This window comes from Bradyrhizobium sp. 1 (assembly GCF_023073315.1).
In the GTDB taxonomy this organism is placed as follows: domain Bacteria; phylum Pseudomonadota; class Alphaproteobacteria; order Rhizobiales; family Xanthobacteraceae; genus Bradyrhizobium.
The window spans coordinates 223660-279510 of sequence record NZ_JADPJH010000028.1 but is presented as its reverse complement, the minus strand read 5'-3'; the positions used below and the strand labels follow the sequence as shown (position 1 = coordinate 279510).

Genomic DNA, 55851 nt, shown 5'->3' with positions numbered 1-55851 from the left:
ATGCCGACGATCTGCCCTATTGGGTCAAGGGCGCGGGCGGCAAGCAGCTCGTCATCCCCTATACGCTCGATGCGAACGACATGCGGTTCATCAACCCGCAAGGGTTTGCGGAAGGCGAGCAGTTCTACACCTATCTGAAGGACGCCTTCGACGTGCTCTACGCCGAGGGTGAGACCGCGCCAAAGATGATGTCGGTGGGCCTGCATTGCCGTCTCGCCGGCCGGCCCGGCCGGGCCGCGGGGCTGATCCGCTTCCTCGACTACATCGGTAAGCACGAGCGCGTCTGGGTGCCGACGCGGCTCCAGATCGCGCAGCATTGGCACGACAAGCACGCGCATCTTGATGCATTCGAGATCGGGTAAGGGGATGTCGCAGATTTCGCTCGCCGAACTCAACGCTGCAAGCCAAGCCGACTTCGTCGCCGCCCTCGCCAACGTCGTCGAATATTCGCCGTGGATCGCCGAGCAGCTCGCCGAAAAGCGGCCGTTCGCCGGCATCAATCAATTGCATGCCGCGCTGATGGCGACGATCCAGAGTGCCGAACCTGACGCGCAGTTGGCGCTGATCCGGGCGCATCCCGATCTCGCCAACAAGACCCAGCGTGCGGCGGGCCTCACCGTGGAATCGACCGACGAGCAGAACAGCGCCGGCCTCGACCGGTTGTCGGAGGCCGAATACGCGGCGTTCGAGCGCGTCAACAACGCTTATCGCGATAAATTTGGCATCCCCTATATCGTTTGCGTGCGCCGCCACACCAAGGATTCCGTGCTGCGCGACTTCGAGACGCGGCTGCGCAATATCGCGAAGACCGAGACGCGGCGCGCGATCGAGGAGATTGGTCGTATCTCGGCGCTGCGGCTCGATCAGCTCGTTACTGCCGACGACAAGTTGAAGGTGCATGGCCGGCTCTCGACCCATGTGCTCGATAATCACGCCGGCAAACCTGCGCCCGGCATCGCAGTGGAGCTCGTCGAGCTCTCCGCGCTTGGCGATAGCCGCGTCATCGCGCGCGCCGTTACCAATGCGGACGGGCGCACCGACCAGCCGCTGATCGGCGGCCGGCCGTTGCCGATTGGCCGCTACGAGATCAAGTTCAGCGTTGCCAAGTATTACGCCGAGCGCAACGTGCCGCTGTCAGATCCGCCGTTCCTCGACGAGATCCCGCTGCGCTTTGCGATCAGCGAGCCGGAGAGCCACTACCACGTGCCTCTTCTGGTCACACCGTGGAGCTATTCGACCTATCGCGGCAGCTAAACATGTTGTGCGGATGACGCGACCGCGGCTGCATCGGCTTCCGCTGCAGCGCCACCGCTCAGGCCGTTGAAGAAGGCATTGAGCAGCACCGAGACCACCGCACACAGCAAAATGCCGGACTCCAGCAGCGGCTGGAGATCGTGCGGCAGATTCCTGAAGAAGCCGGGTGCTGCGAGCGGGATCAGGCCGAAGCCGATCGAGATCGCGACGATGAAGAGATTGTAGCGGTTGTTGCGGAAATCGACCGAGGTGAGGATGCGCGCGCCTGTCGCTGCGACCATGCCGAACATCACGAGGCCTGCGCCGCCAAGCACGACCAGCGGCACGGCCTCCACCAGTGCGGCAAGCTTCGGCAGCAGCCCGAGCACGAGCATGATGCCGCCGCCTGTCACCGTCACCCAGCGCGAGCGCACGCCTGTGACCGAGACGAGGCCGACATTTTGCGAGAACGAGGTATAGGGAAAGGTATTGAAGATGCCGCCGAGCAGCGTGCCGACGCCGTCGGCGCGCAGGCCCTTGCTCAGGGCTTCGCGGTCGATCGACTTGCCGGTGATGTCGCCGAGCGCGAGAAACATGCCGAGCGACTCGATCATCACCACGACCATGACGACGCACATGGTGATAACGGGCACCAGATGGAACTGCGGCATGCCGAAGCGGAACGGGATCACGATCGCGCCCCAGGACGCCGCCGCGACCTTGTCGAAATGCATCACGCCCAAAATGGTCGCGAGCACGGCGCCGGCGATGATGCCGAGCAGCACGGAGACGTTGGCGAGGAAGCCCGTACCCCATTTGATCAGGCCGAGAATGAAGAGCAGCACGAACAGCGAGATGCCGAGCCCCTGCAATTGCGCATAGGCCGGATTGGGAAAGCTGCCGGCGACGCCGTCGACCACCTTCGTCAGCGTCGGCAGGCCGCCGCCGGCCCAGTTGATGCCGACCCGCATCAGGGAGATGCCGATGACGAGAATGATGGTGCCGGTGACCACGGGTGGAAACAGAGGCAGCAGCCGGCTGACGAACGGCGCGACAATGATGCCGAACAGGCCAGCCGCGATCACGGAGCCGTAGATGCCGAGCAGGCCGATATCCGGGGCGAGCGCCATCGACAGCATCGGGCCGACGGACGCAAACGTCACGCCCATCATCACCGGCAGGCGGATGCCGACGCCGGGAAAGCCGAGGCATTGCACCAGCGTCGCAAGCCCGCAGGCGAACAAATCGGCGCTGATCAGGAAGGCGACGTCCTCCGGCGGCAGTTTTAGCGCGCGTCCGATGATCAGGGGCACGGCAACCGCACCGGCATACATCACCAGCACATGCTGGAGCCCGAGCGCCAACAGGCGCGGGACCGGCAAAACCTCGTCGACGGGATGCGCTTCGCTGGTCATGGATCAATCCCCCGAAATATGCCTATCCAAATTTCTCGTGCAGTGCTGGAAACAGCCGGTCCGGCTTGAAGGGCGGCGCAGTGAAGCGGATGCCGGTGGCATCGGCAATTGCGTTGCCAAGCGCGGCGGCGACCGGATTGTACGGACTCTCGCTCATCGACTTCGCACCGAGCGGCCCGATCGTGTCGGAGGTCTCGGCGAAGAAGACTTGCGTGCGCGGAACGTCGGCGAAGGAGGGCAGGTGATAGTCGCGGAATTTCGGGTTGGTGACGCGGCCGGTCGCGTCGATCACCATCTCCTCATAGAGCGCAGCCCCGAGTGCCTGGGCGACACCGCCTTCGATCTGGCCGCGGCACTGCATGGGATTGGCGACGACGCCCGCGTCCGCCGCCTGCACGCTCCTGAGAATCTTGAGCTCGCCGGTGCCCTTGTTCACCGCGACGCGAAAACCCTGGACGTTGAAGCCGACCGAGCGCGGCGTGCCGCCGGAATTGCCATTGGCCACGAGCGGTTGACCACGTTCGCGGGCAAGCTTCGCCAGTTCAGAAAAGGACATCCGTCGGACGCCACTGACAACCGTCTCGCCCTCAAGCGTGCAAGTTCCGACGTCGCACAGCCAGGCATCTGCGGCCACCCCCTTCAGATCAGTTGCGAGCTGCATCGCCGCGGCATGCGTCGCCTTGCCGGCGACGAAGGTGCCCGCGCTGCCATAGGCGCCGGTGTCGTGGCCGCCATGGGCGGTGTCGGACTGGCGCAGATGGATGCGGTCCACGGTGGTCGCCAGCATCGTCGCCGCGATCTGCCGGTGCACGGTGCTGGTGCCGTTGCCGAACTCGGCGGTGCCGACGGTGAGCTCGAAGCCGCCGTCGTCGTTGAGCGCGATCATCGCGTCCGCGATGTGGCCGGCGGGCGGGACGGTGTCGATCATGGTCAATGCGACGCCGTCGCCGATCAGCCATTCCGGCGACAGCTCCGGCTGCGGGCCATCGGCCTGCATCGCGCGCTCGACGAGGTCGAGGCACTGATCGAGCCCGTAGGAGCCATAGAGCACGTCGTGGAATTCGGACGGCGGCGGCGACAGCATGGGGTCGCCCAGCTTGACAACGTTGCGCCGGCGCATGTCGTAGGGGCTGATGCCGAGCTGCCTGGCCAGCTCATCGATCGCCGCTTCGACCGCGATCAGCGTTTGCGGCAGCCCATAGCCGCGAAACGCGCCCGCCGGCACCGTGTTGGTGTAGACGGCGAAGCCGTCCACCTTTTTGTTCGGACAATTATAGACGGCGATGGACTCGGACAGCGAGTGGAACATCACCGGGCCGGCGTGATTGCCGTAAGCGCCGGTGTTGGAGAGCACCTCGAGCTGGAGCGCGGTGAGCTTGCCGCCGGCGTCGGCGCCGGCCTTGACGTGGACCCGCATCGGATGCCGCGTCGACGTCGCGATGAACTGCTCCTCGCGGGTGAGCTCCAGCTTCACCGGTCGTCCGGTCTTGATCGCGGCGAGCGCCAGAATGTCCTCGACGAACATCTCCTGCTTGCCGCCAAAACCGCCGCCGACCCGATCGCAGAACACGCGGACCTTGTCCATCGGAAGCTGAAAAATGTTCGACAGCGCGCGCCGGGTCAGGAACGGGACCTGCGTCGAGGTGCGGACATTGAGTACGCCTGCCTCATCGAGCCAGGCGAGGCCACCATGGGTCTCCAGCGCCGCATGCTGCACGCGATGGCTGTGGAAGGTCGCTTCGTAGGTGACGGCGGATGTGGCGAGCGCCGACGCGACATCGCCGTACTCACCATGCGTCTCCGCCACGAGGTTGCGCTGGGCATCGGCGACGCGGTTCGCGGTGGTACGGTCAGGATGGATGATCGGCGCGCCCGGCGCCATCGCCATCTCCGGATCAATCAGCGCCGGCAGAATGTCGTACTCGACCTTGATCCGCCGGCACGCCTCCTCGGCGGCGCCCTCGCTCTCGGCAACGACGGCAGCAACCTTCTGGCCGATGAAGCGGACGACCTCGTCGAGGATACGGGTGTCCTCGGGATCCATCCAGTCCATCTCGTGCCGCGCGGTCGAGATCAGCACCGACGGTGCATCCTCATGCGTCAGCACCGCATGCACGCCGGGAACGCGAAGCGCGTCCGACGTGTCGATCGCGACGATCCTCGCGTGCGTATGCGGCGAGCGGAGCAGCTTGATGTGCAGCAGGCCGCCGATCTCCGTGTCGAACGTGTAGCGCGCCTTGCCGCGTACGACATCGGGGCCCGCCGGTGCCGGCAGGCTCCGGCCGAACGCAGCGCCGGGCTCGACGCTCTCCTCGACATTGTTTTTTCCGAGAATCGCGTCCTCGATCGCGCGATAGCCGGTGCAGCGGCAGATGTTGCCCTTCAGCGCGGAGCCCAGATCGGTGCGCTGCGCCTGGTTCAGCGAGGCGCAGGTCAGGATCAAGCCGGCGGTGCAGAAGCCGCATTGAAAGCCCTGCGCATCGAGGAAGGCCTGCTGCATCGGATGCGCGCCGCTGTCCCCACCGAGTCCTTCGATCGTGGTGACAGCGCGGCCTTCGGCGCGGAACGCGGGGATCAGGCAGCTATGCACGGGCTCGCCGTCGAGCAGCACGGTGCAGGCGCCGCAGTCGCCGGCATCGCAGCCCTTCTTCACACCGAAATGGCCGAGCTCGCGCAGGAACGTGCGCAGGCATTGCCCGGCGCGCGGCTCCTGCGAAAACGGCGTGCCGTTGATCTCGAAGCTCATGAGGGCGTCGCTCCGACAAGTTCGCCGCGGATCTCCTCGGCGAGCCGCAGCGTCATGTGCTTGCGCCAGAGCGGCTTGCCGTGGATGTCGGTGTGGTACAGATCATCCGTGATCTGTTGCACGATCGCGTCGCGAAGCGCGCTCGCGTCCAGGGCCTTGCGAAAGGAGAGCCGGATCGGCCGCACCGTCGATGCAGTCACTGTCAGCGCCAGCGTGCCATCGGCGTCGAGACTGCCGATCAGGAGCGCGGCCGAGCGTCCGACCGGCGCCAGCGAGATCTGGCGAAACGCCGTGCGGCGCTTCAGCGCGGCGATCGGGATATCGATCTGCCGCAGCAGGTCGCCCGGCGCCAGGCGGTTGCGCTGGTTGCCGGTGACGAAGTCGATGACGGGAATCTTCTGTTCGCCTCCGCCGGCTTTCCAAATGATGCAGACGCCGTCGAGCGCTGATGTGAGCGAGATCATCGGTCCCGCCGGCAGCGACATGCAGAGATTGCCGCCGACGGTCGCGGTCTTCCAGATCTTGAACGAGGCGAGGAAGGCCCGGCAGCACTGGCCGATCAAGGGGGCTGCGAGCCAGTCGGGCGGGCAGGCGAACCCGTCGAGCTGCGCGACTGTGCAAGTGGCGGCGATAGCGAGATGGCTGTCCGTGATCGTCAGCGCCGGCCATTTCAGATCGGTGAGATCGATCAGCCGAGTGAGGTGCGCCTGCGGCTCCGAGAACAGCCAGGTGCCGCCTGCGAGCCAAGCATCACCTGCCGTCCAAGCGGGCAGGTCGCGGCGCGTTTGCGGATGGGCCACCGTCGTGATGGTATTCAAATCCATGGTTGCGCCAAAGCTTCCGCCCGGTGAATTGTGCACATGAGTCTTGCAAGACCGGAGCCAAGTCGCAACAAACAAAGTCGTAGCGTGAAGGTGATCGGGCTGGCCCCCACCTTGCTGGTCCGTCGTCGGGGGATGTGAGGAGAAGTCATGAGCGACGCAAAGCCGATCTGGATCAGGGATCCCCTGGCCATCCTCGCCGACGGTGCAGAGCGCGGGATCGTGGTGAAGGACGGCCGGATCGTCGAGCTGGTGCCGGCCGGCGGAAATCCTGCGACGGCCGATGTCGGGCTGTTCGATGCGGGCGACCACGTCGTGCTGCCGGGCCTGATCAACACCCATCATCATTTCTACCAGACGCTGACGCGGGCATTACCGGCGGCGATGGACCGCGAGCTGTTTCCCTGGCTCCAGGCCCTCTATCCGGTCTGGGCGAAGCTGACGCCGGAACGGCTGCAGCTCGGCGTCACCGTGGCGATGTCCGAGCTGCTGCTCTCGGGCTGCACCACGACGACGGATCATCACTACGTCTTCCCGGCGGGGCTCGAGGAGTCCGTCGACATCGAGGTCGAGGTCGCAAAGCGGCTCGGTGTGCGCGTGCTGCTGACGCGCGGCTCGATGAACCTGTCGCAACGCGACGGCGGTCTGCCGCCCGACAGCGTCGTGCAGGACGAGGACACGATCCTCGCCGACAGCGCGCGCGTTGTGACCAAATATCATCAGCGCGGTGCAGATGCGATGGTGCAGATCGCGCTGGCGCCTTGCTCGCCGTTCTCGGTGACGACGTCGCTGATGCGCGCCACCGCCGATCTGGCCGACAAGCTCGACGTCCGCCTGCACACCCATCTCGCCGAGACCGAGGACGAGAACAAATTCTGCCAGCAGATGTATGGCTGCCGTCCGCTCGATTATCTCGAACAGTGCGGCTGGCTCAACGCGCGGACCTGGCTCGCCCACGGAATCTTCTTCAATGCCGATGAGATGAAGCGGCTCGGCAAGGCGAAGACGACCATCAGCCATTGCGCGTGCAGCAACCAGCTCCTGGCCTCCGGCTGCTGTCCGGTCTGCGAGATGGAAGAGGCCGGTGTCGGGATCGGCATCGGCGTCGACGGCTCGGCCTCGAACGACGGATCGAATCTGATGCAGGAGGTCCGGGCGGCATTTCTGCTGCAACGGGCGCGCTACGGGGTGACCAAGGTCAGCCACAAGGATGCGCTGCGCTGGGCCACCAAGGGCTCGGCGGCTTGTGTCGGGCGGCCGGAACTCGGTGAGATCGCCGTCGGAAAGGCGGCTGATCTCGCGCTGTTCAAGCTCGACGAGCTGCGCTTCTCAGGACATGGCGATCCGCTGGCTGCGCTGGTGCTGTGCGGGGCGCATCGGGCCGATCGGGTCATGGTGGCGGGAAAATGGGCCGTGATCGACGGTGCGATCCCGGGACTGGATGTCACAGATCTGATCCGCCGCCATAGTTCCGCGGCGCGGGCCATGCAGGCGGGATAATCCAGCCAAAATAGAAAGAGGGGGCGACCACAAGTGCCGGGTGCTTCTGGCCACCCCCTCCGAACCTGTTCCGGGAGGAGCAGGTCATCTAGGCAATGCAAGAAGCGTGCTACTTGCCCGGCAGCTTGTCGTCGATACCCTTGACGTAGAAATTCATGCCGAGGATCTGGCCGGCGTCGAGATTGGCGCCGCCCTTGCACTCGACCTCCTTGCCGTCCTGCCCAATGACCGGGCACTTGAACGGATGCAGCTTGCCCGAGGTGATCGCGGCCTGGGCATCCTCGGCGATCTTCTTCACGTCCTCGGGCATGTTGGTGTAAGGCGCCATCGCGAACATGTGGCTGTCGAGGCCGCCCCACGTGTCCTCGGACTTCCAGGTGCCGGCAAGCTCCGCCTTGACGCGCTCGATGTAGTAGGGGCCCCAGGTGTCGAGGATCGAGGTCAGCTGGGTCTTGGGACCGAACTTGATCATCTCGGAATCCTGGCCGAAGGCGAACTTGCCGCGTTCGCTGGCAATCTGCATCGCCGCGGGCGAGTCCGTGTGCTGCATGATCACGTCGGCGCCCTGGTCGATCAGTGCCTTGGCGGCGTCGGCTTCCTTGCCTGGATCGAACCAGGTGTTGGCCCAGATGATCTTGACCTTGATGTTCGGGTTGATCGTCTGCGCCGCGAGGATCGTCGCGTTGATGCCGGAGACGACCTCGGGAATCGGGAACGAGCCGATATAGCCGAGCACGCCGGACTTCGACATCTTCGCCGCAATCAGACCTTGAATGTAACGGCCCTGATACCATTTGGCCGAATAGGTCGACATGTTCGGGTTACGCTTGTAGCCGGTGGCGTGCTCGAAATGCACGTTCGGATATTTCTTCGCGACCTTCAGCGTCGGGTCCATATAGCCGAACGACGTCGTGAAGATCAGCTTGTTGCCCGCGCGGACGAGCTGCTCGATGGAGCGTTCGGCGTCGGGACCTTCGGGGACGTTCTCGAGAAAGGTGGTCTCGATCTTGTCGCCGAGCTCTTTTACCAGCGCCTGGCGCGCGAGCTCATGCTGGTAGGTCCAGCCGAGATCGCCGACGGGACCGAGGTAAATGAAACCGACTTTCAACTTGTCGGCGGCGGAGGCTGCACTGACGCTTCCGGCAAGCAAAAGTCCGGTAGCCAGCGCTAGAAGTGATTTCCTCATCATCAATCTCCAAACATCAGGGGAAAGCCACGATCCGCAACGTGCGCGCCCCATCGCGCCCGCCGCGGAAATGAAACGCTAGCGGTCAGGCACGAACACGGTGCCGAGCGCCGCCGGCGCGGTCGAGCCGCCGGTGCGCGCGCGGGAGAGCAGGACCAGCACGATGACGGTCGCGAGATAAGGCAGCGCCGACATCAACTGCGAGGGAATGCCGACGCCCCAGCCCTGCGCGTGCAGCTGCAGGATGGTCACCGCGCCGAACAGATAAGCGCCGACCACGAGCCGGCCGGGCCGCCAGGATGAGAACACCACCAGCGCCAGCGCGATCCAGCCGCGGCCTGCGGTCATTCCGGGAATGAAGAACGGCGTATAGGCGAGCGGCAGATAAGCGCCGGCAAGCCCGGCGCAGCCGCCGCCGAACATCACGGCGAAGGTGCGGATGCGCAGCACGGGGTAGCCGAGCGCATGCGCAGAGACGTGGTTGTCGCCGCAGGCGCGCAGGATCAACCCCGCCCGCGTGCGGTACAGGAACCACCAGATGCCGACGATCAGGGCGAGGGAGAAATAGACGAAGGCGTCCTCGCCGAACAGCACGCGGCCGATCAGCGGGATATCGGTGAGGCCCGGAATATAGAGGTGCGCGGCCGGCGTGATGCGTTCGCCGACGAAGCCGGCGCCAATCAGGCCGGAGAGCCCGACACCGAGGATGGTCAGCGCCAGGCCCGTCGCGACCTGGTTGACGGCGAGCCCGAGCGCCATCAGCGCGAACACCAGCGACATCAGCGTGCCTGCGACGATGCCGAACAGAGCACCAATGAAGATCGAGCCGGTGAGCCAGGCGCCGCCAAAGCCACAGGCCGCGCCGACGATCATCATGCCTTCGACGCCGAGATTGAGCACGCCGGAGCGTTCGGTCACCAGTTCGCCGGTTGCCGCGATCAGCAGCGGTGTCGATGCAGCGAGCACCGCCAGGATGATGGCCTCAATGAGTTCCACTGGCCACCTGTCGGTTCGGGAAGACCAGCTTGAAGCGGTACAGAATGAGGGAATCGCAGGCGAGCACGTAGAACAACAGAATGCCCTGGAAAACCTTGGTGACATCCAACGGGATCTTCATCGCGATCTGCGCCTGCTCGCCGCCGATAAAGGTCAGTGCGAGAAAAAGGCCTGCAATTAGTATTCCAAGCGGGTTCAGCCGGCCGAGGAAGGCGACAATGATCGCGGTAAAACCATAGCCGGGCGAGATGCCGGGCTGGAGATGTCCGACCGGACCTGCGACCTCGATGATACCGGCAAGACCCGCCAGCGCGCCTGATACCGCGAAGGTCAGGATGACCAGCTGGTTGGAGTTGAAGCCGCCGAACCGTGCGGCACGGGGCGCAGCACCGACGACGCGGATCTCAAAGCCCTTGATGGTGCGCCCGAGCAGGATCGCGGCGGCTGCGACGACGAGCAGCGCGATGATCGAGCCGAGATGCAGCCGGCCGCCCTCGATCAGCAGCGGCACTGTCGCCACCGGATCGAATTCGGCCGTGGTCGGGAAGTTGAAGCCATGCGGATCGCGCCACGGTCCGCGGACGAGATAGTCGAGCAAGAGATCGGCGACATAGACCAGCATCAGGCTGGTCAGGATTTCGCTGGCGCCGAACTTCACCTTGCAGATCGCCGGGATCAACGCGTAGAGCGCGCCACCGGCCGCCGCGAGCACGAGCATCGCCGGCAGCACCCAGGAGCCCGCGTCGGTGCCTTGCGTCTTCACTGCGATCCAGCTTCCTGCGACCGCGCCGATCAGGAACTGCCCCTCGGCGCCGATGTTCCAGGCATTGGCGAGATAGCAGAGCGACAGCCCGATCGCGATCATGACCAGCGGCGTCGCCTTCACCGCGATCTCCTGGAGCGAATAGCTATCGGTCAAAGGTGCGATGAAATAGGCGTGCAGCGCGAGCAGGGGATTTTTCCCGAGGATCGCGAACAGGATGGTCATGGTGATGATCGTCAGCCCGATCGCGATCAGCGGCGACACCAGCGCGATCGTGTTGGAGCGCTCGGCGCGCTTCTCAAGCACCAACTGCATGCGCGGCCTCCTTCGGCTCGAGGCTGCTGCCGCCCATGAGAAGGCCGAGCTTTTCGCGCGTCGCATCAGCGGTGGCGAGCGGGGCCGACAGATGACCGTGGAACATCACGGCGATGCGGTCGGCGATCTCCGCGAGTTCATCGAGATCCTGGCTGGTGACGAGCACGGCGGCGCCCGCGGTCGCAAGATCAAGCAGCGCCTGACGGATGACGGCGGCAGCGCCGGCATCGACGCCCCAGGTCGGCTGGCTCACCACCAGCACCGCTGGGTTGCGCAGGATCTCGCGTCCGACGATGAATTTTTGCAGATTGCCGCCGGAAAGACTCGCAGCTTCCGGATCGCGCTTGGCTTTGCGGACGTCAAACGTTTCGGTTGCGCGATCGACAGTCTTCAGTGTGGCCGCGGTGTCGATGAAGCCGCGATGGACCATGCCGCTGGCGGCGTGCCCGGTCAGCAGTGCGTTCTCCGACAGCTTCATGCGCGGCGCGGTGCCGTGGCCGAGCCGCTCCTCGGGCACGAAGGCCGCGCCGAGCTTGCGCCGCTGCGTGATTGAGAGGTGGCCGGCGGCAATGCCCTCGATCACCACCGTGCCGGGGTCCTTCGAGAGGCGTTCGCCGGAGAGCGCGGCGAACAGCTCGTCCTGGCCGTTGCCGGCGACACCGGCGATGCCGAGAATCTCGCCGCCCTTCAGTTCGAACGAGATGTGCTCGAGCCGCACGCCGTGCGGCTCGCTTGGCGCGAGCGAGAGATCGTTGACGACGAGCCGCGGCACCGTGGTCTTCCGGCCGGCCGCCGCCTTGACTTCCTTGATCTCGCCGCCGACCATCATGCGCGCGAGCGAGGCCGCGGTCTCGAGCCGGGGATTGCAGGTGTCCACCTTCTTGCCGCCGCGCAGGATCGTTGCGGTGTCGCACAGGCGCTTCACCTCCTCGAGCTTGTGGCTGATGTAGAGGATGGCGCGGCCTTCGGCCTTGAGCCGTTCCAGCACGACGAAGAGCTGGTCCGCTTCCTGGGGTGTTAGCACCGCGGTGGGCTCGTCCAGGATCAGGAATTTCGGGTCCTGCATCAGCGCACGGACGATCTCGATGCGCTGACGTTCGCCGACCGAGAGTTGCCAGACCTCGCGTTTGGGATCGAGCGGCAGTCCATAGGTCTTCGACACCTGCTCCAGCCGCGCCGACATGTCCTTGAAGGATTCCTTGCCGTCGAGGCCGAGTGCGACGTTCTCGGCGACGGTGAGATTGTCAAACAGCGAGAAATGCTGGAACACCATACCGATGCCGCGGCTGCGCGCTTCGGACGGGCCCGACAGCACGATGGTTTGGCCTTGCCAGCGAATCTCGCCGGCGCTGGGCTGGATCAGCCCGTAGATCGCCTTGACCAGCGTCGACTTGCCGGCGCCGTTTTCGCCAAGCAAAGCGTGGATTTGCTTCGGCCAGATATCGATGTGGATGGAATCGTTGGCGAGAAAATCGCCGTAGCGCTTGGTGAGCCCGAGCGTCTGAAGCAGCGGGGACTCGCCGGAATGCAGGCCGTTAGGCGTCGGATCTAACATTCGCTGATGCGCTTGCATGGGGTGAAGTGCCTCAATACTGGGCTAGTTTGAACCGCCGCGTAAGGTGTGAAAAAGCGTCATCCCTTGCTCAACGCTTCGGCAGACGGCTGGTGTTGCGAGTCGCGGCCCGCGCCGGTCGATGATTGTCTCCAACCGGTATTCGGGAACGCCCTTACTCTTGTTTCCTGCGGGCGATGCCTGTTGCAAAATTGTGACGGTTCAACCCAAATCGGAACCCGCTGTGCAGGCTTGACGTGAAGTTGAGCAAAATCGCGCCAGCGCGCGTATGCAATTCCGCGCCGAGGCGACAGACGTCACCGACGATCATGTCCGCATCGTCGGGTCGACGTGAAAGACAAGCAGAATCAAACGGGAATGTCCGGCAAGGACGGGCGTCGCGCTGCTGCGCGCAGGCGATCGCGAAACGCAGAAACCTTAAAATTCCGCGGTGCAACGTCGGCTGCTTGCCAAAACATGCGGCATGCCTTGAAAGAAGTTGAGGCTTCTCACTCCGGGAGTTCGGCGCAAGTGTCGCACCCAAGGGACGTTCATTTTTACGTGTCCAAACTTGGGGGTATTCAGGATGTTGTTTCGTTTCAAGGCAATTGCAGCCGCGGCGCTGTCACTTGCTACGCTCGCCACCACCGGCATGGCTCAGGCGGCGGACCTGCCGGTCAAGGCCGTCAAGAAGGCGGCGGACCTGCCGTTCTTCCTGGTGATCGACAATCGCGTGTCGTTCTCCTGGATGCCCAAGGGCACCGACCCCGGCATGTGGAGCGTGCGTCCTGACGGCAGCATCAACGGCACCACCGCCAAGCAGGTCTATTCGTTCACGCACTTCGACCTCTGGCAGTACGGCACCAACTTCTTCACGATCTCGATGTTCAAGTCGGGGCATAACGATCCCACTTCGCCTTGCGTCGCACCCGGCCTGACCATCACCGGTGGCCTTAATGATTGCGCGGGCGCAACCGAGATCTACGGCCTGTTCCGTTCGACTTTCGGTTGGAACGAGATCTTCAACACCAAGGCCTTCACCATGGGGCCGCTGCACAACATTTCGTTCGAAGTCGGCATGGACGCCAACACCGAGAACAACTTCCTGGCGCCCGCCAAGCGGGACGTTGTCGCCGGTCTCCAGTTCGCCTTCGACCTTCCCTACAAGGGCTACATCAACGTCGCGCCGTTGATGTACTACGAGTTCCTGAACCACAACGCCTTCACCCAGTGCGGCCTGTTCGGTGCCGGCGTCGCGGGCGTGACCTGTAACTCGGATGGCAATGTCAGCTACAAGCCGACCTGGGCCGTTGAAATCAACTATTACCTGGACCTCGGCTTCCTGCCGCCGAACATGCAGTTCTGGTCGATCAGCGGTCGCGCCGGCTGGTACGGCCCGAAGGGCGACTCGAACGGTCTTCCTGCGCTCTCGGGTGCGGGCATCCTCAGCACCAAGTCCAAGACCGAGCTGAACAGCGAACCGATCCGCCTGACCTTCGATGCCTCGAAGGCCGTGTGGGGCGACAAGTACTCGCACTTCGTCGATCTCTGGGTTGCCTACCGCTACTGGCAGAACAAGTTCGGCCTCGACCACAACGCCATGGCTGGCGTCTGCACGGTCGCCGCAACCGGCCAGAGCACCAAGAGCTGCACCGAGTCCACGGTGTACGGTGGCGTCACTGTGAAGTTCTGATCGGCTTGGGTCGTTAAATTGCAACGATGGCGTCGTGCAGGAATGCGCGGCGCCATTCGTTTTGAAGTGCCGTGATGTAGGGTAGATGGGCCGAAGGCGTAATCCACCACGGTCTTTGTCCGCGGAAACAGAAGAGGTGGGTTACGCCTTCGGCTAACCCACCCTAAGAAATCGAGCTACTTCGACCACACACCGTCGTGGAGCGCTTCGGCCTCGTCTTCGAGCAGCGGTCCCACAACCTCGGTCGGCCGCTGGCCGCTGGCAAAGACCTCGCGGCAGGGCAAATCGAGCGTCGGGTTCTCCGGATGATTACCGGTAACTCCGCGCAGGCGGTGCTCGCTGAGGCCGTAGACCACGCGGCCGATGCCGGCCCAGTAGATCGCGCCGGCGCACATCGCGCAGGGCTCGGCCGAGGAATAGAGCGTTGCCGTTGCCAGCACCTCGCGGCCGAGCGTGCGGCAGGCCTGCGTGGCCGCCAAGCGCTCGGCATGCGCGGTGCCGTCGTGGTCCGGCATGTAGCCGTTCTCGGTCTCGATCAGCACCTTGCCGTCGGCATCGACGACGATGCAGCCGAAGGGATGGTTGCCATGAGTGAGGGAACGGCGGGCGACCGCAAAGGACAAACGCAAAAAGTGCTTGTCGCGCTCCGATGCGTTGTCCATCGATCCTCCCAAAGCATGATCCGGAAAGGTGAGCAGCGGCTTTCCGAACAGATCACGCTCAAACGATCAGTCAGTGCCCCGCCATGTGCCGGCCGACCACGGTGAGGTCGGCTTCGCTAGTCCGTGCTTCATACACGAATTCGCCGTGGAACATCACCACCAGCCGATCGGAGAGTTCGAGCAATTCGTCGAGATCCTCGCTGACGAGCAGCACGGCGGCGCCGCGGTTGCGCGCGGCCATGATCTCGGCGTGGATCTGTGCCACCGCGGCGAAGTCGAGGCCGAAGCAGGGATTGGCTGCGATCAGCACCTCGACGTCGCCCGCAAGCTCGCGGGCGAGCACGGCGCGCTGGACGTTGCCGCCTGACAGCGCCGAGATCGGCGTATCGGGCGTGCGGGTCTTGATCTTGTACTGGCCGATCTTCTCCTTCGCGTCGTCGCGGAAGGCGCCGCGATTGAGCCACCAGCCGCCGCTCGCGAAGGGCGCCCGGTCGAACTCGCGGAAGGCGATGTTGTCGGCAACGCTCATGCCGCCGACGCAGGCATTCTTCAGTGGCTCCTCGGGCAGGAGCGACATCCTGTGGCGGCGCATCTCGTCGCGGCTGGCGTGATAGGGATCGCCTGCGACCCGGACCTCGCCACTCTCGGCCTCGCGCTGGCCCGCCAAAACCTCGACGAGCTGGCGCTGACCGTTGCCGGAGACGCCGGCGATGCCGACGATCTCGCCGGCACGGACCGTAAGGGAGACATCGTGCACGGCGACCGCGCCGGCATCGTCGAGCGCGCGGACTTTTTTCAGCTGAAGGCGTGCTTTGCCGGCTTCGCCGGTGCGTGGCGGCTGGACCGTCAGCTCCTCGGCGCCGATCATGGTGCGTGCCATCGCATCCGGCGTGAGCTCCGCGACCTTGCCGGCTCCAGCGAGCTTGCCGCGGCGCAGGATAGTAACCTCGTCGGCGAAGGCCATGACCTCGCGGAATTTGTGCGTGATCATCAGGATGGTCAGCTCGCCCTTCACGACCATGTCGCGGAGCATGCCGAGCACTTCATCGGCTTCCGCCGGCGTCAGCACCGAGGTCGGTTCGTCCAGGATCAGGAAGCGGCGCTTCAAATAGAGCTGCTTGAGAATTTCGCACTTCTGCCGTTCGCCGGCGGAGATGTCGGAAACCCTTGCACCGAGCGGGACCTTGAACGGCATCCGCGCCAAAAAAGCCTCGAGCTCCTTCATCTCCTTCGACCAGTTCACCACGGCCGGCACATCGTCACGTGCCAGCACGAGGTTTTCGGCAACCGTCATGGCCGGCACCAGCGTAAAGTGCTGGTAGACCATGCCGAGGCCGAGCGCGTGGGCGTCCTTCGGGTTGGCGATGGCCTGCTCGCGGTCGCCGACGATGATGTCGCCTTCAGTGGCGTGGTAATAGCCCATGATGCATTTGACGAGGGTGGACTTTCCGGCGCCGTTCTCGCCGAGCAGCGCGTGGAACGAGCCCGGGCGCACCTTCAGCTCGACATTGTCGAGCGCCAGGAAGTCGCCGAAGCGCATCGTCATGGCGATGGCATTGACGCCGAAAGCGCCTGCCGGCGGGGGCGTTTCGCCGATGATCACGAAATCGCTCCGATGAAGGCATCCGACGTCGAGACCGCGCCGAACACGCCGCCCTGCATCTTGATCATCTTCAGCGCGTGCTCGTGGTTGCTCTTGTCGGTCGCGCCGCAGCAATCGTGCAGCAGCACGCATTCGAAGCCCCGGTCGTTGGCCTCGCGCATGGTGGTGTGGACGCAGACGTCGGTGGTGATGCCCGTCAGCACGATGTTCTCGATGCCGCGGACGCGCAGGATCAGCTCCAGATCGGTGGCGCAGAACGAGCCCTTGCCGGGCTTGTCGATGACAGGTTCCCCCGGCAAGGGTGCCAGCTCCTCGATGATGTCCCAGCCGGGCTCGCCGCGCACCAGGATGCGGCCGCAGGGGCCGGGATCGCCGATTCCGGCGCCGATCTGGCGCGAGCGCCAGCGCTTGTTGGCGGGCAGATCGGAGAGATCGGGGCGATGGCCCTCGCGGGTATGGATGATGTGGAAGCCTTGGGCGCGCATCGCCGTGAGCAGCTTCTTGATCGGCTCGATTGGCGCCCGTGTCAGCGAGAGGTCGTAGCCCATCTTGTCGACATAGCCGCCGATGCCGCAGAAATCGGTCTGCATGTCGATGATAACAAGGGCGGTGTTCTCGGGACGGAGATCACCATTGTAAGGCCAGGCATAGGGTTCGGACTTGATGTGGCGCTCGGGCATGGACGACCTCGTGCGTGTTATCGTGTGATCGAGAGTTCAGCGGGCGCGCCGGTCAACGTGCGTTTCGGCGAGCAGGTGATGATCATGATCGCCAGCGTCAGGATGTAGGGCGCGGCGTTGAACAGGTGATAGCCGGAGGTGACGCCAACCGATTGCAGGGCCGGTCCGAGCGCCGCGGCGCCGCCGAAGGCGAGCGAGGCCCACAGGCAGAGCAGAGGATCCCAGCGCGCGAAGATCACGAGTGCGACGGCGGTGATGCCCTGGCCGGAAGACAGACCCTCGTTCCAGCTGCCGGGATAGAACAGCGACAGGAACGAGCCGCCGATGCCGGCGAGGAAGCCGCCAACCATGGTGGCGCGCAGGCGGATCAGCAGCACGGAATGGCCCATGGCGCGTGCCGCATCAGAACTCTCGCCGGCGGTGCGGATGAGGAGGCCCCAGCGGGTGGTGCGGAACGCCCAATAGAGGATCGGCGCGAGCGCGACGCCGATCAGGAAGAGGACGTTGACACGGAGCGCGGCGCGCAGCTGCGGGATGTCGCTCCACCAGCCAAAATCGATCGCCGACAGCCGCGGCGCGGTCGGCTCGATCAACGGCTTGCCGAGATAGAAGGCCAGTCCGGTGCCGAACAGCATCAGCGCGATGCCGACCGCGACGTCGTTGACGCGCGGCAGCGAGCAGATGCCGGCGTGCAGCGCGCCCAGTAGCGCACCGGTGATGCCGGCGGCGAGCACGCCGAGCCAGGGCGAGCCGGTGAGATAGGAGATGCCGTAGGCGCTCATTGCCCCCATCACCAGCGTACCCTCGAGGCCGAGATTGATACGGCCGGAGCGCTCGGTGATGCATTCGCCGAGGCTCACGAACAGGAAGGGCGTGGAGACGCGAATGGCGCCGCCGAGCACGGCGAGCGGGACGGTCCAGAGTCCGATCGATCCGTCTGCCATTTCAGGACTTTCCCTTCAGGAACCCGATGCGGCCGTAGAGCGCATCGCTGGCCAGCACGAAGACGAAGATGATGCCTTGCAACACCAGCACGGACGCATCGGGCAACCCGAGGCGGCGTTGCAGCAGGCCGCCGCTGGCGCTGATGCCGCCGAGCAAAATCGCGACGGGGATGATGGCGAGCGGATTTTGCCGTGCGAGGAAAGCGACGAGGATGCCGGTGAAGCCGTAGCCCGCCGCGAGATTGGCGTTGGTGCGCCCCTGCACGGCTGCGACCTCGACCATGCCGGCGAGGCCCGCAGCGCCGCCGGCGAGGAAGCAAACGGTCAGGATCAGCTTGCTGACGCCGAGGCCGACGATCTTGGCAGCGCGGATGTTGCCGCCGGCGACGCGCGCGGCGAAGCCGAATACGGTGTGATAGATCAGGATGTAGGCGGCGATGGCGGCGATCAGGCCGAAGACGAGGCCCCAATGCACGTCGGTGCCTGGGATCGAGCCGATCATGTTGGCGGCGCCGATCTCGCGGGTCGAAGGCTTGTTGAGGCTCGCGGGATCGCGCATCACGCCTTCGACGAGATGGTTGAGGATCGCGAGGCCGATGTAGACGAGCAGCAGGCTCGAGATGGTTTCGTTGACGCCGCGATATTGCCGCAGCGCGCCCGCCAGCATGATCCACAAGCCGCCGCCGACCACACCGGCGATGACCATGGCGATCTGCACGACGAGCGGCGGCATACCCTGAAGCACCAGTGCGGCGCTTGTCGCCGACAGCGCGCCGATCAGCAGCGCGCCTTCGCCGCCGATGATCACCATGCCGAGCTGCGCCGGCAGCGCCGTGCAGAGCGCGGTGAGGATTAAAGGCGCCGCGCGCGTCAGCGTGTTCTGCCAGGAGAACCAGGTACCGAACGCGCCGTAGTACATGTAGAAATAGAGGTCGAGCGGGTTCTTGCCGAACATCGCGACGAAGATGCCGAACACCACGAGCGCGCCGGCGAGCGCCGCACTCGGGATCAGGACATATTCGATCGTGCCGCCGTGGCGTTGCAGAAAGCCGGGATCGGCGGCCGGGGCAATCGTCCCGGCCGCTTCAGTGGAATCCGCGGCTTCCGTGGTCACGAAGTCGCTCCGATCACTCCCTCGACGAGATAGTCCATCTTCTCGAGTTCAGGATCCTTCTGGCCACGATCGGTGCCGGCCGGGATGACCGTCTTGCCCTTGTTGTCGACCAGCCCGCCCTTGAAGATGGCGTAGCCTTCCGCCGACAGGAACTTTGCCTTGACCTCGTCGGCGTGCTTGCGCGCTTCGGCGGAGACGGACTCGCCATAAGGCGAGGTCTTGACGATCTCTTCCTTGAGGCCGCCGCGATAGAAGTTCGGGATGCTCTCGCCGGCCGCGATCATTTTCACAAACTTCGGATAGAGCGCTTCCCAATTCCACTCGGCGCCGGTGAGATAGGCCTTCGGCGCCAGCGGCGACTGGTTGACGTGATAGCCGCAGACGAAGGCGCCGCGGCGCGCGGCGTTCTCGACCATGGTCTTCGGGCCGTCGACGTGACAGGTGAGCACGTCCACGCCCTGGTCGATCAGGCTGTTGGTCGCTTCGGCTTCCTTGACCGGCATCGACCAGTCGCCGGTGAAGATCACCTGCGTGGTGGCCTTCGGGTTGGCGAGCTTGGCGCCGAGCGCGAAGGCGTTGATGTTGCGCAGCACCTGGGGGATCGGCTTGGCCGCGACGAAGCCGACCTTGCCGCTCTTGGAGGTGTAGCCGGCGACGATGCCCGAGATGTACTGGGCTTCATCGATGTAGCCGAAATAGCTGCCGGCGTTCTTCGGATCCTTGTCCGACCAGAGGCCGCCGCAGTGCTCGAAGCGCAACTTCGGGAACTTGTTGGCCATCTTGATCATGTGCGGGTTGTAGTAGCCGAACGAGGTTGGGAAGAGCAGGGACGCGCCGTCGAGATTGATCATGGACTCGATTGTCTTCTCGACCGCATCGGTCTCCGGCACTTTCTCTTCCTCGACGACCTTGAGGCCGGGAATCTTCTTCAATGCGGCTGCGCCCTGCGCATGCGCCTGGTTGTAGCCGTAGTCGTCGCGCGAGCCGACATAGATGAAGCCGATGGTCGTCTCGGCCGCGAAGACCGGGCGGATGCCTGATGCCGCGCCCAGAGTGAGAGCCGCGCCGCCTTGCAACAAATGCCGTCGTGAAATCCTGCCAAAATCCATTGGGTTGCTCCCTTGGCGGGTGCCCCGCCCTAATCTCGCGGCCGCGCCGGTTTGGCGGAGCCCGGATAAGGTGTCGCAAGCTTCGTGCCAGAGGTTATGAAGCGTGCATATATCTTCAATATGTTGAAATTATTGATGTATTTATCACGTTGGTTTCTTGATGAGGAAATTGGCAGATTAATTTATAGGCAGTATTTTATCATTGTATGCAGCTGAGTTAAGCAGTCTTAACCGGCTCTGGCATGTGCACGACCGGCGCCCGGCGGTCTGCCGGCAAGGCCCATTCATGCTAACCACGCGCGGGTTGGGATGGCGCCGGCTGCAAGATTTTGCTGGCACCGAACTTGTATCGATTGATGCCAGGGCCGCAGCCGCTGTGGCCCCTAGAAGATGGAAAGCTTGCCGAGATGGGTGCTGGTAACGCCGTTCACGATGCATCGCTCGGCAAGGAGATCGTCCGGCGCATCAACGAGCTCGGTGCGATCTCGGAAGAGAGCGAAAAGCTCACCCGCATCTACCTGAGCAAGGAGCTGCAGACCGCTGCAGAGCTCATTCTCGGCTGGATGCGAGAGGCCGGCATGAGCGCACATCTCGATGCGGTCGGCAATGTCTGCGGCCGCTACGAAGGCGAACGACCGGGGGCGCCCTGCCTGATGCTGGGCTCCCACTACGACACCGTGCGCGACGCCGGCAAATGGGATGGGCCGCTGGGTGTGATGACGGCCATCTCCTGCGTCGCCGATCTCAATCGCCGGGGTAAGCGCCTTCCCTTTGCCGTCGAAGTCATCGGCTTTGCCGACGAGGAGGGCGTGCGTTTCGCGTCCACACTGCTCGGCAGTCGCGCGGTGGCCGGCACCTTCGACGAGAGCGTCCTGAACACGCGCGATCGTGATGGCGTGTCGATGCGCGATGCGCTCGTCAAGTTTGGCCTCGACCCCGATCACATCGGCGCGGCCGCGCGGGCCCGGCGCGAGCTGCTCGCTTATCTCGAATTGCACATCGAGCAAGGACCTGTGCTGGAAGCCGCGAGCCTGCCCGTCGGCGTCGTCACTGCGATTGCCGGCGCCACGCGCCTTGCCGCGCGGCTGACCGGCATGGCCGGCCACGCCGGCACGGTGCCGATGGCGCTGCGGCGCGACGCGCTCACCGGCGCAGCCGAATGCATCGGCGCGATCGAGCAGTTTTGTCGCACCGACGAAAGCGGGCTGGTCGGCACCGTCGGCTACATCCAGGCACGACCCGGCGCGACCAATGTCATTCCCGGCGAGGTCTCGTTCACCATCGACATGCGTGCGCCGACCGACATGCACCGCAAGCGCGCGGTGGCCGATATCGTCCGCCAGATCGAGGCGATCGCCAAGCGTCGGCAGCTGGCGCTTCAGCTCGACGTGACCCACGAGAACCGCACCGCGCCCTGCGCACCCTGGCTGAAGGATCAGATCGCGCAGGCGATCGCGGCGGAAGGGTTCTCCGTGTTCGAGCTGCCGAGCGGGGCAGGGCATGACGGCATGGCCATGATCGACATCGCCGACGTCGGCATGATCTTCGTCCGCTGCCGCGGCGGTATCAGCCATCATCCGGACGAGCATGTCGAGCTTGCGGACGCCGATGCCGGTGCGCGGGTGCTGCTTCGGGTGGTCGAGAATTTCAGGCCACAGGAGGACCGCTGACCGCTGGAGCCCGCAAGTCACCGGGTAGAGACACGAATCAGACACGTGTAAACGGTGACCGCCACCACATGACATCAACCGATTGACACATATGAACAGCGACATCTCTTTTCGATCCCATCGCGAGAACCGCTTTTACCAGGGCGCGGCCGCGACCTTCGTCGCCAACGCCCTTCAAGCGGTCAATTTTCTCGGCGATCGGTTCCTGAGACAATCGCACCATTCGCTGTCGGCCATCGAGGACCTTTACCGGCACTCGATGGACAGCGCCTTTTCGGCGACCGAGGCTTTCCTCGTCACGGGCGCACCGCATGCGTCCGCTTATTACCCGCGCGATTTCGCCTGGTTCTATCCCGACGTCCTCGACCCCGAAACCATCATGGATTCGCAGGACGCGGTCCGGCGAGCCCGGCTGCTTGAAAAAAGCGTCCGTCTCTTGCTGGAGGCGGTCCGCGCTGACGTCGTCACGACGACCATCGTGCCTGCGGGGCGCGGCCGGTATCTCGGCGTGAACTATTTCTCGCGACCCTCGGATACGCTGCTCGGCATTCTCGCCGGCCTCCAGCAAATGCTCTCCGCCGAGGAGAGGGCGTCGTCCCATCTGGCGATGTCACAATGCGCCCATGCCGGCCGCCTGCTGCTGGCTGAATATGGTGTCGACCTGAAACGGGCGATCCTTCAGCTCGCAAGCGAGCTGGAGCCGTTCGACGCCGAGGGTACCAGATATTTACTCTGCGACGCCCGCGCGCCGCGTTCCGCGGCGACCGACACCCGTGCCGAGCGTAGACGTTTCGTGACCAACGCCTGCGTCTACACAACGTTCGCCTGGGGCGTGCAGCTCGGAGTCGTCGACGAGAACGAGCTGAAGCGGCTGCTCGGGCGCGACCTTGCGCAATACAAAAGGGATTTGCTCCGTCTGTTCGGCAAGGACGGCTATATCAGGCATTCGCTGGATGGCCCGGCGGGCTCGCCGGTGTCATCGGTCGCGCTGGATTTCGTCAGCGTGCATCGCGGCTTCTGGGACATGAACGATGCGAACGAACGCGCACTGTTTGCGGCCACGACGGATCTGGTCATTGCCGAGCCGCGCTTCCGCATCCCCAGCACGTTCCACTTCCTCGTGTCCGCCGATAATCCGCGGAACAAGATGATCCACAAGATTGCGGCGCCTGCCTATCAAGGCCGCTCCTCCTGGCCGACATTCAACGTCGAGTTCGCGGATCGCATGCTGGACTACGATGAGTTCTCAGGGGGCGATACTTACCGGGCTTGCGCGCAGGGAATATTGAAGGACATCCGGACCGCAACCGAGGTGCACGGCGGATATCAGGAGCTGATCTCCGAGCAGGGTCTGAAATATCGCACCTGGGCCTATAAGGGCGCGGTGGCGCACTCCTGGTTTCCGCGCTTCCTGTCGGTCTGGAGGAGGGCGTATGGAACGCCGCTCCTCCAGTGGAACGACTGATCGGCGCGTTATCCCGCCGTCACGTCCACCAACTCGCCGCCTTCGAGAACTTTGGCAGCCTTGGCGCGATCGAGGTCGCCTTCCCAGGCAGCCACCACCACGGTGGCGACGCAGTTGCCGGTGAGGTTGCCGACCGCGCGGGCCATGCCGATGAACCAATCGACCGACAACACGAGCACGAGGCCGATCGCGGGAATGCTCGGCACTGCGTTCAGCGTCGCGGCCAGGATCACGATCGCCGAGCCCGGCACGCCGTGCGCGCCTTTCGATGTGATCAGGGAGACGCCGAGCACCAGCAGCAGGTCGCCGAAGGACAGCGGCGTATTGGTCGCCTGCGCGATGAAGACGACGGCAAGTGTCAGATAGATCGAGAAGGCGTCGAGGTTGAATGAATAGCCGGTCGGAATCACGAGGCCGACGACGGAATCCTTCACGCCCATCCGCTCCAGCTTCTTCATAATCTGCGGCAGCACCGCGTCGGACGAGGCGGTCGCGAGCACGATGGTGAGCTCCTCGCGCAGATAGGCGAGGAATTTGAGGATGTTGATTCCGGCCAGTGCCATCACGCTGCCGAGCACGCCCAGCACGAAGATGCCGACCGACACGTAGAACAGCGCCACCAGGGAGACGAGCTGCTTCAGCGAGCCGACGCCGTATTTTCCGACGGTGTAGGCGACCGCGCCGAGCACGCCAAGTGGAGCAACGCGGACGATAAGCCCCATGACGCGGAATAGCACGGTGGAGGCGGCATCGATCATGGAGGTGACGAGCTTGCCCTTCTCGCCGCCGACCAGTGCCAGGCCGACGCCGAACAGGACCGCGAAGAACAGCACCTGGAGCACGTCGTTACGCGACAACGCGTCGAACGATGTGGTCGGGATCACGTTGAGCAGGAAGGAGCCGATGCCACCACCCTGCAGCTTGTGGGCGTTGTCGGCGTAGGTGTTGAGCGCCTTGGCATCCAGCGTCGAGGGATCGATGTTCATGCCGTGGCCGGGCCCGAAGAGGTAGGCGAGCACGAGGCCGACCACGAGCGCCACAGTTGTCATCACCTCGAAATAGAGCAGCGCCTTGACGCCGACCCGGCCGACTTTCTTGAGGTCACCGGCGCCGGCAATGCCGTGGACGACGACGCAGAACACGATCGGAGCCACGATCATCGAGATCAGCTTCAGAAAGGCGTCGCTGAGGATCTTGAGGCTGACGGCGAAGTCCGGGACGGCCATGCCGAGGATGATGCCGAGCACGAGCGCGGCCAGGACCTGGACGAACAGCGAGGTGTAAAGCGGCTTGCGCTCGGCGGCCGGGGCCGCGGCTATGGTCGACATGATAAAATCCCCCGATTTGACGCGTCTTGGACGTCAAAAAGGAGCAACTCCCGTGCCAGATTGTCGCGGTTTCTCCTCGGAACGGTCTATTCCGCCGCCTTCGCCGTCCTGCCGAACATTCGCGTCGGCGCCGGGAAGCCGCAGGAGGTGCCGTCGGTGACCTTGACCTGATCTTCCCAGGGCAGACGGAAAGTGCCCGCGACCATGTCCTGCATGAACGTGTAGGGGCAGTCCATCGCGCCGCCCTTCACCGCGACATAGCCGCGGTGCCAGAGCTGGTAGATGTTGTTCTCGACGCCCCAATTGATGCGGGCTTCGCGCACGAGGTCCGGCCGGACCTCAGCCGTGATGATCTCGTCGGCGCGGCCGTTGGTGCCGTGCGCCAGCACGGCGCCGTCGAAATCGACGATCATGCCTTCGCCCATGGAATCGAACGAGCCGTCCGAGCCGCACATGCAGACATTCGCAGTGACCATCAGGTTCTGGAACGAATTGGCCTGGTTGGTGAAGCGCCAGGATTCTCGGATCGGCGCTGTGTAGCCGGCCGTGCGGATCATGATCTCCGCACCCTTGTAGGCGCATTCCCGCGCCATCTCCGGGAACATGCCGTCATGGCAGATGATCAGCGCGATCTTGGCGCCGTTCGGTCCGTCGATGACGGGAATGCCGATATCGCCCGGCTCCCACGGCTCGACCGGAATCCAGGGATGGAGTTTGCGGTAGTGGAGCTTGATCTCGCCGTTATCGTCGATGATTAGGCCCGAATTGTAGGGATTGCCGTGCGGGTTGAACTCCATGATGGAGAAGCAGCCCCAGATCCTGTTGTCGATGCAGGCTTTCTTGAAGGCGGCGACCTCCGGCCGGTCGAGCCGGCACATGATCTCGGGATTGGTATCCATCGAGAGGCCGTGCAGCGAGTATTCGGGGAACACCACCAGATCCATGGTGGAGAGATTGCGGCGGGCCTTGCCGACCATCCAGACGATACGCTCGGTCTGCCTGGCCAGATCGGCCCGCGTCACGACATTCGGCAGTTGCAGCTGCACGAGCCCGATGACAACGCCGTTGGGAGATTTGTTCAGCCCGCCAAGCCCGTTCATGATCAGCTCTCTCGTCGGCTTCCTCGCCGTCCGCGCGGCGCCGTTGCGCGCAGTTGCCAGTAGAGCAAATCCGATTTTGACGACGCGCAAAAGTCCATTTTTCAGGCGGCAGGCGAAAGTCGTGCGCGAGAGGACCGTGACGCTCCCCAGAGGAGGCCGACGCACATTGTTGCGCCGCGCCGTGCCTGAAGTCTCGGCTTGACCCTCCAATCCACCCAATGTCAGACTTATGACATGAGTACAGCAAAGCGACATATCGCCAGTCTTCGCGACGAATATGCCGAGATGACGCGGCAACGCATCGTTGCGGCCTTTGTCGAGACGCTGGAGGACGAGGCGGCCGACGACATCTCCATTGCCGCTGTGGCCAAGCGTGCGAAGGTGGCCGAGCGGACCGTCTATCGGCACTTCAAGACCCGTGCGGAGCTGTCTGCCGCGGCCGGCGAATGGATCGAGGACAACGTCTTCAGCTACATTCCCTTCACCTCGCCCGACGAGCTGCCCGAGATCTTCCGCAAACTGTGCAAGCGATTTGATCGTCATCCGCATTTGGCGCGGGCCATTGCAGTGACGCGGGCAGGCAGACGGATGCGCGCGGGCTTCCGGCGTCACCTGATCGAGCAGCATCGCAAAGCGATGGCGCCGCTGGTGCGGCATCTCCCCGCCAGGGAGGTCCGCCAGGCGGAGGCGCTCGCGTCCTATCTCAACAACGTGCTGGCCTGGAATGCTATGCGTGAGGATTTCGGCATGACCAGCAGCGAGATCGCCGATGCCATCGAGTGGGGGCTCACGACCCTCCTGAAGGACGTTCGGCAGCGCGATGCCGCCGCGGCGCGCAGCGGCAAGGTCGGCAAATTACCGCGGAAGCGAGCCGCGGCTGCGAAACTACCGGAGTAGAGCGAGGCAGGCCATGAATGCGATCCCCGACGATCTCCTGATCACCGCGCCCGACGAGGTTCGCATTCGCCAGGACCTGGTGCTGACGGCGCTCGGCCGCCGCCCGGCCGATCGCTCCTTGCGGGTCGGCAGGTTGCTCGACGTGCACAGCCGCACCTGGAGCGAGGATCAGGAGATCGTCTTTAGGGGACGGCGCATCGCCTGGGTCGGGCCTGCCGGCAGCTATCCCGGCGAGGTGCGCGAGCGCGCGCATCGGCCGGATCTTGCCGCCGTGCCAGGGTTCGGCGAGGTGCACAAGCATATCGAAAGCTCGCATCTGACGCCGGAATGGGAGGCCGCGCTGGTGCTGCCGCATGGCAATACCTGGACCTGCGAGGCGAGCCACGAATTCTCCAACGTCAACGGTGCACGCAATCTTGAATTCTGGTTCGAGGCACGCCGCCGCGGCTCGCCGCTCAAGATCTTCCCGCAACCCGGTTCAGCCGTGCCGCCGACGGCCTACGAATGGGGCGGCGGCTGGTATGGCCACGATGAGCAGGCCCGCTTCATGAGCGAGAGCCTGATGGTCACCGGGCTCGACGAAGTCATGGACTGGCCTGCGGTGTGGAATCCCGACAATCCCTCTTACAAGCGGCTCTGGGGCATGATCGAGGCGACGTTCGCAGCGCGCGGCGTCGTCGAGGGCCATGCCTCCGGATTGCGGGATCTGCCCTCCATCAACGCCTTTGCCGCAGCCGGGCTTGCGTCCGACCATGAGGTACAGACGCCGGAGGAGACCTGGGACAAGCTCACGCGCGGCTTGTTCGTCGAGCTGCGCGTCTATGCCATGGACGAAATCGTCAAATGGCTGCTCGCGAAGGGTTTGCAGGACTGGTCGCAGATCGCATTCACCACGGATGACCGCAGCGCCAGCCACACGCTCGAGCTCGGGGCCAGCGACCATAATGCACGCGTCGCGATCGAGGCCGGCCTTGCGCCGGAAATCGCAATCCAGTGTCTCACGATCAATCCGGCGCGGCACATGCGCCTCACGCCGTTCGTCGGCAGCCTGGCTCCGGGGCGTTTCGGCGACGTCGTGCTGCTGTCGGATGTCGCCAAGCTCACGATCGCCGAAGTGTGGGCCGATGGCGCTCAGGTTTCCGAGGGCAAGCGTTACGTCGGCCATGTGCCCGAGATCCAGTGGCCGGATTGGGCAACGAAGACGGTCAACATCAAGCGTTCGATCAAGCCTGAAGATTTCGAATTGCGGGCCGAGCCCGGCCGTACCACGATGAAGGCTGCGGTGATCCGCCCCTTCCATTGGCATCCGGAATTCTACACGCTCGAACTGCCGGTACGTGACGGTGCCGTGCAGCGCGACGAGAGCGAGACCATCACCAAATTTGCCATCGTCGACCGTTTCTCCGGCGACGGGCGCGTCGCAAAGATGTTTTGGCGCGGCTGTGGGCCGCGCACGCCGGAGACGGCAGTCGCCTGCTCGGTGGCGCACGATAAGCACAATATCTGGGTGGTCGGCTCGTCCGATGCGGCGATGGCAAAGGCGGTGAACGCGCTGATCGAACTTCAGGGCGGATGGGCACTGGTGCGTGAGGGCGAGCTCGTCGCCACCGTGCGCTTCGAGGTCGGCGGGCTGATGAGCTGTCGTTCGGCGCAGGCGCTCGATGCCGAGATGCAGGCGCTTTATGCAGAAGGACGCAAGGTCGACTGGATGTACGAGCCGACGTTCCGGCCGCGCTGGTATCCGGGATTCCCGGAGCGGCTGATGTTTGCGACGCTGACCTGCGCGCCCTGGAGCTGGGTGCTGGTGGCGCCGTGCGAGCAGGCGCCGCTCGGTTTCATCAACGTGCAGACCGGCGAAGCGCACCCGGTGGTCTGGTAAGGGGGGACTGGGATGGACGAGATGACGAAGCCGCAAGACGCTTCCGCGGAGCCGGCGCCGCGCACGGCTACCGGGCTGCTCGATCGGACCTTTGGCCTCACCGAGCGCGGCACGAGCGTTGGCCGCGAGGTGATGGCCGGCGCGACCACGTTCGCGGCGATGGCCTATATCATCGCCGTGAACCCGGCCATCATGTCCAACGCCGGAATGGATCGCGCCGATCTCGTCAGTGCCACGGCGCTCGCCGCGATCGTCGGCTCGGTGATGATGGGGCTGTGGGCCAATCTGCCGCTCGCCGTTGCGCCGGCGATGGGATCGAACGTCATCTTCACCTATGTCATCGTCAAGCAGATGGGCATGCCCTGGCAGGGCGCGCTCGCCATGGTCGGCTTCACTGGCGTGCTGTTCCTGATCCTCAGCCTGTCGAAGCTGCGCGAGAAAGTCGCAAAGGACGTGCCGGAAGCGATGAAGATCGGCATCCAGGCGGCGGTCGGTACCCTCATCGTCTTCATCGCGTTACGCGGCGCCGGATTCGTCGTCCAGAATCCGTCGACCTACATCGCCATGGGCTCGCTGCGCAGCCCGCCGGTGCTGCTGACGCTGTTTGGTCTCCTGCTCACGCCGGTGCTGGTGGTGCGCCGGGTACCGGCGGCGCTGATCCTGTCGATCGCGTTGGTCACCGTGATCGGGTTCTTTGTTCCCGGCGGCAACGGCAAGATGGTGACATCGGTGCCATCAGCGATCATGTCGTGGCCGCGCTGGCCGACCAGCACCTTCATGGCGCTCGACATCGGCTATCTCTTCAGCCATTTCGTCGTGGCGCTGCCGTTGCTGTTCTATTTCCTGTGCGCCGAATTCTTTTCGACGCTGGGCACCTTGATCGGTGTGACGGGCGCCGCCAATTTGCGCAAGCCTGACGGCTCGATCCCGAATGCCACCGCTGCATTTGCGACCGATGCGACGGCCTCCATTGTTGGCCCGCTGCTCGGCACGTCGGTTGTCACGGCCTATATCGAGTCGATCACCGGCGTGCAGGCCGGCGGCCGCACCGGCCTGACCTCGCTGACCGTTGCGGGATTCTTCTGCCTCGCTTTGTTCTTCTGGCCGATCTTCGTCATCATTCCGCCGCAAGCAACCGCGCCCGCGCTGGTGCTCGTCGGCGTGCTGATGATGCAGGGCCTCGCCCGCATTGACATGACTGATCTCGGCAATGCGGTTCCGATCGTGCTGACGCTATTGGTCACCGTGCTGACCAATAACCTCATCAACGGAATGGCCCTGGGCACTCTGAGCTACATTGCTCTGGAGGTGGCGGTCGGCCGGCGGTTGCAGATTCCGGCGATGGTGTGGGGGTTAGGCGTGGTGTTCATCGCTTGCGCGATCGTGATATCCCAGATTTTTTGATGCTCGTGCTACGCCGCAAGATCCAGCAATCGGCACGATCCGCGCACCAGCGCCTTGCGCCCGGCCGGTGTCATCGCTGGCACGCCGTCATCGATCGCGACAAGGCCGAGCTCGACCAGGCTTTTGACGACATAAGCCTTCGCGAGGCGACCGTTCGACACCGGATTGCGAAGCGCTTTCAGCACTTCCCACTGGTCGGGTGAAAGATCGAAGTCGAAATCGTTGCTCATGTTGCCTCAAGCGATAGTACCGTTCGCGTCCTGTTAGCGGCGCTGCATGAAGACCATGCGACGACAATGAGTCGGGAATTCGGTGAGGTGTTTAGAACATCTCTTCACGAATTGTCGCACGTCGTTGCGCCACAAGCGTTAAGATCGTTTGCACACGAATATCGTCCCGATCTCCGATCACTAATTGATGATTTGCGATTGATCGCTTGGGACTGCCGCAGTGCACGGGAAGTATCGCTGTCCCATCCTGCACCGCAATATGCACAGAAACCGTGAGACGAAGGGTTTGAAACTCTGCTACGCTGATTCGTAGGGGAATGGCTTCACGCGGCAGGAGTGGAGTGCATGAACAGGCTGGTAGAAATTCGCAGTCAGGAATCTCTTTGCCGCGAACGTGCTGTGCTGGATTCCGAGCGCCGCGTATTCTGGCTTGCGCAAGCCCAGCAATGGGAGCAGCGCGCGCTCGATGAAATTGCCTATCACTTCCAGTGCAACGTCGTTCAGGCCGAGCTTGCGCGAGGCTGACGCTCGCGGCGCGTCGAGACCTACTGATAAGTCGCCACGATGTCGGACACGGCGCGCTCGAGCTGCTGTGCGGTGGCACATTGGCGCACAACGCTGCAAAAAGTCGCATAGCGCGGCATCTCGGAATCGCCAAAGCCCCAGGCAAGCCGACCCTCGGGATTGAGCCAGACCAGCCGCTTCGAGCGCTCGGAGATGCGGCGCAGGATGTCGGCACGCGGATCGAGATTGTTGCTGCGGGCATCGCCGAGCACGATCACCGTGGTCTGCGGCGTCAGCGTGCTCATGAAGTCCTTCTCGAAATCGACCAGAGACGAGCCGTAGTCGGACGAGCCGAAGCCGACCTTGGACATGATCTCGGCCATCGCCTCTTCGGGCGACTTCTTCTCCAGGATCTCGCTGACCTCGATTGTATGTGAGGAGAATGCGAAGGAGCGGACGTCGTCGACCACCTCGTGCAGCGAGTGGATCAGGAGCAGGAAGAAGTCGGAGACTTGCGCGACGGAGCCGGAGACATCGCAGATTGCGACGATCTTCGGCCGGTCACGATGCTTGCGCTTCCATGCGGTGAGGAAGGGGATGCCGCCCCAGGCGGCGTTGCGGCGGAGCGTGCGGCGGACGTCGAGATGGCCGCGGCGTTGGCGCTTGCGCGGCTTGGAATAGCGCTCGCGCAGTCGCTGTGCGATCCGGCGAATGAGGGCGCGCATCTCGGCAACCTGACGCCGCTCGATGCGGGCAAGCGGCGCGTTGCGCAGGATCTCGTTGCGGAGGTTTTCGGCCTCCTCGCGGGCATAGAGCGCAAGCCCTTGCGAGACCGTGTCGCGCACGGCCTCGCGCAGGGCGTCCAGCGCAGCGCGCAGGCGCTCGGCGAGTGCCGGATTGCTCGCGGTCAGCTCGTCGAGATCATCGCGCAGGCGCTGCAGGCCCATGGCGTCGAGGATGCGGCTGGAGAAGATGCCGCGTTGGGTCGAATAGCGGATGTCGGAGAGCGCGGCTGCACCGGAGGCGCTGGCAATGGCGGCCGCGAGCGCGTTGCGGTCCTGCGACAGCAACATCTGCGCCAGCTGGCCCAGTCCTTCGGGAGGTTGGCCTTCGCCGGCTTCACTGGCCGAGCCGGAAGAGGGCGACTGATCAGCGTTCTGCGAGGCGTTGTCGTCGCTGTCGGCCTCAGGCTGTTCCTGCCGCGGTTCCGGCTGACTGAAGAACAGATCAAAACAGTCGCCGAGCGCGAGCTTCTCGTCCTGGGACTTGGCGAGCGTTAGCAGAAGCGCATCGCGCAGAACGGTTCGGTCGGAAAATCCGACCTGCGACACCGCGCGCATCGCATCGATGCTTTCAGCGGGCGAGACATGAACACCGGCGCCGCGTGCCGCCCGAAAGAAACGATGGAGGTTCTCGCGCATCGGGGTCAACCGAAGATGTTGGAACGCGCTGCCTTGGCAATGAAAGTCGTCACTTGCGGCGTCGCGGCCTCGATGTCGGCTTCGTATTTCAGGAGCACGTTGAGCGTGTCCTTGACGATCTCGGTATCGAGCTCGGAGGCCTGGAGCAGCACCAGCACGCGCGCCCAGTCGATGGTCTCGCTGATCGAGGGCAGCTTCTTCAGATCCAGCGAGCGGATTTCGTGGATGAAGCCGACCATCTGCCGGCGCAGTGTCTGCGAGATGTTGGGCACGCGGCTCTCGACGATCCGTTCCTCCAGCCGCTGCTCGGGGAAGCCGATATGCAGATGCAGGCAGCGCCGCTTCAGAGCGTCGCCGAGGTCACGTTCGCTGTTGGATGTGAGGATCACCGTCGGTGGCGTGATCGCCGAGACGGTGCCGAGCTCGGGGATCGTGACCTGGAAGTCGGAGAGGATTTCCAGCAGGAGCGATTCGAATTCGGCATCCGACTTGTCGATCTCGTCGATCAGCAGCACGCAGCCACCCGGCTGCTCCAGCGCCTGGAGCAGGGGGCGCGGCTCGACGAACTCCTTTGAGAAGAACACGTCGCCAAAATCGTGGAGCTGTGCGAGCGCGTCGTGCAGCGTCTGCGCGCCGCCGAGCACTTCGCCGAGCTTGTCCTTGAGAATCTGGGTGTAGAGAAGCTGCTTGGCGTATTTCCACTCGTAGAGCGCCTTGGCCTCGTCGAGGCCTTCATAGCATTGCAGGCGGATCATCTTCTTGCCGCTCCAGGCGGCGATCGCCTTGGCAAGCTCGGTCTTGCCGACGCCCGCGGGGCCCTCGACAAGGATCGGCTTCTCGATCTGTTGCGACAAATAGACGGCCGTCGCGATCTGCCGGCTCGCGATATAGCCCTGCGCGGCGAGGCCGCTCTCCACTGCCTCGATCGCTGTCGAGGGCTTCTGTTCAGCCACGAATTGGCGCTCCCAAAGGTCTTGCTTGAGGCTTGTTCTGCCTGCGTTCCCCGCAAAGAACAAGCCTCGTTTGGGAGACGTCTGACCCGCGTGAAGGGCGTTTTTTCCGCTTAACGCAAAATAGTTGAGCGGTTCGCCGGCCGCGCGATCAGTGCCGCAGCAGTTCGGGTTTCCGGATTGTCTGCCGAACCTCGGCGCCGCAATCGGCGCACTCGTAGACGAAGTCGATCTTGGCAAGGCTCCAATGCGGCTCGACCTCGCGCACGTACATTGGCAGGAACCCCATGCACGTCGGGCAAATCACAGGCGCGATTTCGATATCCTGATGAAGCTGTACATAAGCTGGCATCTCGGCTCTCCTTCGCAGGCGACCACCAAACCCCGCGCGAAGGCTACTGCCTGATGTCGTCAGGCCGTCATCAACTCTTTCGAACAGAGGTGGAACGGCGGGCGTTTGTCGTTCGCTGTGACATTCTTGTTACGTCTTCTATACTGTAACAGGCGGACCAAATGCCTATTTCACCACGCGATCCGGTTCTCGGACCTTCATGACAACGATAAGGGAGCAACGCCCATGACGCATGCCATTCGCTTTCACAAGACCGGCGGTCCGGAAGTTCTGGTCTGGGAGGAGGTCAGTGTCGGCAAGCCCGGACCGGGCGAAGCGCGCATCCGCCACACCGCCGTCGGTCTCAACTTCGTCGACATCTACAATCGCTCCGGTGTGTATCCCGCGCAATTGCCGAGCGGTCTCGGCAGCGAAGCGGCCGGCGTCGTCGAGGAAATCGGGCCCGGTGTCACCGATCTGAAGCCCGGTGATCGCGTCGCCTATGGCGCCTCGCCGCTCGGCGCCTATTCCGAGGCACGGCTGATCCCGGCCGACCGTCTGCTGAAGCTGCCTGATGGTGTCGATGACAAGACCGCGGCGGCGATGATGCTGAAGGGGCTCACCACGCAATATTTGATCCGGCAGACCTATCGCGTGAAGGCCGGCGATACCATCCTGCTCCATGCCGCGGCCGGCGGCGTTGGTCTGATCCTCAGCCAGTGGGCCAAACATCTCGGCGCGACCGTGATCGGCACCGTCAGCAACGATGAGAAGGCGAAGCTCGCCAAGGCGCATGGCTGCGACCATGTCATCATCTACAGCCGCGAGGATTTCGTGAAGCGCGTCGACGAGATCACCGGGGGTAAGAAGGTGCCGGTGGTCTACGACTCAGTTGGCAAGGACACGTTCCTGAAGTCACTGGACTGCCTCGCGCCGCTCGGCGTCGCTGCGCTGTTTGGTGCGTCCTCCGGCGCTGTCGAGCCGCTCAATCTCGGCCTGCTCGCGCAGAAGGGCTCGCTCTATGTCACCCGGCCGACGCTGTTCACCTATGCCGCCAAGCGCGAGAGCCTGGTCGCAATGGCAGGCGAGCTGTTCGACGTCGTCAAGTCCGGCGCGGTCAAGATCGAGGTGCGCCAGACCTATCCGCTGAAGGACGCTGCCAAGGCGCATGCCGATCTCGCCGCGCGCAAGACCACGGGGTCGACCGTTCTCACGGTATGATCTCCGAACGGGCGGTGACGCAGGCTGCTTCAGTCTGCGTCACGTCCTCTCGTGCTTGCGCAGATCACGGGCGTGATCCATGCGGGTCGCCTGGAGGTCGACATCTTCAGGCGGAATTTGGGGCAGGGCGGCCTCAGCCAGGATGGCTTCGGTCACGTCCTCGACTGAATTCTCGGCGATTTCGTGGATGAACGAGATGTTCTGATATTCGCCCGAGGTGACGCGGGAGACGACCTCGCGCCTTGTGATCTCGGGGTCGACGATCGCCTCGCGACCGCGCCGCCCATAGTCGATCATCACGACGAAATACTGCATGAAACGATCCTGCCGCGCCCCGTGACCGGGGGTGCGGCAGAGTATTTCCGAAAAACGGAATTAAGTCAATGTCAATTTCTAAAAAACAGAAATTCGCCTCACTTGACCTTCTTGCGCGGGCGCCCAGACTTGGCGCGCAGCCGTTCAAGCTGACCCTTGGGCATGGACAGGCAGATCTCGCCGACCCATTCGAGTTTGACGCCGACGATCGGCTTGGCGTTGAAGCTGTTCAGATTGACGACGGAGGGGGATTTGCCCCGTTCGATGGTCTTCAGATAGCGCTCGCCGGTCTTGAGCCGAACTACGGCCTCTTCGCCGTAGAAGCTCGACAGCGGATGCCGCTGGTCCTTGTAGACGACGATCACGTCGCCGCTTTCGTATTTGGGCAACATCGAATCGCCGACGATCTCGAAGGCGACGGTCTCTTCCATGATCGGGAAGGGTAGCGCGATGTCGCCGAGGCCTTCCGGCGGGACCTGTTCATAATCCGGCTCGATCACGGCGCCGGCGCCGACGCGGCCCATGATCGGCGCGAGATTGAGCTCGAGATACTCCATGATCGGAATGATTTCCGATGCCTTCACCAGCCGCTCGCCGCCGAGGATCTCCGAGACCGCTCCGGGCCGCACGCCCATGGCTGCGGCGAGGCCGCCCTTGCTCTTGCCCGTCTTCTCCAGGCCCCGCTCGATCATTGCTGCGTCCAACATGGTGATTCCCTCGGATTGTCCATCGTCTGGTCTCTTGTAATCCGAAATTCGGAATTGATGCAATTATGAATATCAGAATTATTGCTTGACACTTGCTTCGGAATACCGGAATGTTCGTCTCGCCTGCCGGTCCTGCGACCGGAGGAGGCGCATCACAGGACAGCAGCATGGAACCGGGCCACTGGACGTCGGAGCACTCCGACGCGCTTCGCGATTATTTTCTCAGGGGCGTGTCTTACGCGGAGATCGGACATCAGATTAACGCAAGGTTTGGAACGGCTTACACGCGCAATGCGGTGGTCGGCCGTGCCAAGCGGCTCGGGCTCATTGCGCCGACGCGCATGACGAGCCCGTCGATCGTGCCATCTTGGCCGGGCGAGGCCGGTCTGCTCTCGCCGCGCCCGTCGGCGTTACCGGACCTGAACTTGCCGCCGATGTCCGCGATGAAGCCTGCCGCGCGGGTGAAGTTGCGCTGCGTCGGCGTCCAGCCGCGCCTGATCCAGCTGGTCGAACTTGCGCCGACCGACTGTCGCTATCCCTATGGCGGCGACAAGGATGGGGAGGAGATCACCTTCTGCGGCCATCCGTGCCAGCCAGGCTCCAGCTATTGCACACCGCATGCCGGCCTGACGCGCCGGTCGGGACCTGCGTCCGCCCGTGTCGCAGGTCCCGTCGCATTGAGGCTCGTTCCCGTGGCCTGAAAGTGCGGCAATCCCGTTCAATCGATAACTTTGCAAGGAGTACTCGCATGGGACGTGTCCGGCGCAACAAATCCTACAAATTGACGAATATCTACGACCGGCGGTCGCGCGAGGTGCCGTTCAATGCCGAGGTGGCGGAGGTCGAAATCGACAATCCGCTGGGGCTCGATCCCGGCGAGAAGATCGTGGCCATCCGGTCGATCCGCGGCGATCCGCTCGGCCGGCTGCACGCGCACCACCAGATCGACGAGGCGCAATATCGCGGCGGGCGCGCCTTCCAGAACGATTGGGAGCGGGCGGAGCGGGGGCCTCAGGCGGTAGATACGACACGCGAATATGTCGATGGTGCTGGCACGCGCGAGCCTGTCACCGAGAGCCAGCGACAGGCGGTGTTGCGTCTGAACCGCGTCGAGCGCGAACTCGGCACCGATGGCTCGGCGCTGGTGTACGACGTGCTGGTGCTGGGCCTGAGCATGGATCAGATCGGGGAGCTCCGGGCCGTCCGTACGCAGCGCTGGAACGACTATTTTGCGCGGCGTTTTCGCGAATGCCTGGACCGGCTGGCGCTGATCTACGGCTTTGCGACGGAAACGGGGACGAAGCGTGCAAGTCAGTGCAGATAATTGCGGCAGGCCTGCGGTCGCACCGCAGGCCTGCCGGCTCGCTGCCTAGGGATGCGGTACGATCTGGTACGGCGTCGTGTAGGGCTCGACGCGAAGCGAGGCGTTGGCCAAAAGCCCTATCCTGGCGGTCGGCGCCTGCTGCAATTCGCCGTTGGGGCCGCGATGCACGTTGTATTGCCAAACGGTGAGATCGCCCTTCTGCGCCAGCGCGTGTGCAACCGCGCTCGCATCATTGCCGCCGAGTGCCTGAAGCTCTTCCGCCGACAATCCGACGACGATTTCGTCCTTGATGGTGACGACCTTGAACAGGTTCATTTTGGTCTCCTGCGCCCATGCGCCTTGTGTCGAGAGGGTGAGAAGCGCGACCGCGGCGCCCTTGATGAGATCGCAGCGAGAAAGCATGCCGTCGTCCTTTGGTGCTGACGCGCGCCCGAATCGGTATCAGTCCATCAGCCATGGCGCCCGTGATCTGCGTGGCCGGTTCGCAACCGCTTGGTCGTCCGATCTTGAACGCGGGTTCATGCGCGGAAATATATCGCGAGCGGTGAACCTAGATGCGAAGAGGCGAGTCCAAGCCGAGAGCTCCAGGGGATATGTCAGATGAAATTCGCCGGCACTGTTGTTTGCCTTCTGGTGTCCGTCGGCGCCGCAGGCACCGCTGCGGCCGCCGATCCCTTCTACATTGGCAGCTGGATAGTCACGGCCGCCGTGGCCGCGCCATGGGCCGATCCGCAACGCAAGCCTGACGGCACAGAGCGGGCACGGCTGATGGGCAAGGCAGTCGTCCTGAACGCCAAGGAGATCTCGGGACCGCGGCCCTTTGCCTGCGCCAAGCCGCAGTACAAGGTGATCGATTATGGCCCCGACATAATCTTCCAGGGCGCATTCGACGAGATGCAACGTGCCGACAAGAAGGCCGATCCGAAGACGCTTGCTGTCTCGCTCGGCTTTGCCAGCGGTCCGATCAAGACTCTGGAGACCGGCTGCGAGATCGATGTTCATTTCGCCGACGATACAACCGCCAAGATCGGACTCAACAATTACGTGTATACGCTGAAGAGGCGTTAGGCGGTGCCCGCCAATGTCCATTCATATTGGAAACAGGGCGAAACGCTGCGACTGTTGACAGAGATAACGGCCATGTGCGTGATGGATGCTGCTTCTTGACGCAGGCGGGTGACGGCGGTTCATATTCCTGTTATCCGGAATTGCCGTGCTGCGATGCAGACGAAGCATCGCTCAGCCGGTGGTTGGGCTTGCCGAAAGGGTTGTTCCTTGGCATAATTACAACCTGCTTGGTCCGTTTGGATACGTGGTCCAGCGTGCTACCCAGCCGGGGCCCTCCGGCCGAGAGTTTGTCCCGGGCATGGCGTCCGGTTCTGGCGTTGGGCTCTCGCGTGGAAGCCCATGACTGATCAGGAAAGCCGATGCTTGTCATAGGTGCGAAATGAAGAACCTCAATTTCGCGGCTGAACTGCACCTTAAGCTTGGCGCACCTGCGAGCGGCACCGTCGAGAGCCTGCGCCTGCTCAGGGCCTTTTTGAAGCTCGCGCCTCGACAGCGTTTTGAGGTTATCAAGCTGGTCGAGGACCTCGCCACCGAAGAGGCCCTTCCCGAACACCCGCTGTCCTGAGCCCGGCCGCACGCCTTAGGCCTTTTCCTTCGTTTTCCTGCCCAAGCCCAGACCGCCGGGGTCGTTTACCCCCGGGGCTAGCCGCTGGAAGGTGGTCCGGCAAGTGTGGTATTCAGCTAAGAAAAAGGGAGGAGTGCGACCATGATCGAACCGAAGCTCGAAGTTCCGGCCGAACTGCGCGACCTGGCCGAGAAGACGATCGACCAAGCCGAAAAGGCATTTGGAATGTTTTTCGATGCCGCCACCAAATCGATGACGTCGGTTCCCGGAGCGGGCAACGAGGTGTCGAAGCAGGCGCTCGCTTTCACCGAGCAGAACATGAAGTCGGCGTTCGAGCATGCACGCAAGCTCGTTCACGCGACCGACCTTCAGGAAGCGATGCGAATCCAGTCCGACTTCCTGCGAAGTCAGTTCACCAGCGCCGGGGACCACATGCGTCAGATGACCGGCAGCTTCATGCAACCCGGCAAGGGCAAATCCTGATCTTCGGCATGTATACAGCGTGCCCACAAATTGATCTTGCACGGCGCGGTGATCCGCACTTCGATGTTGATGCAGGTCCATGATGGGCCACCGAATGGTCCTCATTCGCCGTCCGTCATCCTTTCTGCTGATCCCTGTCGGTCCTCCGGCAGGGATTTGCAGTTTGTGGGTGTCGCGATTGGCCGGCCCTATGGACGCAGCGATCCGATATAGGCGGCGATGTCGCCGGCTTCGGTCCGGCTGAGGGGAAAGTTCGGCATCTTCGGATGCGGGTCGAGCAGGAAGAAAGCGAGCCTCTCCGGACTGAAGTCCGGCCGGCGCGCAACCGATGCAAACGAGGGGACGTCGGCGCTCGCCTGGGCCTGGCCGCTCGCCACGACGTGGCAGCTTGCACACCATCGCTTGGCGAGGTCGGCGCCATGACTGGCATCGGCGGCGAGAGCGGACGACGCGCCGGAGCTCGAGGCCACGGCCAGCAGCAGGCAAATTCCGCAGCACGATCCCGGAAACTGGGAGAGATCGATCCGGGCGATGATCGACCGCAGCAGCCTTCGAACGGAACGATAGACATGCCGCGCGAATGCCGGCGTCTTTGCCGCGGGCAGGCCAAGACGTTTCATATCAAGGCTTTCGGTGTAGTACGACACGTGCCTCTCCGCGATGGTGAGACCTTCCTAGCCTGGTCGGCCTGGAGCTGCCTTGATCTGTCGCAAAACTTTTTCCGGCTAGTAGTCGCCGGGGTTCATGATCATCGGGCTTCTCGTGTCGGCCGGCGTGAGCGCGCTGCTGGCGCTGTCACGCAGGAATCGGTCCAGCGTCTCCTGGATCTTCTCCTTGACCGCATCAGGGCCGCGGTCGCTCATCTCGGTATGCTGCGCGCCAGTGTGGACAATATCGATCCCGCGCGCCTTGGCTTCTTCCGGCGTCGGCAGCACGCCCGGGTCGGTGGCGAAATGCGGATCTTTCGAGCGGAACGACAGGATCTTCATGTTGTTGCTGAGGACGAACGGCACCCGCAGATTGTCGAGCGTGATCACTTTCGAGACCAGCTCCGGGTGCTGACGGGCGACGTACATCGACACGTCGCCGCCGTTGGAATGGCCGACGAGCGTGATGTGGTCGTAGTCGACGTTCTCCTGACGCCTTTTCAACTCGCTCAGCGCGAAGAGGATGTTGGCCTCGCAGCGCATATACACTTCGCGTCGGCCGACATATTGCTGGCCGACATGGGTCATCAGCGGCGGATCGCTCGGCAGGTCCTGCTGGATGCTGGCAACGAGATAGCCGCGTGCCGCGAGCACATTGGCGAGAAAGGAATACTCGGTGGCCTTGACGGTGTTGCCGTTGCTGATGATGGCGAGCGGCAGCTTCCAGAGACCGAGATTGGCCTTGGTCTCGTAGTCGCGCCGCACCGCGATCTCGACCATGATCGGCCGCTGGCGAGAGGCGTCGAACAGGGTCAAAATCTCATGGCGGATCGCGAACCGGCTGACGACGAAATACTGGCCGACGCCGAGGACGCAAAGAAACGCCAGAACTGCAAACACCCTCTTCATGGTTCCTTCCCAATCACTTTCGAATGAAGATGGTCATTGGCAGTTCCCGGATCGAGCGATCGTGAGCAGGTTACGGGATTAAATTTAGGCAAGTCTGTGAGCAAGGCCGCAAAGGGGCCGCATGAGGGGATACGTAGCGCGAGGGACTCGCAGCTAGAGGCAGCCGCCCCTGCCGCGCTGGGGGCAGAGCCGGAACGCGCTCGACAGCGTGAACAGGAAGCGCGCGCTGCGGCGCTCATTGTCCGGCGCCCGGTAGCTCAAGGGGACGGCTACGCCGAGGTCGGCCTGAATATCGTCCCACAGGAAGAACCGCACGCCCGCGCCTGCCGACGTTAGCGCCAGGCCGTCGCTCAGGCGGTAGCCGTCGTTCCAGACTGCGCCGGCGTCGCCGAAGGCGTAGAGCTGATAGCCGGTCCAGTAGCGGAAATTGAGCTTCTGGTCGAAACGCACTTCAAGCGAGCCGGCCAGACCATTGTCGCCGCTGATCTCGGCTGCGCCATAGCCCCGGCCGAAAGCCGCGCCGCCGAGATAGAATTGCTGCGAGGTGAACAACGGCCGCGATGCCGTCTGGCTCGCCGCGGAGAGTTTGAGCGACCAAGCGTCGTTGAGCGTCTGGTAGCGCGTGAACCAGAGATTCAGCACCGAGAAGTTCGACGCGGCGCCATCGCGTGACAACAGATCGTCGTCGAAATGCGAAGCGCCGAAGATGTCGACACCCTGACGGTAAGTCAGCGTCGCGAAATTGGTGCCGCCGACGCGATCCTGAAGACGGTAGTCGGCCGTCAGGCTCGCGGTCCTGATGTGGTCGTTGTACCAGGGGCCGTAGAGATCGTGCTCGGACACGTTGCTGAAGGTCCCGGCCACGGTGAGCGTGAGTCCGGACGATTGCGACATGAAGGGTACGGTGCTGGCCCTCACCTCGAACGCCTCGGTCGTGGTGATGTCACTGTCGAGCCGGCGGGCGTCGCCCGGCCGCACCGCGCTGTAGAGGACTGACGCGCCGAGACGAACGCCATCGACGCCGACGGGGGCGTCATAGGACAGCCGCGCGAAGCCGAGCTCGCGCGGATCGTTGGCAATAGTCGACAGGTTGGCCACCAGTGTGTCGCCCGGCGTGAGGTAGGAGTTGAATGCGCCGGTCGCATAGGTCTGCCAAGGGCCGACCGATGACGAGCCCAGATTGTCCAGGCCAAACGACGAGAAGACGTGCCAGGTCTTCACGTAGACAATGAGGCGGAAGCGGCCGGTCGCACCGCCAATCTCTTCCAGTGCCGTATCGGTGATCCGGACGCCCGGCCTGCCGTTGATGAGGAAGAGCTGGCGTTCGAGCGTTGCCAGGCGCGACGGCTGTTCGGCAAGAACCGGCCCGAGCATCGGCCTCACGCCGAACTGTTCGGCGCCGTCGCCTTTCAGTTCGGCCTGTACGATGGCGCCTTCGATGACCTGGACCTTGACGCGCCCGTCGGCGATGTCCTGGGGCGGCACGATCGCTCGGCTCAGATGGAAACCGGCGGCACGATAGAGGTCGCTGATCGCGCCTGCGATGGTGGCGAGGTCGGCTTGCGAGACCTTCTTGCCGAGATAGGTCTGATAGACCGCGGCGATGCGATCGCCGGGGATGGCGTGAGCGCCGCTGACATTGACGCCGCGGAGGACGAACTGCGGCTTGGTATCGCCGCCGGTATTGGGCTGCCCGACCGTCGGCAGTCTGACCGGAGGACGTCTTAGCGATTCCTGCTCGGTTTGGTTTTCAAAGTATTTCTCGGGCTGCCGAGGATCGAAGCCTGGCTGGTTCGACTGCTGCGCGAGCGCTTGCGAAATTCCCGTGACGATCGGCGCGACCAACACTAGCGCGGTAAGCAGATGCCGCTTCTCAAAGTGCGCAACGAGCCGATCTCCGTAGTTTGACGGAGAAGTGCCCATCAGCCGGTAAGGGTTCGTTAGCCGCATGATTTTTCATAGTTTTTTATGGTCAATGATTGGTTAATGCGGCCGCTTGGCTTGCTGATTTCCGCTAATCCTCCCTTGAGTCATTTCGGATATCCCTCGGGGCTCGCTGTAACGCGGACTGAGGGTCGTCATGCTGGTCAGAGTTGGAATGCGGTGCGCCTTCGTGGCCGCGCTGATCCTGGGAACGGCCTCCGGCGCATCCGCCGCCGATGACGGCGTCTGGTCCGTCAGCAAGTCCTCGGGCGAGGTCTGGCTGGCCGCGAACGGCGTGCAGACGGTGTCGTTGAGTCAGGAAGGCACGCTGAAGGCCGGCGATACCATTCGCACCGGCCGCAATGGACGCGTGTTGCTCGTCCGCGGCGAGGAAACCATCCTGATCTCTCCGAACTCGGTGGTCGGCTTGCCGGCCGAAAAGAAGGAGGGGCTCTCGACCACGATCATCCAGCAGGCGGGCTCGATCCTGCTCGAGGTCGAGAAGCGCAACGTCAAGCATTTCGAAGTCGAGACTCCCTATCTCGCCGCCGTGGTCAAGGGTACGCAGTTCAGCGTGACCGTGGGCGCCGGCAGCACCAAGGTCGGCGTCGTTCGCGGCCAGGTCGAAGTCTCCGACTTCAAAACCGGGCAGATCGCCCAGGTCATGCCGGGACAATCGGCCACTGCTTTCGACCACGGCAAGCCCGGCCTCAGCCTGAGCGGCGCCGGCACTTTCAACCCCATCGAGCACGGCAAGCCGCGCGCCTCAACGATCGAGCGCGTCCCCGTGCCGAAATCGGGCCTGTCCGCACCGCGCAACGCGGCGAACGGTCATGCGATCCATGCGCTCGGTCCGGTCGACAAGGGGACCAAGGCGGCGGGCACGCCGAAGCAATCGCAGCAGGCGACCGGAATTCACGCGCCCAAGACTGGAATCGTGCGCATCTCGAGCTCGCTCGGCGAGGTCAAGCTGAACGTCCACAAGGCTACGAACGGACTCGCTCACGGCGCCGTTGCGACGGGGCACGTACGCAATGCGAACGCCAGCACCGGGACGGAGACGGTGTGGAGCGATGCGAAGACGAGCACGACCACGGCTGCCAACAGCTCCAATGTAACGGCGGTCACGGTGAGCAGCAGTGCATCTGCGGCGAGTGCCACGTCGACGGCGTCAAGTGCGACGACGATCCCTGTTGCGACCACCGCTGGTTCAACGGGCAATGTGTCCGGCGGAAGTTCGGGGAGCGGAAGCAGCGGAACTGGTGCGACCGGCAACGGAAGCAGCGGCACCGGCAACAGCGGCAATAGCGGAAACGGGAATAACGGCAACAACGGTAACAATGACAACCACGGTAACAATGGCCACCACTACGGTTGGTACAAGGGCAATCGTTAGGACCGCGCCGTCGGCATAGGGGAGCATCCGGCGGCGGGCGCCACGGGTGCAGGGGAGCAAGGTGACACGCTATCGGCCGCATATTCTTGTTGTGATCGCGCTGGCGGTCGTGCTGTCCACGGGATGGCACGGCGCGCTTCGCAATGCGCTCACCGATCTGCGGTTCGCCTGGCAATCGCGAGCGCCCAGCGGCAATGTCGTCGTGGTCGCGATCGACGCGCCGTCGATCGACCAGATCGGGGTGTGGCCCTGGCCGCGCCGGCTCCACGCGGAGCTGTTGCACAGGCTCGAGGCCGCGGGCGCGCAGGATGTTGCTTTCGATGTGGATTTCAGCACGCCGTCGGATCCGGCTTCCGACGAGGCCCTCCTCACAGCGCTTCGCGAGGTCGGCGGTTCGACAATCCTGCCGTCCTTCAAGCAGTCGACGCCGAATGGTGGCGCGGCCCACGTCAATCGTCCCCTGAAGCCGTTCAGCAACCAGTCGTGGCCGGCCCTGGTCAACGTCGCAATCGAATCCGACGGTCTCGTTCGCCGCTATCCGGTCGGCGAGAAGCTCGGCGATGCCGTGATGCCATCGATGGCTGTCGTGCTGGCCGGGCAGGACACCAATCGGCGTCCGCCCTTCCTGATCGATTTCAGCATTCGTGCGTCCTCCATTCCAACTGTCTCCTATTTTGACGTGCTGCGTGGCGATGCCGCGACCCTGGACAAGCTGAGAGACAAGAAGGTCGTCATCGGTGCCACGGCGCTCGAGCTCGGTGACCGATTCAGTGTTCCGAACGGCAAGATCGTGTCGGGGCCCGTCCTTCAGGCACTGGCGGCGGAATCGATTCTCCAGAACCGGATGCTGCACTGGACGTCCGATGTCGGCATGATCGTTGGCCTGGGCCTGATCTGCCTGCTGATGATGTACTCATGGCGCCGCTTTGCACCGGGCCTGCGCGTAGCAGTCCTGGTCGCAGCGGGGGGCGGTGTCGAGGTGGCCGCAGCGCTTGTTCAGGCAAGATGGCCCCTCATCATCGACACGTCGCTATTTCATATCGCGATTATCGCCTATCTGACAGCGATCGCGCTCGACGAGATCGACTTCCGCAGCCTTCTTGGGCGCATCGCCGAGAGCCGTTTTCATCGGATCGCGATGTCGCTTGGCGATGGCCTGGTCTGCACCGACGAGGTTCACCGGATCACGGTGTGGAATCCTGGTGCCAGCGCGATCTTCGGCTATATGCCGACTGAGATGATCGGACGTCCGTTCGAAACCCTCTGCGCCGTGTCGGCGGACGGTCGCGCAAAGGCGTTTGCCATGCGCGATGCTGCGCGCCAGGCGCTGCTGGTGCCCGGCGGGGCCGTTGTCGTCGAGTTCGAGGGGCGTCGCAAGAACGGCGAGACGTTTCCTGTCGAAGCGAGCTTCTCAGGCTGGCAGGGAACGGAAGGCTTCCAGTACGGAGCGATCCTGCGCGATATCTCGGTTCGCAAGCGCGAGGCCGAACGCGTCAGATATCTCGCCGAACATGACGCTCTGACAGGTCTTGCCAACCGCAACATGCTGCATGCTGGCCTTGCCAACCTGATCGCCGATGCGGAGCGGCGGTCTTCAGATGTCGCATTGCTCGTGCTCGGGCTCGACGGCTTCCAGCAGATCAACGACATGCTTGGACATTCGGCCGGCGACCTCGTGTTGCGGGCCGTCGCCGAGCGTCTCCGCACCGAGGTCAATGGCAACGCGGTCGTCGCCCGGCTCAGTGGCGACGAATTTGCCATCGCGCTCGACTGCGCGCAGGCCGGCGAGCCGATTGTGGAGTTCGCCGAACGGATCGCACGCGCGTTCGAGGCGCCGCTTGCAACCGGCGCACGACAGCACCGCGTCAAAGTGAGCCTCGGCGTCGCTGTCTATCCCGATGGCGGACACAACGCCGACGACCTCCTGAGCAACGGCCATCTCGCATTGAGCCGCGCGAAGGCGACGCGGCGCGGTAGCCACGTGATCTTCGAGAGCGGGATCAGGCAGGAGTTGGAGAACCGGCTGATGCTGGAGAGCGAATTGGCGCTTGCTGTGGACCGCGGCGAGTTCGAACTGTTCTACCAACCCCAGGTCCGTCTGGTCGACGGGAGCCTGGTCGGGGCCGAAGCGCTGATCCGTTGGCGGCATCCCGTGCGCGGCTACGTCTCGCCCGGCGAGTTCATGCCGGTGGTCAATACGTCTGCCCTGTCCGAGCGGATCGCAAACTGGGTGATGGAGACTGCCTGCCGGCAGGCGCGTGCCTGGGAATTGACCGGTAACGGCGTGCGTGTTGCGATCAACCTCTCGCCCTCGCAGCTCCACTCCGGCGATCTCGCGCATTCGGTTGCGGCCCTGCTCGGGGCGACGGGGCTGACGCCATCGCTGCTGGAGCTCGAGGTCACCGAAGACATCCTGCTCCACGACGAAAGCCGCGTGCTCGACATGTTCAAGCGGATCCAGCAGCTGGGCGTCCGCGTCCTGTTCGACGATTTTGGCACCGGCTACGCAAGCCTGAGCTATCTGAAGAAGTTTCCGCTCGACGGGCTCAAGATCGACCGATCGTTCGTTCTCGATCTGCTCGCCGATTCCGACGACGCGGCGATCGTCGGCTCGACCATCGGTCTCAGCAAGCAGCTCGGGCTCACGGTCGTTGCCGAGGGTATCGAGAACCGGGCGACGGCCGATTTTCTCGTCAGCATGGGATGCGAGGAAGGGCAGGGCTATTTCTTCGGCCGTCCGATGCCTGCCGAGGCGTTCGAGAAGCAGTTCTTGGCAACTGAACTCGAAGCTGTCAGCGCTGCCTGAACGGGCTCACTTCGTCTCTAGCGCCGGCGCGCGACCGCTACGCCAAAGAGGAAGGCGACGAACAGACTGGCCAAAGGCGCTTCGCGCGTGATCGCTGCGACCGTCGAGAGCGGGCGGCCCGGCTTTCGCGCCTCATCGATCACATAGGTGAGGCGGTCGACAGCGGTACGCAAACCTCCAGCAACTTCGCCGATGGTGTGCGACACGTCGGTGGCCGCGTCGATGGCGCGCTCGGCCATGCCGGGCTGTGTCGGGATCGGCTGCGGAATCTCCGTGGTCAAGTTCGCGAACTCCGCTTTTGACGAAATGAATGAGGCCGACACCTTTGGCTATCCGCGCGAGCGCTAGTTTTGAACAGCGGGTCCGGAGACCTTTGGCTATCCGCGACAGGCGCCGTTTTGAACGGCGAGAGCCGGCCTCGCATTGAAAATGCGGCGCGCGGGAGTTTGTTCCGGGATCGAGGCGTACAACGGACATTTTCTCCGTGAAACGACGGGTGCGAATCTCTGTTAGGCTGGCGCAGCCTTGCTGATCTCAGGAGATTGCCGTGACCGATCCGACCGTGACAGATCGAGCCCGGCGCATCGCCTTGCTCGGCGCGCCCATCGACATGGGGGCTTCGCAGCGCGGCACCTTGATGGGCCCCGCGGCGCTACGCACCGCGGGCCTTGCGACATTGTTGGAGAGCCTGGACTTCGAGGTCGTCGATTACGGCGATCTCTCCGTGGCTGAGGTCAGGGACCTCGCCGACAAGCCGCCCGAAAAGGCCAATCACTACCGCGAAATCCAACGCTGGACGCGCGTGCTGAGCCGCAGAGGCTATGAGATCGCGCAAACCGGCGCGCTCCCGATCTTCCTCGGCGGCGACCACACGCTGTCGATGGGCTCGGTCAATGCGATGGCGCGCCATTGGCAGGAGCGCGGACGCGAGCTGTTCGTGCTCTGGCTGGACGCGCATGCCGACTACAATACGCCGGAGACGACGATCACGGCGAACATGCACGGCATGTCGGCGGCGTTCCTGTGTGGCGAGCCTGGCCTGGACGGCCTGCTCGGCGATGATCCGCGTGCGTCGATCGTTCCTGAGAGGCTCGATCTGTTCGGCGCACGCTCGATCGACAAGCTCGAAAGGGAATTGATGCGCTCACGCCGGATCAGGATTGTCGACATGCGCCAGATCGACGAGTTCGGAGTCGCCGTGCTGATCCGCCGCGTCATCGAGCGCGTCAAGGCCAGCAATGGTGTGCTGCATGTCAGCTTCGATGTCGACTTTCTCGATCCATGCGTGGCGCCGGGCGTCGGCACCACGGTGCCGGGCGGGGCGACCTATCGCGAGGCGCACCTGATCATGGAGCTGCTGCACGATTCCGGCGTGGTGGGATCGGTGGACATCGTCGAGCTCAATCCGTTCCTGGACGAGCGCGGCCGGACAGCGCGCACCGCGGTCGAGCTGATCGGCAGCCTGTTTGGGCAGCAGATCACGGACCGTCCGACGCCAAGCAACGCAATCGCTCCGGGCGAGTAAATAGGGCGGGCGGCGTTTGTGCGCTGCAAGGAAAGGAACTGCTCTTGCAGCCGGCGGATTTAGATCAGTCCTGGTCGAAATCGCCTGCTTTTGAAACAGCCGCGAATTGCAAATGCTGTTAGCGGACTGTTTGATGCGGGTTCAGCGCCAGCCGAGGGTCCGCAATGAGCAGCACGATACGTTCCGATGATGATCCCGTGACGGCCACACGCCGCCGTTTCCTGACAGCCGGCACGGCAGCGCTCGGAGGCGCAGTTCTCGGTGCGGACGCTGCTGTGGCCGAGACGGACAACCTTCCGCCCAATGTGCCCGAATGGATGAAGGCGCCGGGTGAGCCGACGGGAGGCCAGCTCTATGGCGCGCCATCGCCGTTCGAGAAAGGCGTCGTCAGGAACATCTCGAAGACTCTCAAGCAATACATCTCTGCGTCCAGCCGGTCGCCCTTGCAGGACCTCGACGGCATCATCACGCCGAACGGGCTGTTCTACGAGCGGCATCATGGCGGCGTTCCGACTATCGATCCGGCGCAGCACCGGCTGATGCTTCACGGTTTGGTCGAGCGTCCTCTGATCTTCACCGTAGACGATCTCAGGCGTTTCCCGTCGGAGTCACGCATCCATTTTCTCGAATGCTCCGGCAATCCCGGCTACAGCAAGCCTTACGGCAAAACGGCATCGGACCTTGTGGGTTTGGTGAGCTGCGCGGAATGGACCGGCGTCAGCCTGAAGCTGGTGCTTCAGGAGGCCGGGTTGAAGCCCGACGCCAAATGGGTGATCGCCGAAGGCGCTGACGCCGCAGCACTGACCCGAAGCATCCCGATCGAGAAGTGCCTCGAAGACGCCATGCTGGTCTACAGCCAGAACGGCGAGCGGTTACGTCCGCAGCAGGGCTATCCACTGCGGCTGTTCCTGCCCGGCTTCGAGGGCAACATGAGCGTCAAGTGGCTGCGGCGCCTGCATGTGACCGCGGAGCCCGTTTATTCGCGCGAGGAGACTTCGAAATACACTGATCTCCTGCCTGACGGCACCGCGCGCGAGTTCTCTTTCTATATGGAAGCGAAGTCGATCATCACGCGTCCCTCCGGTGGCCAGCGGTTGAGCGCGCCCGGCTTCCACGAGATCACCGGCATCGCCTGGAGCGGTCACGGCAAGATCGCACGCGTCGAAGTGTCCGTCGATGACGGCAAGAGCTGGCAGGAAGCCGGCTTGCAGGAGCCGGTGCTGACGCGTGCGCTCACGCGCTTCCGCTTGCCCTGGCAGTGGGACGGCAAGCCTGCCGTGATCCAGAGTCGTGCCGTCGACGAGACCGGCTATGTGCAGCCGACGCTGGCCGAGCTGCTCGCCGTGCGTGGCGAGAATTATTTCTACCACAATAACGCGATCTGGCCCTGGCGCATCGCTGCTGATGGAGAGGTGGCCAATGCGCTGGCGTGAGATCTACGGCATCGCCGTTGCAATCGCTCTGTCTGCCTTCGTGAACGGAGCACAGGCGCAAAGCACGTACGGCATCGGGCGGCCGGCGACGGCCGCCGAGACCGCGGGTTGGAATATTGATATCGGACGCGACGGCAGCAATCTGCCGGAGGGAAGCGGTTCAGTCAGTCACGGGCGCGAAGTGTTCGCCCAACAATGTGCCTCGTGCCATGGCGAAAAGGGCGAGGGCGGTTTGGGCGACCGGCTCGCCGGTGGGCTGGGCACGATCGGGACTGCCAAGCCGGTCCGCACGGTCGGCAGCTATTGGCCCTATGCGCCAACGCTGTTCGACTACATCCGTCGCGCCATGCCGCAGAACGCGCCGCAATCGCTGAGCGATGAGGACGTCTATGCGGTGTCCGCCTATGTCTTGAATCTGAACGGGTTGCTGGGAGCGGATGCAACACTCGACGCCAAATCGCTCGCGGCTGTGAAAATGCCGAACCGCGACAGGTTTGTCGGCGATGCGCGGCCCGACGTGAAAAAGTGAAGGCATAGGGATAGTCAAGTTCCACTCGCTGGCTCGGAACTTGCCTACGTGAAGGGTGGAACTCGCAGGACGCAATTGAATTAACCTGCGAGAGGAAACAGTCTGGATCCTTCGATGACAACTGATCGCTTCGCAAACTCCATGTCCTCAGCGCTTCGCCATCCTGGCGTGATCGCGCTGATTGTGGCCGGCTTGACGATCGCGGCGATGCTGATCGTCGACCATTGGCCGTGGAATCGTGCCAAGACGCAGCCGGCTCATGTTGCAATGTATGCAACTACGGGCGAGGCGGCACACGCGGCTGGCGCCAAGGTGCTTCCTACCGAACCCAAATCGCCGGTCGAGCCGGAGCGGCCGGGGCCAAAGACGTCCCCGACCGTCAATCCCGTGACGCCGTAAGAGCGTCAACTTTTGCGGCCGTAGTTGAGGAGGCCGCCGCTCGTCTTCGGCGGATGCGCACGCAGCGCTTCCTCGTTTGGCTCGGTACCCCAGCCGGGCCGGTCCGGGATGACCAGATGGCCATTCTGAATGTCCGGTTCGTGAGTGAAGAGCGCGCGGTCCCAGGCGAGGCGATCGATGTCGATCTCCATGATGCGCAAGTTCGGAACGGCGGCGCAGAAATGCGCGTTCATCATCGAGCACAGATGGCCGTAGAAATTGTGCGGGGCGACGTTGACCTCGAACGCTTCCGCTGCGGCCGCGATCTTCATCGACTGCCAGACGCCGTTCCAGGGCGTGTCGATGATCGCGACGTCCATAGCCTGCTGATGGAAATAGGGCAGGAATTCCCGCAGGCCCAATAGCGTCTCGCAAGACGAAATCGGATGTGGACTTTGCCGGCGGATGTAGCCGAGCGCTTCCGGATTAAAGCTGTCGATCTCGATCCAGAACATGTCGAGATCCGCGATTGTGCGCAGAATCTTCAGGTAGCCCTCGGTCTTGGCGTTGAAGTTGCAGTCGAGCAGGATGTCGACGTCGGGGCCCGCGCCATCACGGATTGCTTCCAGATGCATGCGCAGGTCACGCAGGATTTTCCGGTCAACATTGATCTCGGGCGAGAATGGCGAGCCGAAACCAGGGCGCCAGCCGGTTGGTTTGCCATCGTCATAGGAGAAGATGTTGGTCTTGAGCGCGGTGAACTTCTTCTCACGCACCTCGCGGCCCATGGCCTTGACGCCGTCGAGGCTTTCGATCGGCGGCTTGTACCAGGACGGATGATTGATGCGCCAGGTTGCGCAATGCGACCAGTAAACCCGGACACGGTCGCGGATCTTGCCGCCGAGCAGCTCGTAGCAGGGGATGCCGAGGCACTTCGCCTTGGCATCAAGCAGTGCATTCTCGATCGCGCCGAGTGCTTGGGCAACGACACCGCCGGCCGCGGGGCGGGTGGCCGCGAACAGCTCGGCATAGATGCGCTCGTGCTGGAAGACGTTTTGCCCGATGACGCGGGCCGAGAGGCGCTGGATCGCCGCGCCGACGCCGGGCGAACCAAAGCCTTCGTCGAACTCGCTCCAGCCGACGATGCCGTCTTCGGTCGTCAGCTTGACGAAATGATAGTTTCTCCAGCCGGCATCGCAGGCGAGGATTTCGATGCTCGTTGCTTTTGACGATTTGGTCATGACGCTCCCCGTCGCCCGGCCGGGCGTTCTTGGTTTTGTGTCCCGGTCGCAAGCCCGAGCCCAGCCACAATTGTTAGGCTAACGACGGAGCACAGTGAAGCCTGCAAATACTTGGCCAAGCGTCGATTTTTGGTCACTCTTGCGGAAAGCCCGTAGAATTCGGGTGTTCATGATCTTTCCGGGATCGTCGCGAAATTGGACCAGGCTCTGACATTTTTGGCCACAATCGGGACTGACCTTCGGGCCATGAAATTTCTGGCCATGATTTCGATTCTGGCGCTGCTCACGATGAGTGGGGCTGCCATTTCCGATCAGTTTCTGACGGCCGACCAGCACGTCGCGCGAGGGGTGGAATAGCGCGGCGGGCGAGGGCGCTTTGTCTTTGCAGTTTGTCTTTGGGGGGGACAGCGATGCTTTCGATAGACCAGTTCTTGCGGTTCATCAGCGTGCCGGCTGTGTTCGCGGCCTTCATCATCGCTTCACAGATTTCGGCGGCGCTGTCGCCGCTCTAGCCGATCAAGGATGAGCCGAGCAGCGCGAGGACGGCCAGTGCCATCAGCGCGGTGCCGGCCCAGCCCAGCGCAATCAGCCACGACCGGGCCCTGAAGCGGCCCATGATCGTGCTGCTCGAGACGATCAGCATCATCATCGCCATGATCGGAACGGCGACGATGCCGTTGAGCACGGCGCTCCACACCAGCATGTGGATGGAGTCGATCCCGGTGAATCCGAGCCCGAAGCCGATCGCGGTTGCGGCGGCGATGATGGTGTAGAAGCCCGCGGCCTTGTCGGGCTTTGCCTCGAGCGTGGCGTGCCAGCCGAAAATCTCCGCAACGCCGTAAGCGGCCGAGCCCGCCAGCACCGGGATCGCGAGCAGGCCCGTGCCGATGATGCCGAGCGCGAACAAAGCGAAGGTGAAGTCGCCGGCGAGCGGCCGCAGCGCTTCGGCAGCCTCCGTTGCCGAATTGATGCGGGTGACGCCATTGGCGTGCAGAACCGAAGCCGTTGTGAGGATGATGAAGAAGGCGATGCCGTTGGATAGCAGCATCCCGGCGACGGTGTCGGCCCGGATGCGCGCGAGCTCCGGATTGCCGCCGCGCTTGAGCTCGCGAAGCGGCTTGTCATGCTTGCCCTGGTTCATCTCCTCGACCTCCTGAGAGGCCTGCCAGAAGAACAGATAGGGGCTGATGGTGGTGCCGAGCACGGCGACGACCATCATGAGATAGTCGGCGCTGACATTGGCCTTCGGCCACACCGCGGCGAGCAGCGCCGTGCCCCACGGAATCTTCACCGTGAAGGCGGTTGCGACATAGGCGAACAGCGTCAGCGTCAAAAATTTCAGCACCGGCGAATAACGGCGATAGGGCAGGAACACCTGGAGCAGGGTGGAGCCTGCCGCGAAGATCAGCGCGTGCTCGTGGTTGAGACCGCCGATCACGAGCGAGAGCGCCTCGGCCATCGCGGCGATGTCGGCGGCGATGTTGAACGTGTTCGCGGCCACCAGCATGGCGACCAGCGCCAGCACCGCCCATCTCGGCGCGATCCGCATCACATTGGCGGCCAGCCCCTTGCCGGTGACCCGGCCGATCCGTGCGCTGACGAGCTGAATGGCGATCATGAACGGTGTGGTCAGGAACACTGTCCACAACAGCCCGTAGCCGAATTGCGCGCCCGCCTGCGAATAGGTGGCGATGCCCGACGGATCGTCGTCGGCCGCCCCGGTGACGAGGCCCGGCCCCAGCCTTTGCAGCAATGTCGGCGCGGATTTCGTCGGGGCGAGGGCGCTGTCGTTCATGAAGGGTCTCGAGGGGCAAAGTCGGTAAGGAAATGCTGCGAGGGAACAAAAGTTCCCGACGCAGACGCGGCCCCACGCTTTAATTTCCGATTTTGCGAATTTTGTTTGACCCGTCGGGCAAAACACCTGTATAAGGACATCATCGCAAGAACTGTCGATGCCCGTGCCGTCACCGGTCGCGGGCTTTTCTTTTGTTTCTGCCCGCGACCGACAGCTTGCCGGTGGTGTTGCGCGACGCCCTTGCGAGAAACACGCTGAGATTGTAATGAGCGTTATGAGCCTTGCCTCGCCTCCCACGAAGGTCGAGCCGCTGAACGCGGAGCAAGCTGCAAGCTTGGATCGCGACGGTTACCTGCTGCTGCGGGGCGCAGTCCCTGCGGCATGGCGCGATGCGTTGCGCGCTGCCTTCGACGCGGGTGTCGGGGCCGGCGACCAGTGGGCCGCTCCGCGAGGGGCGGGCTGGCGCCACGCCCTCGTCGATCTCGATCCGACGGTGCAGCGGACCTGCCGGCTGCCGCTGCTGCTGGCCGCGGGCGCGCGGATGCTGGCCGGTCCGTTCTATCTCGCCCAGGTCGAAGGCCGCGAACCGCTCAAGGACGGCGGCCATCAGCCGCTGCATCGCGATGGTGCCGGCATGAAAGCCGTGGCCGCACTGGTCTTCCTCGATGCTTACGGGCCGGACAACGGCGCCACGCGCGTGGTCCCGCGTCATCTCGACCCAGGATCTCTTGATCATGTCGAGCCGGCGGAGGCCCTGTCCCTGATCACGGCGGGTGAGGCGGGAGACATTCTGGTATTCGACGCTGATCTGGCGCACGGAGCGACCTGCAACCGCTCCGGCGCGCGGCGACGTTCGCTGCTGCTGAACTTCGTGGAGGAAGGCAATCGCACGACCATGGAGGCCTGCCGCGCCATCCGCAACGTGCGCATGGATACCAGCGAAATGTTTGTCCCTTGAGCGCCGTTACTTGATGCTGACGAACATGCCCCAGGCGGCGGCCAGCGCGCCGCCGGTGAAGACCACCACCGGGTTCTCGCAGAACACGCTGCCATAGGTGCAGACGTCCGAGCCGAACTGGCCGAGCTCGTGATGGCCCGAGGAGTAGAACAGGCCCGACAGCACCAGCAATGCGGCGGCGACGTAGTACATCGAAGATCTCTCCGAAGCTTTCGACTGCGCCCGCGCGGGCGGCATGTCCCAGTCTGGCGCGAACAAATTTCGTTCCGCCGAATCCGATTTGCCGGATTTGAATAAAGTTTGCGTCATTGAGCCCAACGGGCCCGATCGCGTTGGCGGCCCTGAGCGGGTGCTGGCCGGGTTAACTATGTTGTAGACCGGGGAACCACGGACGTATTAGCTAAGAGCCGCCACGGAGATTGGGCGGGGCACCGGTGAAGTTGCTTACGGAGTACATTGAGCGCGCGCTGCAGCTGGAAGCCTTGGCCGAAGGGGAAACCGACTCCAAGTTCAAGGCCGATCTGCTGAAGCAAGCCGACTCGTACCGGAAGCTGGCCGCGAAACGTGCAGCGCAGTACGGCTTGCCGTCCCCGAGCCTTCCAGAAGAGCCAAACTAGCCTCGGCAAAATTTCGAACTGACGCCGCTGGCGAGGACAGCGGCACAGTTCGGTTGTGGGAACCGGAACCATCATTGTACGTTAGATGCGGAGGTAGTTTGGTTGGAGTGGGCCATGCGCCGCAAAATCATTCAATCTTCCCCGCTTGAAATAAGGCTGACAGAGGAAGCGAAGCGCCTTCGGGAGGAAGCCAGGAAACTCCCAGCCGGACCGGCTCGCGAAGCCCTGATCCGCAAGGCGCGCCAGGCCGAAACCGGGTCGCATATGACCGAATGGCTGAACTCTCCCGGTCTGCAATCCCCCAAATAGGAACTTCGCCGCTGCCGGTGTTTTGGGACTTATCACCGCCCGAGACCTTTGGCTGTTGCCGGTGACAGAGAGACGCGACTGCGCTCCCGCCGCAATGGGAGCGCCATATGCAGCGTTACTATTTCCACATCGTGGACGGATCCGCCTTGACCGATGACACCGGCACGGAGCTTGCTGACTTCGCCGAGGCG

At 63.6% G+C, this 55851-nt stretch carries 55 protein-coding genes (1 of these 55 only partly in view); 25 read left to right on the top strand and 30 right to left on the bottom strand.

The annotated features are described in order from the left end of the window. Both puuE and uraD read left to right on the top strand, forming a co-directional pair. Window positions 1–362, top strand: the 3' end of a protein-coding gene (puuE, locus tag IVB29_RS23745) for an allantoinase PuuE (protein WP_247505822.1). 568 nt of this gene lie to the left of the window's left edge; 362 of the gene's 930 nt are visible here — the last part of the coding sequence; its start codon lies beyond the left edge, outside the window; the stop codon is at window positions 360–362. A 4-nt stretch (window positions 363–366) separates the two neighbouring features. Beyond that, entirely contained in the window at window positions 367–1254 is an 888-nt protein-coding gene (gene uraD / locus IVB29_RS23740) for a 2-oxo-4-hydroxy-4-carboxy-5-ureidoimidazoline decarboxylase (RefSeq protein WP_247505821.1), read from the top strand. Here uraD and IVB29_RS23735 read toward each other — a convergent pair. The 3 genes from IVB29_RS23735 to IVB29_RS23725 are packed head-to-tail and all read right to left on the bottom strand — an operon-like array spanning window position 1251 to window position 6218. Further along, complete coding sequence (locus IVB29_RS23735; protein WP_247505820.1) at window positions 1251–2648, bottom strand: nucleobase:cation symporter-2 family protein; 1398 nt, start codon at window positions 2646–2648, stop codon at window positions 1251–1253. The two genes, uraD and IVB29_RS23735, sit on opposite strands and share 4 nt — an antisense overlap. Before the next feature lie 22 nt (window positions 2649–2670). After that, the gene (locus tag IVB29_RS23730; RefSeq protein ID WP_247505819.1) at window positions 2671–5394 is read right to left on the bottom strand and encodes a molybdopterin cofactor-binding domain-containing protein; all 2724 of its coding nucleotides are present in this window, start codon (window positions 5392–5394) and stop codon (window positions 2671–2673) included. Continuing rightward, on the bottom strand, window positions 5391–6218 hold the full coding sequence (locus IVB29_RS23725; RefSeq protein ID WP_247505818.1) for an FAD binding domain-containing protein: 828 nt from the start codon (window positions 6216–6218) through the stop codon (window positions 5391–5393). Before IVB29_RS23725 ends, IVB29_RS23730 begins: the two co-directional genes overlap by 4 nt. A 147-nt stretch (window positions 6219–6365) precedes the next feature. On the opposite strand from IVB29_RS23725, the gene IVB29_RS23720 reads away from it, so the two are divergent. Next, window positions 6366–7715, top strand: coding sequence for an 8-oxoguanine deaminase (locus IVB29_RS23720; RefSeq protein WP_247505817.1), 1350 nt, complete (start codon window positions 6366–6368; stop codon window positions 7713–7715). A gap of 109 nt (window positions 7716–7824) precedes the next feature. Here IVB29_RS23720 and IVB29_RS23715 read toward each other — a convergent pair whose 3' ends face one another. The 5 genes from IVB29_RS23715 to IVB29_RS23695 all read right to left on the bottom strand — a co-directional run bounded on the left by IVB29_RS23715 (window position 7825) and on the right by IVB29_RS23695 (window position 13071). Next, window positions 7825–8901 carry a BMP family ABC transporter substrate-binding protein gene (locus IVB29_RS23715; protein ID WP_247505939.1) on the bottom strand — a complete coding sequence of 359 codons (1077 nt, stop codon included), beginning with the start codon at window positions 8899–8901 and terminating at the stop codon, window positions 7825–7827. A 78-nt stretch (window positions 8902–8979) separates the two neighbouring features. Beyond that, a complete protein-coding gene (locus IVB29_RS23710; protein WP_247505816.1) occupies window positions 8980–9897 on the bottom strand; it encodes an ABC transporter permease in 918 nt (305 codons plus the stop codon). Next, on the bottom strand, window positions 9884–10975 hold the full coding sequence (locus tag IVB29_RS23705; protein ID WP_247505815.1) for an ABC transporter permease: 1092 nt from the start codon (window positions 10973–10975) through the stop codon (window positions 9884–9886). Before IVB29_RS23705 ends, IVB29_RS23710 begins: the two co-directional genes overlap by 14 nt. Continuing rightward, on the bottom strand, window positions 10959–12530 hold the full coding sequence (locus tag IVB29_RS23700; protein ID WP_247505814.1) for an ABC transporter ATP-binding protein: 1572 nt from the start codon (window positions 12528–12530) through the stop codon (window positions 10959–10961). Before IVB29_RS23700 ends, IVB29_RS23705 begins: the two co-directional genes overlap by 17 nt. A 172-nt stretch (window positions 12531–12702) precedes the next feature. After that, window positions 12703–13071, bottom strand: coding sequence for a hypothetical protein (locus tag IVB29_RS23695; protein ID WP_247505813.1), 369 nt, complete (start codon window positions 13069–13071; stop codon window positions 12703–12705). A gap of 42 nt (window positions 13072–13113) precedes the next feature. On the opposite strand from IVB29_RS23695, the gene IVB29_RS23690 reads away from it, so the two are divergent. Further along, window positions 13114–14220: a hypothetical protein gene (locus IVB29_RS23690; protein ID WP_247505812.1), complete on the top strand. Its 1107-nt coding sequence runs from the start codon at window positions 13114–13116 to the stop codon at window positions 14218–14220. A gap of 176 nt (window positions 14221–14396) precedes the next feature. Here IVB29_RS23690 and IVB29_RS23685 read toward each other — a convergent pair whose 3' ends face one another. From IVB29_RS23685 to IVB29_RS23660, 6 genes are all read right to left on the bottom strand, one after another. After that, window positions 14397–14882 carry a nucleoside deaminase gene (locus tag IVB29_RS23685; protein ID WP_247505811.1) on the bottom strand — a complete coding sequence of 162 codons (486 nt, stop codon included), beginning with the start codon at window positions 14880–14882 and terminating at the stop codon, window positions 14397–14399. Window positions 14883–14952: 70 nt separating this feature from the next. After that, window positions 14953–16485, bottom strand: coding sequence for an ABC transporter ATP-binding protein (locus IVB29_RS23680; RefSeq protein ID WP_247505810.1), 1533 nt, complete (start codon window positions 16483–16485; stop codon window positions 14953–14955). Further along, window positions 16482–17165 (bottom strand): isochorismatase family cysteine hydrolase, encoded by a 684-nt coding sequence (locus tag IVB29_RS23675; RefSeq protein ID WP_247505809.1) that lies wholly within the window; start codon window positions 17163–17165, stop codon window positions 16482–16484. Before IVB29_RS23675 ends, IVB29_RS23680 begins: the two co-directional genes overlap by 4 nt. Window positions 17166–17182: 17 nt before the next feature. Continuing rightward, a complete protein-coding gene (locus IVB29_RS23670) occupies window positions 17183–18109 on the bottom strand; it encodes an ABC transporter permease (RefSeq protein ID WP_247505808.1) in 927 nt (308 codons plus the stop codon). Between the two features lies 1 nt (window position 18110). Continuing rightward, entirely contained in the window at window positions 18111–19223 is a 1113-nt protein-coding gene (locus IVB29_RS23665) for an ABC transporter permease (RefSeq protein WP_247505807.1), read from the bottom strand. Beyond that, entirely contained in the window at window positions 19220–20332 is a 1113-nt protein-coding gene (locus IVB29_RS23660) for a BMP family ABC transporter substrate-binding protein (RefSeq protein WP_247505806.1), read from the bottom strand. The genes IVB29_RS23665 and IVB29_RS23660 overlap by 4 nt, the downstream gene beginning before the upstream one ends. Before the next feature lie 407 nt (window positions 20333–20739). Here IVB29_RS23660 and IVB29_RS23655 point away from each other — a divergent pair, with 407 nt between their 5' ends. Together IVB29_RS23655 and IVB29_RS23650 are read left to right on the top strand one after the other, a co-directional pair. Continuing rightward, complete coding sequence (locus tag IVB29_RS23655) at window positions 20740–22002, top strand: allantoate amidohydrolase (RefSeq protein ID WP_247505805.1); 1263 nt, start codon at window positions 20740–20742, stop codon at window positions 22000–22002. Window positions 22003–22093: 91 nt separating this feature from the next. After that, window positions 22094–23467 (top strand): hypothetical protein, encoded by a 1374-nt coding sequence (locus IVB29_RS23650; protein WP_247505804.1) that lies wholly within the window; start codon window positions 22094–22096, stop codon window positions 23465–23467. 8 nt (window positions 23468–23475) lie between these two features. Here IVB29_RS23650 and IVB29_RS23645 read toward each other — a convergent pair whose 3' ends face one another. Beyond that, the gene (locus tag IVB29_RS23645; protein ID WP_247505803.1) at window positions 23476–24795 is read right to left on the bottom strand and encodes a dicarboxylate/amino acid:cation symporter; all 1320 of its coding nucleotides are present in this window, start codon (window positions 24793–24795) and stop codon (window positions 23476–23478) included. A gap of 86 nt (window positions 24796–24881) precedes the next feature. Beyond that, window positions 24882–25895, bottom strand: coding sequence for a formamidase (locus tag IVB29_RS23640; protein WP_247505802.1), 1014 nt, complete (start codon window positions 25893–25895; stop codon window positions 24882–24884). A gap of 234 nt (window positions 25896–26129) precedes the next feature. Here IVB29_RS23640 and IVB29_RS23635 point away from each other — a divergent pair, with 234 nt between their 5' ends. The 3 genes from IVB29_RS23635 to IVB29_RS23625 are packed head-to-tail and all read left to right on the top strand — an operon-like array spanning window position 26130 to window position 30075. Further along, entirely contained in the window at window positions 26130–26792 is a 663-nt protein-coding gene (locus IVB29_RS23635) for a TetR family transcriptional regulator (RefSeq protein ID WP_247505801.1), read from the top strand. Between the two features lie 13 nt (window positions 26793–26805). Further along, window positions 26806–28671: an adenine deaminase C-terminal domain-containing protein gene (locus tag IVB29_RS23630; protein WP_247505800.1), complete on the top strand. Its 1866-nt coding sequence runs from the start codon at window positions 26806–26808 to the stop codon at window positions 28669–28671. Window positions 28672–28692: 21 nt separating this feature from the next. Next, window positions 28693–30075, top strand: coding sequence for an NCS2 family permease (locus tag IVB29_RS23625; protein ID WP_247505799.1), 1383 nt, complete (start codon window positions 28693–28695; stop codon window positions 30073–30075). 8 nt (window positions 30076–30083) lie between these two features. On the opposite strand, the gene IVB29_RS23620 is transcribed toward IVB29_RS23625, so the two are convergent. Further along, complete coding sequence (locus IVB29_RS23620; protein ID WP_247505798.1) at window positions 30084–30305, bottom strand: hypothetical protein; 222 nt, start codon at window positions 30303–30305, stop codon at window positions 30084–30086. A gap of 345 nt (window positions 30306–30650) precedes the next feature. Between IVB29_RS23620 and IVB29_RS23615 the strand changes: the two genes are divergently transcribed. Beyond that, on the top strand, window positions 30651–30830 hold the full coding sequence (locus tag IVB29_RS23615) for a hypothetical protein (protein ID WP_247505797.1): 180 nt from the start codon (window positions 30651–30653) through the stop codon (window positions 30828–30830). A 20-nt stretch (window positions 30831–30850) separates the two neighbouring features. Here IVB29_RS23615 and IVB29_RS23610 read toward each other — a convergent pair whose 3' ends face one another. The 3 genes from IVB29_RS23610 to IVB29_RS23600 form a co-directional block, all read right to left on the bottom strand. Next, window positions 30851–32230 (bottom strand): VWA domain-containing protein, encoded by a 1380-nt coding sequence (locus IVB29_RS23610; protein ID WP_247505796.1) that lies wholly within the window; start codon window positions 32228–32230, stop codon window positions 30851–30853. A gap of 5 nt (window positions 32231–32235) precedes the next feature. Further along, the gene (locus IVB29_RS23605) at window positions 32236–33183 is read right to left on the bottom strand and encodes a MoxR family ATPase (RefSeq protein ID WP_247505795.1); all 948 of its coding nucleotides are present in this window, start codon (window positions 33181–33183) and stop codon (window positions 32236–32238) included. 148 nt (window positions 33184–33331) lie between these two features. Beyond that, the gene (locus IVB29_RS23600; RefSeq protein WP_018644793.1) at window positions 33332–33532 is read right to left on the bottom strand and encodes a hypothetical protein; all 201 of its coding nucleotides are present in this window, start codon (window positions 33530–33532) and stop codon (window positions 33332–33334) included. A 225-nt stretch (window positions 33533–33757) separates the two neighbouring features. Between IVB29_RS23600 and IVB29_RS23595 the strand changes: the two genes are divergently transcribed. Then, window positions 33758–34732, top strand: a complete 975-nt coding sequence (locus tag IVB29_RS23595) for a quinone oxidoreductase (RefSeq protein WP_247505794.1) — start codon at window positions 33758–33760, stop codon at window positions 34730–34732. 39 nt (window positions 34733–34771) lie between these two features. On the opposite strand, the gene IVB29_RS23590 is transcribed toward IVB29_RS23595, so the two are convergent. Together IVB29_RS23590 and IVB29_RS23585 are read right to left on the bottom strand one after the other, a co-directional pair. Continuing rightward, window positions 34772–35047, bottom strand: coding sequence for a hypothetical protein (locus IVB29_RS23590; RefSeq protein WP_247505793.1), 276 nt, complete (start codon window positions 35045–35047; stop codon window positions 34772–34774). A 98-nt stretch (window positions 35048–35145) separates the two neighbouring features. Next, window positions 35146–35754 (bottom strand): S24 family peptidase, encoded by a 609-nt coding sequence (locus IVB29_RS23585; RefSeq protein ID WP_247505792.1) that lies wholly within the window; start codon window positions 35752–35754, stop codon window positions 35146–35148. 167 nt (window positions 35755–35921) lie between these two features. Here IVB29_RS23585 and IVB29_RS23580 point away from each other — a divergent pair, with 167 nt between their 5' ends. Both IVB29_RS23580 and IVB29_RS23575 read left to right on the top strand, forming a co-directional pair. Then, window positions 35922–36455, top strand: a complete 534-nt coding sequence (locus IVB29_RS23580; RefSeq protein ID WP_247505791.1) for a GcrA family cell cycle regulator — start codon at window positions 35922–35924, stop codon at window positions 36453–36455. 47 nt (window positions 36456–36502) lie between these two features. Then, a complete protein-coding gene (locus IVB29_RS23575) occupies window positions 36503–37078 on the top strand; it encodes a hypothetical protein (RefSeq protein WP_247505790.1) in 576 nt (191 codons plus the stop codon). A 45-nt stretch (window positions 37079–37123) separates the two neighbouring features. Here the strand turns inward: IVB29_RS23575 and IVB29_RS23570 are convergent, their stop codons facing one another. Next, window positions 37124–37480, bottom strand: coding sequence for a hypothetical protein (locus IVB29_RS23570; protein ID WP_247505789.1), 357 nt, complete (start codon window positions 37478–37480; stop codon window positions 37124–37126). 198 nt (window positions 37481–37678) lie between these two features. Between IVB29_RS23570 and IVB29_RS23565 the strand changes: the two genes are divergently transcribed. The 3 genes from IVB29_RS23565 (at window position 37679) to IVB29_RS23555 (ending at window position 39194) form a co-directional block, all read left to right on the top strand. Continuing rightward, window positions 37679–38146 (top strand): hypothetical protein, encoded by a 468-nt coding sequence (locus IVB29_RS23565; RefSeq protein ID WP_247505788.1) that lies wholly within the window; start codon window positions 37679–37681, stop codon window positions 38144–38146. Between the two features lie 379 nt (window positions 38147–38525). Then, window positions 38526–38711 carry a hypothetical protein gene (locus IVB29_RS23560; RefSeq protein WP_007601490.1) on the top strand — a complete coding sequence of 62 codons (186 nt, stop codon included), beginning with the start codon at window positions 38526–38528 and terminating at the stop codon, window positions 38709–38711. A gap of 141 nt (window positions 38712–38852) precedes the next feature. Continuing rightward, complete coding sequence (locus IVB29_RS23555; RefSeq protein ID WP_247505787.1) at window positions 38853–39194, top strand: phasin; 342 nt, start codon at window positions 38853–38855, stop codon at window positions 39192–39194. Between the two features lie 188 nt (window positions 39195–39382). Here IVB29_RS23555 and IVB29_RS23550 read toward each other — a convergent pair whose 3' ends face one another. From IVB29_RS23550 to IVB29_RS23540, 3 genes are all read right to left on the bottom strand, one after another. Further along, window positions 39383–39682, bottom strand: coding sequence for a cytochrome c (locus IVB29_RS23550; protein ID WP_247505938.1), 300 nt, complete (start codon window positions 39680–39682; stop codon window positions 39383–39385). Between the two features lie 237 nt (window positions 39683–39919). Further along, on the bottom strand, window positions 39920–40750 hold the full coding sequence (locus IVB29_RS23545) for an alpha/beta hydrolase (protein ID WP_247505786.1): 831 nt from the start codon (window positions 40748–40750) through the stop codon (window positions 39920–39922). A 153-nt stretch (window positions 40751–40903) separates the two neighbouring features. Next, window positions 40904–42700, bottom strand: a complete 1797-nt coding sequence (locus tag IVB29_RS23540) for a POTRA domain-containing protein (protein WP_247505785.1) — start codon at window positions 42698–42700, stop codon at window positions 40904–40906. Between the two features lie 130 nt (window positions 42701–42830). Between IVB29_RS23540 and IVB29_RS23535 the strand changes: the two genes are divergently transcribed. Further along, entirely contained in the window at window positions 42831–44069 is a 1239-nt protein-coding gene (locus IVB29_RS23535; protein ID WP_247505784.1) for a FecR family protein, read from the top strand. Between the two features lie 61 nt (window positions 44070–44130). Then, window positions 44131–46875, top strand: coding sequence for an EAL domain-containing protein (locus IVB29_RS23530; protein WP_247505783.1), 2745 nt, complete (start codon window positions 44131–44133; stop codon window positions 46873–46875). Window positions 46876–46892: 17 nt separating this feature from the next. Here IVB29_RS23530 and IVB29_RS23525 read toward each other — a convergent pair whose 3' ends face one another. Continuing rightward, window positions 46893–47156, bottom strand: a complete 264-nt coding sequence (locus tag IVB29_RS23525; protein ID WP_247505782.1) for a hypothetical protein — start codon at window positions 47154–47156, stop codon at window positions 46893–46895. A gap of 266 nt (window positions 47157–47422) precedes the next feature. Between IVB29_RS23525 and rocF the strand changes: the two genes are divergently transcribed. The 4 genes from rocF to IVB29_RS23505 all read left to right on the top strand — a co-directional run bounded on the left by rocF (window position 47423) and on the right by IVB29_RS23505 (window position 50761). Further along, window positions 47423–48400, top strand: a complete 978-nt coding sequence (gene rocF, locus IVB29_RS23520; protein WP_247505781.1) for an arginase — start codon at window positions 47423–47425, stop codon at window positions 48398–48400. A 164-nt stretch (window positions 48401–48564) separates the two neighbouring features. Continuing rightward, on the top strand, window positions 48565–49833 hold the full coding sequence (gene soxC / locus IVB29_RS23515; RefSeq protein ID WP_247505780.1) for a sulfite dehydrogenase: 1269 nt from the start codon (window positions 48565–48567) through the stop codon (window positions 49831–49833). After that, complete coding sequence (locus IVB29_RS23510; protein ID WP_247505779.1) at window positions 49820–50362, top strand: cytochrome c; 543 nt, start codon at window positions 49820–49822, stop codon at window positions 50360–50362. The genes soxC and IVB29_RS23510 overlap by 14 nt, the downstream gene beginning before the upstream one ends. 114 nt (window positions 50363–50476) lie before the next feature. Beyond that, window positions 50477–50761, top strand: a complete 285-nt coding sequence (locus IVB29_RS23505; RefSeq protein WP_247505778.1) for a hypothetical protein — start codon at window positions 50477–50479, stop codon at window positions 50759–50761. A gap of 5 nt (window positions 50762–50766) precedes the next feature. Here IVB29_RS23505 and IVB29_RS23500 read toward each other — a convergent pair whose 3' ends face one another. Beyond that, on the bottom strand, window positions 50767–51981 hold the full coding sequence (locus IVB29_RS23500; protein WP_247505777.1) for a mandelate racemase/muconate lactonizing enzyme family protein: 1215 nt from the start codon (window positions 51979–51981) through the stop codon (window positions 50767–50769). 508 nt (window positions 51982–52489) lie between these two features. Continuing rightward, window positions 52490–53776: a divalent metal cation transporter gene (locus IVB29_RS23495; protein WP_247505776.1), complete on the bottom strand. Its 1287-nt coding sequence runs from the start codon at window positions 53774–53776 to the stop codon at window positions 52490–52492. Between the two features lie 157 nt (window positions 53777–53933). Here IVB29_RS23495 and IVB29_RS23490 point away from each other — a divergent pair, with 157 nt between their 5' ends. After that, the gene (locus IVB29_RS23490) at window positions 53934–54734 is read left to right on the top strand and encodes a phytanoyl-CoA dioxygenase family protein (RefSeq protein ID WP_346731297.1); all 801 of its coding nucleotides are present in this window, start codon (window positions 53934–53936) and stop codon (window positions 54732–54734) included. A gap of 6 nt (window positions 54735–54740) precedes the next feature. Here IVB29_RS23490 and IVB29_RS23485 read toward each other — a convergent pair whose 3' ends face one another. After that, on the bottom strand, window positions 54741–54926 hold the full coding sequence (locus IVB29_RS23485; protein ID WP_247505775.1) for a hypothetical protein: 186 nt from the start codon (window positions 54924–54926) through the stop codon (window positions 54741–54743). Window positions 54927–55168: 242 nt separating this feature from the next. On the opposite strand from IVB29_RS23485, the gene IVB29_RS23480 reads away from it, so the two are divergent. Both IVB29_RS23480 and IVB29_RS23475 read left to right on the top strand, forming a co-directional pair. Continuing rightward, window positions 55169–55351 carry a hypothetical protein gene (locus tag IVB29_RS23480; RefSeq protein WP_247505774.1) on the top strand — a complete coding sequence of 61 codons (183 nt, stop codon included), beginning with the start codon at window positions 55169–55171 and terminating at the stop codon, window positions 55349–55351. 114 nt (window positions 55352–55465) lie between these two features. After that, complete coding sequence (locus tag IVB29_RS23475; RefSeq protein ID WP_247505773.1) at window positions 55466–55660, top strand: hypothetical protein; 195 nt, start codon at window positions 55466–55468, stop codon at window positions 55658–55660. The last annotated feature ends 191 nt before the right edge of the window (window positions 55661–55851 follow it).

Excerpts from the sequence above, each read along its gene's own strand:
- uraD (WP_247505821.1), top strand. The coding sequence starts at position 367 with ATGTCGCAGATTTCGCTCGCCGAACTCAACGCTGCAAGCCAAGCCGAC.
- IVB29_RS23735 (WP_247505820.1), bottom strand. The coding sequence starts at position 2,648 with ATGACCAGCGAAGCGCATCCCGTCGACGAGGTTTTGCCGGTCCCGCGC.
- IVB29_RS23730 (WP_247505819.1), bottom strand. The coding sequence starts at position 5,394 with ATGAGCTTCGAGATCAACGGCACGCCGTTTTCGCAGGAGCCGCGCGCC.
- IVB29_RS23725 (WP_247505818.1), bottom strand. The coding sequence starts at position 6,218 with ATGGATTTGAATACCATCACGACGGTGGCCCATCCGCAAACGCGCCGC.
- IVB29_RS23720 (WP_247505817.1), top strand. The coding sequence starts at position 6,366 with ATGAGCGACGCAAAGCCGATCTGGATCAGGGATCCCCTGGCCATCCTC.
- IVB29_RS23715 (WP_247505939.1), bottom strand. The coding sequence starts at position 8,901 with ATGAGGAAATCACTTCTAGCGCTGGCTACCGGACTTTTGCTTGCCGGA.
- IVB29_RS23705 (WP_247505815.1), bottom strand. The coding sequence starts at position 10,975 with ATGCAGTTGGTGCTTGAGAAGCGCGCCGAGCGCTCCAACACGATCGCG.
- IVB29_RS23700 (WP_247505814.1), bottom strand. The coding sequence starts at position 12,530 with ATGTTAGATCCGACGCCTAACGGCCTGCATTCCGGCGAGTCCCCGCTG.
- IVB29_RS23690 (WP_247505812.1), top strand. The coding sequence starts at position 13,114 with ATGTTGTTTCGTTTCAAGGCAATTGCAGCCGCGGCGCTGTCACTTGCT.
- IVB29_RS23685 (WP_247505811.1), bottom strand. The coding sequence starts at position 14,882 with ATGGACAACGCATCGGAGCGCGACAAGCACTTTTTGCGTTTGTCCTTT.
- IVB29_RS23675 (WP_247505809.1), bottom strand. The coding sequence starts at position 17,165 with ATGCCCGAGCGCCACATCAAGTCCGAACCCTATGCCTGGCCTTACAAT.
- IVB29_RS23670 (WP_247505808.1), bottom strand. The coding sequence starts at position 18,109 with ATGGCAGACGGATCGATCGGACTCTGGACCGTCCCGCTCGCCGTGCTC.
- IVB29_RS23660 (WP_247505806.1), bottom strand. The coding sequence starts at position 20,332 with ATGGATTTTGGCAGGATTTCACGACGGCATTTGTTGCAAGGCGGCGCG.
- IVB29_RS23655 (WP_247505805.1), top strand. The coding sequence starts at position 20,740 with ATGGGTGCTGGTAACGCCGTTCACGATGCATCGCTCGGCAAGGAGATC.
- IVB29_RS23650 (WP_247505804.1), top strand. The coding sequence starts at position 22,094 with ATGAACAGCGACATCTCTTTTCGATCCCATCGCGAGAACCGCTTTTAC.
- IVB29_RS23645 (WP_247505803.1), bottom strand. The coding sequence starts at position 24,795 with ATGTCGACCATAGCCGCGGCCCCGGCCGCCGAGCGCAAGCCGCTTTAC.
- IVB29_RS23640 (WP_247505802.1), bottom strand. The coding sequence starts at position 25,895 with ATGAACGGGCTTGGCGGGCTGAACAAATCTCCCAACGGCGTTGTCATC.
- IVB29_RS23635 (WP_247505801.1), top strand. The coding sequence starts at position 26,130 with ATGAGTACAGCAAAGCGACATATCGCCAGTCTTCGCGACGAATATGCC.
- IVB29_RS23630 (WP_247505800.1), top strand. The coding sequence starts at position 26,806 with ATGAATGCGATCCCCGACGATCTCCTGATCACCGCGCCCGACGAGGTT.
- IVB29_RS23625 (WP_247505799.1), top strand. The coding sequence starts at position 28,693 with ATGACGAAGCCGCAAGACGCTTCCGCGGAGCCGGCGCCGCGCACGGCT.
- IVB29_RS23620 (WP_247505798.1), bottom strand. The coding sequence starts at position 30,305 with ATGAGCAACGATTTCGACTTCGATCTTTCACCCGACCAGTGGGAAGTG.
- IVB29_RS23615 (WP_247505797.1), top strand. The coding sequence starts at position 30,651 with ATGAACAGGCTGGTAGAAATTCGCAGTCAGGAATCTCTTTGCCGCGAA.
- IVB29_RS23610 (WP_247505796.1), bottom strand. The coding sequence starts at position 32,230 with ATGCGCGAGAACCTCCATCGTTTCTTTCGGGCGGCACGCGGCGCCGGT.
- IVB29_RS23600 (WP_018644793.1), bottom strand. The coding sequence starts at position 33,532 with ATGCCAGCTTATGTACAGCTTCATCAGGATATCGAAATCGCGCCTGTG.
- IVB29_RS23595 (WP_247505794.1), top strand. The coding sequence starts at position 33,758 with ATGACGCATGCCATTCGCTTTCACAAGACCGGCGGTCCGGAAGTTCTG.
- IVB29_RS23590 (WP_247505793.1), bottom strand. The coding sequence starts at position 35,047 with ATGCAGTATTTCGTCGTGATGATCGACTATGGGCGGCGCGGTCGCGAG.
- IVB29_RS23585 (WP_247505792.1), bottom strand. The coding sequence starts at position 35,754 with ATGTTGGACGCAGCAATGATCGAGCGGGGCCTGGAGAAGACGGGCAAG.
- IVB29_RS23580 (WP_247505791.1), top strand. The coding sequence starts at position 35,922 with ATGGAACCGGGCCACTGGACGTCGGAGCACTCCGACGCGCTTCGCGAT.
- IVB29_RS23575 (WP_247505790.1), top strand. The coding sequence starts at position 36,503 with ATGGGACGTGTCCGGCGCAACAAATCCTACAAATTGACGAATATCTAC.
- IVB29_RS23570 (WP_247505789.1), bottom strand. The coding sequence starts at position 37,480 with ATGCTTTCTCGCTGCGATCTCATCAAGGGCGCCGCGGTCGCGCTTCTC.
- IVB29_RS23565 (WP_247505788.1), top strand. The coding sequence starts at position 37,679 with ATGAAATTCGCCGGCACTGTTGTTTGCCTTCTGGTGTCCGTCGGCGCC.
- IVB29_RS23560 (WP_007601490.1), top strand. The coding sequence starts at position 38,526 with ATGAAGAACCTCAATTTCGCGGCTGAACTGCACCTTAAGCTTGGCGCA.
- IVB29_RS23555 (WP_247505787.1), top strand. The coding sequence starts at position 38,853 with ATGATCGAACCGAAGCTCGAAGTTCCGGCCGAACTGCGCGACCTGGCC.
- IVB29_RS23545 (WP_247505786.1), bottom strand. The coding sequence starts at position 40,750 with ATGAAGAGGGTGTTTGCAGTTCTGGCGTTTCTTTGCGTCCTCGGCGTC.
- IVB29_RS23540 (WP_247505785.1), bottom strand. The coding sequence starts at position 42,700 with ATGCGGCTAACGAACCCTTACCGGCTGATGGGCACTTCTCCGTCAAAC.
- IVB29_RS23535 (WP_247505784.1), top strand. The coding sequence starts at position 42,831 with ATGCTGGTCAGAGTTGGAATGCGGTGCGCCTTCGTGGCCGCGCTGATC.
- soxC (WP_247505780.1), top strand. The coding sequence starts at position 48,565 with ATGAGCAGCACGATACGTTCCGATGATGATCCCGTGACGGCCACACGC.
- IVB29_RS23510 (WP_247505779.1), top strand. The coding sequence starts at position 49,820 with ATGCGCTGGCGTGAGATCTACGGCATCGCCGTTGCAATCGCTCTGTCT.
- IVB29_RS23505 (WP_247505778.1), top strand. The coding sequence starts at position 50,477 with ATGACAACTGATCGCTTCGCAAACTCCATGTCCTCAGCGCTTCGCCAT.
- IVB29_RS23500 (WP_247505777.1), bottom strand. The coding sequence starts at position 51,981 with ATGACCAAATCGTCAAAAGCAACGAGCATCGAAATCCTCGCCTGCGAT.
- IVB29_RS23495 (WP_247505776.1), bottom strand. The coding sequence starts at position 53,776 with ATGAACGACAGCGCCCTCGCCCCGACGAAATCCGCGCCGACATTGCTG.
- IVB29_RS23490 (WP_346731297.1), top strand. The coding sequence starts at position 53,934 with ATGCCCGTGCCGTCACCGGTCGCGGGCTTTTCTTTTGTTTCTGCCCGC.
- IVB29_RS23485 (WP_247505775.1), bottom strand. The coding sequence starts at position 54,926 with ATGTACTACGTCGCCGCCGCATTGCTGGTGCTGTCGGGCCTGTTCTAC.
- IVB29_RS23475 (WP_247505773.1), top strand. The coding sequence starts at position 55,466 with ATGCGCCGCAAAATCATTCAATCTTCCCCGCTTGAAATAAGGCTGACA.